Source organism: Stenotrophomonas sp. (assembly GCF_032056425.1).
Taxonomy (GTDB): domain Bacteria; phylum Pseudomonadota; class Gammaproteobacteria; order Xanthomonadales; family Xanthomonadaceae; genus Stenotrophomonas.
Map to the genome: position 1 here is coordinate 1 of NZ_DAMBCN010000017.1, position 55,455 is coordinate 55,455.

The window sequence follows — 55,455 nt, forward strand, 5'->3', positions numbered from 1 at the left end:
CTCCCGACCGCCTGGTTCGTAGCCAGGTACTCTATCCAACTGAGCTACGGGCGCCCTGCGACAGGAGCGGAATTATGCGGATGTCGGCGCCCGACGTCAACGCTTTTGTGAAAATTTTCATTCAACTGAATGAAAAAGCTTTCCGCCACGACGTCCGGGGCCTTCATCCAGGCGAAGTGATCGGCGCGCGTGTCCAGTTCCTGCGCGGACAGCACGCGCACGCGCGAGGCCACATTCGGCAGCTTGGCCAGCAGTGCCTGCATGGAACCCAGCGGCGCGAACCAGTCATCGGCCATCAGCACCGCCTGCGCCGTGCCGTGGACGCGCGCCAGCTGTGCATCCAGGTCTTCGGCCATGGCGACGGCGGCATAACGGTTGTTCAGGCCCACCCGCGCCCAGTCGGCAATCAGCCCGCGTGCCTCGGTGCCACCGAAGCCGAGGCGGCGGCCATGCAGCACGCCCTGGCGGCGCGCGATCCATGGCAGGAAGCGGTAGAACAGCGGCAGCAGCCAGCCGCGTGGAGGCGGGAACACGCGCCAGAATGGCGTACCACTGGCCGCCAGCCACAGGCGCTGGAAATGATCCGGATTGCGGCCGGCATGCAGGCAGGCCAGCTGCCCGCCCAGGCTGTGCCCACCGATGATCCACGGCACGACACTCGCCGTCGCCTCCTCGGCGTGCAGCACCGCCTGACTGGCAGGCAGATCCTCTTCAAGAATCTCGCGGTAGCCCCAGTCGGTCGTGCGCGACGGTCGCAGCGAGCTGCTGCCATTGCCCCGCCATTCGTGCAGGTAGACGGCGATACCGCGCGCGGCCAGCGCCTGCGCCAGCGGCAGGTAGTGGCGCGCGGCCACGCCCAGCGCCGGCAGCCACAGCAGGCGTGCCAGCGGCTGTGCCGGCACGCAGGCGATGATCTCGTACTGATGGCCATCGCCGCTGTTCACGGCGATCATCCGTGGCGTCGCGCTCATGCGTGCGGCGCCGCGCCGAAGTGGTCCAGCACCCGCACCTCACTGCGGCCAGGTGCATAGCCCTGCTGCAGTCCGCGTGCCACGTAATCGATGCCGGCTTCGCAGGCGTTGGCCAGGCTGAGTCCGTTGCACAGCTGGGCGGCAATGGCCGAGGCCAGCGTGCAGCCGGTGCCGTGCGCGTCCAGCGGCAGCCGCGCGTGGATGAATTCTTCGCTGCTGACGCCATCGAAGTAACGATCGACCACGCGGTTGCCTTCGTGCAGATGGCCGCCCTTCAGCAGCACGGCGCCAGCACCCATGGCGAGCAGGGCGGCGGCGGCCTGCTCGGCGTGGTCGGCGTTGCCGATGCTGCGGCCGACCAGCAGCTCGGCTTCGGGAGTGTTGGGGGTGATCAGCGTGGCCAGTGGTATCAGGCGTTCGCGCAGCGCCTGCAGCGCGCTGTCTTCCAGCAGGCGTGCGCCGCTGGTGGCGACCATCACCGGGTCGAGGACCACGTGCGCCGGGCGGCGCTGTTCCAGCACGTCGGCGACCGCGTTGATCACCTTGGCATTGGCCAGCATGCCGAGCTTCACCGCGTGTATGTCGAAATCGTCGAAGCACGCGTCCAGCTGCGCGCGCAGAAAGTCGATCGGCGGCACATGCACCGCCGTTACCCCACGGGTGTTCTGCGCAGTCAGTGCCGCGATCACCGACAGGCCATGCACGCGGTGGGCGGCAAAGGCCTTCAGATCGGCTTGGATGCCGGCGCCACCGCCGGAATCGGAGCCGGCGATGGTGAGGGCGGAAGCGGGAGTGGTCGGGCTCATGCCTCGATTGTGCCGTGGTCCAGCGGGTGGGGGTAGCGTCGAGCGTGCTCGACTGCGCGGCATTCACACGAAATGCATCCACGCATGGCGTGGATCTACTGGGGATCTGACCCCAGGCGCCCTCAATGCCGCCAGCGTGCCCATTGCTGGTACACCACGTAGACGATGCCGGTCAGGCCGGTCAGCAGTGCCGGGGCCAGCAACGCGTCGTACTGCCAGCGCACGAACAGCCAGGCGCCGATCACCCCGCCGGCCAGAAAGCCGCTGATGATCAGGCCGCTCAGGGTCAGTCGCCGCAGTTGCAGCGGCAGCCCGCGCAGCAGGTGGCCCAGGCCGATGCCCAAGTCGGTGAACATGCCGCTCAGGTGCGTGGTGCGCACCACCGCGCCGCTGAACGTGGTGGCCATGGCGTTCTGCAGGCCACAGGCCATGGCCGCGGCCAGTGCGCCCCAGATCTGCTGCTGTTCAAACAGCGGAATGGCCACCAGCAGCAACATCGACTCGATCGCCAGCGCCACGCCGTAGCGGCGGCCCAGCTGCAGGGTGCTGTCCTGGATCAGCAGTCCGCTGAGCATGGCGCCCAGCGAGAAGGCGATCAGCAGACCCCACAGGTGGCCCACTGCGCGCCAGTCGCCCTGGGCCAGGGCCATGCCCAGCTGGCTGGTGCTGCCGGTCATGTGGCTGACCGCCTGGTGCTCGAAGCCCAGGAATCCCACCACATTGACCATGCCGGCCACGCACGAGAGCGCGACCGCGCCGATCCAGACCCAGCTGGGCAGGCGGATTCCCATGCCGACGCGTCAGGGCGAGGACAGCTTGCCGCCGTTGAACTGCAGTTCGCTGAAGGTGCTGGTGGACGGATCGAACACCGCACCCCAGAACTGGCGACCGCCATCGCAGACGCGGACTGCCTCGCGGGCCGGATTCACGCTGCCGTCGTCGGGCAGATGGAAGGCGTTGATGTAGATCAGCCGTTGCCCTGCACTTTCGATGCCCACGTACTGGCGGTCGAAATCGAGCACCTGCGGGACCTGCGTCTCCAGCGATGACAGTTTCGCTTCCAGCAGGTCCACCTGCTGCCGGCTGGGCGCCCAGTAGCCCGTGACCCGACCGGCCTCGCGGCCGGGGCTGGGCCGCGAGCAGGTGTCCAGCACCTGCGCGGCGATGACCGGGCGGGTGACCACCCATGACTGCCCGGTGCGTTCGGCAGTGGGTACGCTGGCCGGGCCGCGCGTGGTGGTGCATGCGCCGAGTGCGGTGGCGAGGGCGATCGCCACCGTGGGCAGCAACAGACGGGTGCAACGGTTCACAACACCTCCGAAGCGTAATCGGCCAGACGCGAACGCTCACCCCGGCGCAGGGTGATGTGTGCGCTGTGCGGCCAGTTCTTGAAGCGGTCCACTGCGTAGGTCAGGCCCGAGGTGGTTTCGGTCAGGTACGGGGTGTCGATCTGTTCGACGTTGCCCAGGCAGACGATCTTGGTGCCGGGACCGGCACGGGTGATCAGGGTCTTCATCTGCTTGGGCGTGAGGTTCTGTGCCTCGTCCAGGATCAGATAACGTGACAGGAAGGTACGGCCGCGCATGAAGTTCATCGAGCGGATCTTGATGCGGCTGGCCAGCAGGTCGTTGGTGGCCTGGCGGCCCCAGGTGCCGCCTTCCTGGTTGTGCGTGAGCACTTCCAGGTTGTCGGTCAGCGCGCCCATCCACGGCGTCATCTTTTCTTCTTCGGTGCCGGGCAGGAAGCCGATGTCCTCGCCCACGCTCACCGTGGCACGGGTCATGATGATCTCGCGATAGCGCTGCTGGTCCATGGTCTGCGCAAGACCGGCGGCCAGCGCCAGCAGGGTCTTGCCGGTACCGGCGGTGCCCAGCAGGGTGACGAAATCGATCTCCGGGTCCATCAGCGCGTTCAGCGCGAAATTCTGCTCGCGGTTGCGCGCGCTGATGCCCCACACGGCGTGGCTGCCGTGGCGGAAGTCATCGACCAGCGACAGCACCACCTTGCCATCGCCCACCACGCGGCTGACGCGCAGCTCGACCTCGTCTTCGCCGGGCAGGTACACGTACTGGTTCGGATACCACTCCTCGCCATCCTGCGCCTGGATTTCGTAATGGGTGCGGCCCTTGTCGCTCCAGCTGCGCAGGTCTTCGCCATGGCGCTTCCAGAAGTCTTCGGGCAGCTCGGTGGCGCCGGTGTACAGCAGGCTGAAATCATCCAGCGCGCGATCGTTCTCGTAGTCCTCGGACACGATGCCGGCAATGGCCGCCTTGATGCGCAGGTTGATGTCCTTGGAAACGAACACCACCGGCAGGTCCGGGGTTTCTTCCTTCAACGCCAGGATCGCGCCGAGGATGGCGTTGTCGGGAATGACCTTGCCGAAACTCTTGCCGGCGTCGAAATGGCTGGTCTGGAAGCGCAGCTTGCCGGCGCTCTGCTTGCCGCGCAGCTGCAGGCCGTTGGGGCGCTGCAGCGGAATGCCGTCGGCCAGGTTGTCCAGGCCCGATTCCTGCACCAGCTCGTTGAGGAAACGGCTCACCTGGCGGGCGTTGCGGCTCGCTTCAGAGGTTCCCTTCTTGCCGTTGTCCAGTTCTTCGATCACCTGCATGGGCAGGTAGACGTCGTGTTCCTCGAACTTGAACAGCGCGGTGGGATCGTGCATCAGCACGTTGGTATCCAGCACGTAGATGCGCTTGCCTCGGGTCATCGTCGTTTCCTGGTTACGGACAGGGAAAAACCACCACAGCCTGCAGGGCAGGGTGGTGGCGGACAGAGTGGGCGATGGGACTCACTTGGTTTGGGCGGCCTTGAGTTCGGCGAGGACGGCATCGGCGTGGCCAGCGACCTTGACCTTGCGCCATGCTTGCACGATACGACTGTCGGGAGAAATCAGGAAGGTGCTGCGCTCGATGCCACGTACCTGCTTGCCGTACATGTTCTTCAGCTTGATCACGTCGAAGGCACTGCACAGGGCTTCATCGCCATCGCTGACCAGCGGGAAGCTGAAACCCTGTTTGGCGCAGAAGTTGTCGTGCGACTTCACCGAATCGCGCGAGACGCCGAGCACGACCGCACCGGCCTTCTTGAATTCGGGCAGCAGCGCGTTGAAGTCGATGCCTTCGGTGGTGCAACCGGGGGTGCTGTCCTTGGGGTAGAAGTACAGCACCAGCCACTGGCCGGCGTAATCGCCGAGGGTGGCCTGGTGGCCGCCGGACAGGGCCAGCGGCAGGGAAAGGGTGGTGCTGTCCAGGGTATCGCCGTTGTTCATGAGGTCCTTCTGTCGAGCCTGGGTTGTTTCTACGACAATTGCATGAAACGCCACGCGCCCGTGAGAGGCGCGCGAAAATCCGCACGTCCGATCAGAATTTCATCGGATCCATGATCGCGTCCAGGTTCAAGTGGTCGCAAAATTCAAGGAAGTCGTCGCGCAGCGCGGCGATGTGCATGTTGGCCGGCACGCCGATGGTCACCTGCGCGCTGAACATCTCAGCACCGGTCTGCATGGCGCGGTAGCGGGTGCTCTGCAGGTTCTCGATGGTGATGCCCTGGCGGTCGAAGAAATCGGCCAGCTGGAACAGGATGCCCGGCTTGTCGGCGGCGATCACTTCCACGATGTAGGGCAGCAGGTTCGACTGCGCCTGCTTGGCGGCGGTGCGGTACCAGACCAGCTTCAGGCCTTCTTCGCGCTCCAGGCGGGTCAGCATGGCTTCCAGCTTGGCCACCGAATCCCAGGAGCCGGTGGCCAGCGCGGTGACCGAGACATCGCGGCCAACGGTGGCCAGGCGGGCGTCGACCAGATTGCAGCCACTGTCGGCGATGCGGCGGGTGACAGACAGCAGGGGGGACTCCGGATGCGTCGTATAGGCGTTGATCAGGAGGTGGTTTTCGCTCGGCGCGGGGCGCGGGGTGGTGTCGGTCAAGGCGATTCCGGGTAATGCTTGGGGTGAGTCTGAATGCCCGCCGGGGGGCGGGAATCCACCGGTGTCCAGCATACTTGCCCGTGGTTTCGCGCCGCAAGTAACATTCAGGTCGCCCCCGCCCAGTACTGGCGGGCGTTTCCCTTCCCAGCCAAGAGCAGCACGTCCTTGTCCCTTTCCGGCCTCATCACCGCGCTGGCGACCCCGTTCCGGGCCGACGGCTCCCTCGATCCCGACGGTTGGCAGCGCCTGCTGCACCTGCAGCTGGAGGCGGGCGTCCAGGGCGTTGTCGTCGCCGGCTCCACCGGCGAAGCTGCCACCCTGTCCGATGCCGAGTACGACCAGCTGCTGGCCAGCGCGGTCGAGCGCATCGGCGGGCGCATTCCGGTCCTGGCCGGCACCGGCCTGTCGGGTACCGCCAAGACCATCGAACAGACCCGCCGTGCCGCTGCGCTGGGCGCGACCCACGCACTGGTGGTCACCCCGCCGTACGTGCGCCCGACCCAGGCCGGCCTGATCGCGCACTACCGTGCCGTGGCCGACCAGGGGGGGCTGCCGGTGGTGCTGTACAACGTGCCCGGCCGTACCGGTTGCGACATGCTGCCGGAGACCGTGGCCGAACTGGCCCGCCATCCGAACATCGTCGGCATCAAGGAAGCGGTGGGCGACACCGGCCGGGTACAGGCGCTGCTGGCGCTTTCGGCCCCGGACTTCGCCGTGCTCAGTGGCGATGACGGTACCGCCGCCCGCTCGATCCAGGCCGGCATGGATGGCCTGGTCTCGGTCGGTTCCAACGCGCTGCCGGGCGCCTACCGGCGCATGTGCGCACTGGCTGCCGCCCACGATCATGAAGCTGCCGAATCGTGGGATGGCCGCCTGCAGCCGTTCCACGATTTCTGTGGCGTCGAGCCCAACCCGATTCCGGTCAAGGCGCTGCTGCGCCGGATCGGCATCGGTCACGATCTGCGCCTGCCGCTGCTGCCGTTGTCGGCCGAGCACGCGCCGGCTGCCGACCATCTTGCCGGCGATATCGCCGCCCTTGAAGCCCTTTCCAGCCACTGACCTGTCGTCGTGGCCTGATCCAGGAGATCTACATGCGTCAATCCGTTTCCACTGTCCGCGTGCTGTCCTACGCCGTGCTTGCCGTCGCTGTGGCCGCCGGTACCACCGGTTGCTTCAAGCGCGGCGCCAAGGGTGATTACGCTCTGGCCCCCGAAATGCGTCCGCTGGAAGTACCGCCGGATCTGAACGTGCCGACCGGTGCCGGCGGCAACCAGGTGCCGGCGCTGGCGGCAGCCCCGCAGCAGGCGGCCCCGGCCGCACCGGCTGCGGCAGCCGCACCGGCCACCAACAACACCGGTTTCATCGTGCCGGGCAGCAAGGATGAAGCCTTCAACAAGGTGGGTACCGCGCTGGAAGGCCTGGAAGGCGTGACCATCGCCACCCGTGCGCAGCTGCTGGGCTCGTATGACGTGGCCTACGAAGGCAGCAACTTCCTGGTGCGCGTGGTGGCCGTCGATGCCGGTGCATACATCTCGGCGGTCGATCCGCGTGGCCTGCCGGCCACCGCCGAAGCGCCGGTGAAGTTGATTGCCGCGCTGAAGGCCAAGCTGGCGCCGTAAGGGTCGGTGCCCGTGCGGGTAGCGCCGGGCCATGCCAGGCGCGCGCGGTGGTAGGCGTCAACCTTGGTTGACGCTGCGGTGCCAACCCAAGGTTGGCACCCGCCAACGAAAAAGGGCGCCGACGGCGTCCCTTTTTCCTTGCAACCGCTGGCTCCTCAGCGCTCCAGCAGTTTCAGCTTGTCCGGCTTGCCGTCCCAGTCGCCGGCGTCAGCAGGCGGATCCTTGCGCACGGTCAGCACCGGCCACTCGCGCGCCAGTTCGGCGTTCAGGCCCACGAACACCTCCTGACCGGCCGGCACATCGTCTTCGGGGAAGATCGCGTTGACCGGACATTCCGGCTCGCACAGGGTGCAGTCGATGCACTCGTCCGGGTCGATCACCAGGAAGTTCGGGCCTTCGTGGAAACAGTCCACGGGGCACACTTCCACGCAATCGGTGTGTTTGCACTTGATGCAGTTTTCGGTGACGACAAAGGGCATAAGGGGGGAGGCAGATCCGTCTTCAAGCGGACAATTCTAGAACAGGTTGACCGCGCGCGCTGCCGTTGCGCGCTTTGCCGCGCTGGAACGTACTGATCGGCGGTCTGCCACCGGCCGCACCGTGCGGGGGCGCAGCCCGCTTTGCCGCAGTGCAGATTGCCAAGCCGTCGACCGCCCCGGCAGACTCGATGTCCATCGGTGGACATATGGCGGGTGACAGTGCGGATCGCAGCGAAGGGCAGGGCATGAGCGTCTATCTGGGCATCGATGCCGGCACCCAGAGTGTGAAAGTGGTGGCCTACGACGCGCAGGCGCGGCAGGTGCTGGCCCAGCAGGCACGGCCCTTGTCGCTGGCTGCCACCGACGACGGCGGTCGCGAGCAGAGCGCGGCGGATTGGGTGCAGGCGCTGGTGCAGGCCGTCCAGGCATTGCCGGGCACGCTGCGGGCGCGGGTGCGCGGCCTTTCCGTTTCGGGCCAGCAGCATGGCTTCGTGCCGCTGGGCACCGACAACCGCGCGCTGGGACCGGTCAAGCTGTGGTGCGATACCAGCAGCAGCGAACAGTGCGCGCAGATCGTGTCGGCCGTGGGCGGCGCGGCGGCCTGCATTGCCGAGTGCGGCAATGACCTGCGCGTGGGTTACACCGCCTCAAAGCTGCGCTGGACCCGCGAGCACCGGCCCGCGGTGGATGCGGCGCTGGATGGCATCGCGCTGCCGCATGACTACCTGAACCTGTGGCTGACCGGGCAACGCTTCATGGAGGCCGGGGATGCCTCGGGTACCGGCTGGCTGGATGTGCGCCGGCGCACGTGGTCGGCCGCGATGCTGGCGGCCACCGACGAGCGCCGCAACCTGGCCGACCTGTTGCCGCCGCTGGTTTCACCTGACCAGGGCTTTGCACTGCTGCCTGCGGTGGCGGCCCTGTTGGGCCTGCCTGCCAACGTGCGTGTGGCGGTCGGCGGTGGCGACAACATGATGGCGGCCATCGGCACCGGCGCCGTGCGCGAAGGGCGGCTGAGCATGAGTCTGGGGACCTCGGGCACCCTGTTTGCCTGGAGCGCCACGCCTCGCATCGATCCGCAGGGGCGCTGGGCCGCGTTCTGTGCCTCCGACGGGGGCTGGCTGCCCTTGATCTGCACGATGAACTGCACCGTGGCGACCGGCCAGGTGGCCGCGCTGCTGGGGCAGTCGCCCGCGCAGTGCGAAAATCTGCTGGCGCAGAGCGCACCCGGCGCCGACGGGCTGGTGATGCTGCCGTTCTTCAATGGCGAGCGCAGCCCGGACCTGCCGCTGGCGCGCGGCGCCCTGCATGGGCTGGACCTGCACAACCTGGGCCCGGCCAACCTCTATCGCGCCGCGATGGAAGGGGCCAGCTACAGCCTGCGGCTGGGCTACGACGCGCTGGTCGAGGGCGGCCTGCGCGGCCAGCGCCTGGTGCTGACCGGTGGCGGTGCCAACAGCGCGGCGTGGCGCCAGTTGATCGCCGACCTGTTCCAGCTGCCCGTGGTCGTGCCGGTGCAGGCCGAGGGTGCCGCGTTTGGTGCTGCACTGCAGGCGCTGTGGCTGTGCGAGGGGCAGGGCGGGGCACTGGCCGATCTGGTCGATGACCACCTGCAGTTCGACGCCGCCCTGGCTGCCCACCCCGATCCGATGCGCGCGGCCGGCTACGAGGCCGGCTACCAGCGTTTCGTCCACCACCTGCAGGCACTGACGCCGCTGTTCCAGCAGCGCCTGCCCTGATCCCGAAGAAGGAAGCATCGTCCATGGCAAGCCCGTTCCATGTAGGTCAGCGTGAGTACTTCCCCGGCATCGGTCGCATTCCCTTCGAGGGCCGCGACTCCGATAACCCCCTGGCGTTCAAGGTCTACGACGCACAGAAGCAGATCGGCGGGCGCAGCATGGCCGAGCACCTGCGCTTTGCCGTGGCCTACTGGCACAGCTTCTGTGGCGCCGGCCAGGACCCGTTCGGGCCGGGTACCCGTGTCTATCCCTGGGATCACGGCGATACCGCGCTGGCCCGTGCCGAAGCGCGCTGCGATGCCGCCTTCGAGTTCTTCACCAAGCTGGGCGTGCCGTACTGGTGCTTCCACGACGTGGACCTGGCGCCCGACGCCGATGACATCGGCGAGTACCGCGCCAACCTGGCACACATGGTCGAGCTGGCCAGCCAGCGCCAGCAGCAGACCGGCATGCAGCTGCTGTGGGGCACGGCCAACCTGTTCTCGCACCCGCGCTACATGAATGGTGCGGCGACCAATCCGGATTTCGCCGTGGTGGCGCGCGCGGCCGTGCAGGTCAAGGCCGCACTGGAGGCTACCGTGGCCCTGGGCGGCAGCAATTACGTGTTCTGGGGCGGCCGCGAAGGCTACGCCTGCCTGCTCAACACCGACATGAAGCGCGAGCAGGCCCATCTGGCTCGCTTCCTGGCCGCGGCGCGCGACCATGGCCGCAGCATCGGCTTCGAGGGCACCTTCCTGATCGAGCCCAAGCCGATGGAGCCGATGCACCACCAGTACGATTTCGACAGCGCCACCGTGGTCGGGTTCCTGCGCGAACACGGGCTGGACGCGGATTTCAAACTGAACATCGAGGCCAACCACGCCACGCTGTCCGGCCATACCTTTGCCCACGATCTGCAGGTGGCGGCCGATGCCGGGCTGCTGGGCAGCATCGATGCCAACCGTGGCAATCCGCAGAACGGGTGGGATACCGACCAGTTCCCGACCGATCTGTACGACACCGTCGGGGCGATGCTGGTGGTGCTGCGCCAGGGCGGGTTGCGCCACGGCGGGCTGAACTTCGATGCCAAGGTGCGGCGCGAGTCGACCGATCCGCAGGATCTTTTCCTGGCCCATATCGGCGGCATGGACGCGTTTGCCCGCGGACTGGAGGTGGCCCATGCGCTGCTGCAGCAGTCGCCGCTGGAGCAGTGGCGGCGCGAGCGCTACGCCAGCTTCGACCAGGGCCCGGGCCAGGCCTTCGCGGCCGGCCAGCTGGGCTTGGATGCGCTGTGCGCGCTGGCCGAACAGGGCGGTGAGCCGCGCCAGCGTAGCGGACGGCAGGAGGCCTATGAGAACCTGCTGAACCAGTACCTGCTGCGCTGAGCGGCCGGCCCACCCTTTTCGCGGATGACTCCATGTCCACAGCGATTCCTGCAAGCGCCGGCAGCCGCGGCGAAAACACGGCCTTCATCGTTCTGATCAGCTGCGTGGCCACGCTGGGTGGCTTCCTGTTCGGTTTTGACAGCGGGGTGATCAACGGCACGGTCGATGGCCTGCGCCAGGCGTTCAACTCCAGTGAGGCCGCGCTGGGCTTCGAGGTGGCCTCGATGCTGCTGGGCTGCGCCATCGGTGCGTTCGTGGCCGGGCGCCTGGGCGACCTGTTGGGCCGCCGCAGCGTGCTGATCATTTCGGCGGTGCTGTTCCTGCTGTCGGCGCTGGGGGCGGGCGCAGCCCATGCGTCGTGGCTGTTCGTGGCCGCGCGCATGGTCGGCGGTTTCGCGGTGGGCGCGGCCAGCGTGATGTCGCCGGCCTACATTGCCGAGGTCGCTTCGGCGCGCTATCGCGGCAAGCTGGCTACCGTGCAGCAGATGGCGATCATCAGTGGCCTGTTCGCCGCGTTCCTGAGCAACTACCTGCTGGCACGGGCAGCCGGTGCATCCACCGAGCCGCTGTGGCTGGGGCAGGAGGCCTGGCGTTGGATGTTCTGGATGCAGGCCATTCCGTCGCTGCTGTTCCTGGTGCTGCTGCTGACCATTCCGGAGAGTCCGCGTTTCCTGGTGGCCAAGGGCCGGCACGCGCAGGCCGAAGCCGTGCTGGCACGGTTGTACGGGCCGGCCGAGGCGCGGGTGAAGCGGGGCGAGATCGAGGGCAGTCTGGCCCAGGACCAGCATCGCCCGACGTTTGCCGACCTGAAGGACAAGGCCAGCGGCAAGCTGCGCGGCATCGTCTGGGTGGGTATCGGCCTGGCGGTACTGCAGCAGCTGGTGGGCATCAACGTGGTGTTCTACTACGGCGCGGTGCTGTGGCAGGCGGTGGGTTTCTCGGAAAACGACGCCCTGCTGATCAATGTTCTGTCCGGCGCGCTCAGCATCGGCGCCTGCCTGGTGACCGTGCTGCTGATCGACAGGATCGGCCGCAAGCCACTGCTGTGGGTCGGCTCGGTGGGCATGGCGGTATCGCTGGCGCTGATGGTGGTGGCCTTCGCCAGTGGCAGCCTGGTGGACGGGCGGCTGCAGCTGTCCGACGGCATGGGCCGCCTGGCGCTGGTGGCGGCCAACGTCTACGTGGTGTTCTTCAACATGTCCTGGGGCCCGGTAATGTGGGTGATGCTGGGCGAGATGTTCCCGAACCAGATCCGCGGCTCGGCGCTTGCGGTGGCCGGTGCGGCGCAGTGGACGTCGAACTTCGCCATCACCGTCACCTTCCCGATGCTGCTGGCCGGCATCGGCCTGGCCGGCGCCTACGGCATCTACACCGTGGCCGCGTTCCTCTCCATCTTCTTCGTGGTCCGCTACGTGCGCGAAACCAATGGCAAGGAACTGGAGCAGATGGAAGGCTGACGGCAGGCAGGTCTGCGTTTCAGCGCCTCCTTGCTACGTGGGGGAGGGGGCAGGCCGCCCTCTCCAGGACACGCAAAATCCCCTCCATGGTGCTCGATGGCGCCATCCATGGCGCCAACGGTCCTGGAGAGGGCGGCCTGCCCCCTCCTGACAGTTTCATGGTGTATGCGGAAGCCGCGAAGCAGTGATCGACGTCTGCCGCGGCGGGCAGGAAACCGTCCAGAGACGGCGGGGCCCTTCGGGCCAGGACCGTTGGCGCCATGGATGGCGCCATCGAGCCCCCAGGGATGGGTTTACGGCGTGTCCTGGCCCGAAGGGCCTCGCCGGCTCAAGCCGATAGCAAAGAGGCGCCACAGCGACCAAGCACCCGCAGCTATCAAACCCCGGAAAACAGCAAAGCCCGCACGAAGGCGGGCTTTTTCGGTTCCTGCTGCGGCGACTGGTGCTCCCTAGGGGACTCGAACCCCTGTTTTAGCCTTGAGAGGGCCACGTCCTAACCACTAGACGAAGGGAGCATGTATGTCGCTGCCGAGGCAGGAGCGGTAGTATAGGTACCTCGATGCCAATGGGCAATCCCGAAACTTCAACCGGAAGCGCCAACATCATTTCCCCTGCTCCATCTCCGTTCAGCCTGCGCGTCATTCCGCGCGACCAGCACACGATCTCCCGCAAGGAGATCAGCCCGAACGCCCTGCGCGTGCTCTACCGCCTGCGCGATGCCGGTTTCGGCGCCTACCTCGTGGGCGGCGCGGTGCGCGACCTGCTGGTCAATGGCCGACCCAAGGATTTCGACGTGGCCACCGACGCCACGCCCGAACAGGTCAAGCAACTGTTCCGCAACTGCCGCCTGATCGGCCGCCGGTTCCGCCTTGCCCACGTGGTCTTCGGCCGCGAAATCATCGAAGTGGCCACCTTCCGTGCCAACAGCGATGACGGCAGCGGCGACCGCGAAATGGAAAACGGCATGCTGGTGCGTGACAACGTCTACGGCACCATCGAAGACGATGCCGTGCGCCGCGACTTCACCTGCAACGCCCTGTACTACGCCATCGAGGATTTCTCGGTGCGCGACTACGTCGGCGGCTTCGAGGACGTGCAGGCACGCTTGATGAAGCTGATCGGCGACCCCGAGCAGCGCTACCGCGAAGACCCGGTGCGCATGCTGCGCGCGGTGCGCCTGGCCGCCAAGCTCGGTTTCCAGATCGAAGAAGGCACCGCCGCGCCCATCCCTCACCTGGCCAACCTGCTCAACGAGGCCGCCCCGGCGCGTCTGTTCGAGGAAGTGCTGAAGCTGTTCCTGTCCGGGCACGGCGTCGCCAGCTTCGAAGGCCTGGAACGTTACGGTCTGTTCGACGTGCTGTTCCCGGAAAGTGCCAAGGCCCTCAAGTCCAACCGTACCGGCGCCCTGCGCCGCATGCTGGTGGAAGGCCTGGCCAACACCGATGCACGCGTGGCCAACGATGAGCCGGTATCGCCGGCGTTCCTGTTCGCGCTGCTGCTGTGGCCGGCGTACTGCCGTGCCCAGGCCAGCCTGCTCAAGCAGGGTGTGGCGCCGGAAGAGGCGCAGCGTCGCGCTGCCGACCGGGTCACCGTGCAGCAGCTGAGCACCATCGCCCTGCCGCGCCGCTTCTCGCTGCCGATGCAGGAAATCTGGCTGCTGCAGTCGCGCTTCAGCTCGCGCCAGCGCAAGCGCGTGTTCCGCACGCTCACCCATCCGCGCTTCCGCGCCGCGTTCGATTTCCTTTCCCTGCGCCAGGTCGCCTCGGCCGAGCATGAGGCCGATGTGCTGTTCTGGCGGGAAGCGCAGGCCCAGTCGGGGCATGAGCTGGAGCACGCGCTCGATGCCATGCACGCCGAGGGTGGCGACGAGGAGGGTGGGGCACCGCGCAAGCGTCGCCGTCGCCGCCGTCGCAGTGGTGCCCCGGGCGCCGTCGCTGAGTAAGCCATGACGGTTGCCTGGATTGGCCTGGGGGCGAACCTGGGTGATGCGGCCGGCACGGTCCGTGCGGCGATTGCCGCGCTGGACACCCTGGCCGGCACGCGCCTGCAGCAGGCGTCCCGCCTGTACGCCACCCCGGCCTGGGGCAATGAAGACCAGCCACCGTTCGTCAATGCGGTGGCGGCGGTGGATACCGAACTGGCGCCGTTGGACCTGCTGCAGGCCCTGCTGGCGCTGGAGCAGCACTTTGGCCGGGTGCGTGACCCGGCCGTGCACTGGGGGCCGCGCGCGCTGGATCTGGACCTGCTGCTGTACGGTCAGCAGCACGTCGATGAGCCTGGCCTGCAGGTGCCGCATCCGTACCTGCACCAGCGCGCCTTCGTGCTGGTCCCGCTGGCCGAAATAGCGCCGGAACTCGCCATTCCCGGCCATGGCCGCGTGCAGGACGCAGTGGTGCGGGTCGATGCCTGCGGGATCGCGCCGATAGGGTGATAATGCCCGGGTTATCTCCCCCGGTTATCAGCACATGAGTACCCACGCAGACAGCAAGCCCTGGACCGTACCCGCGCTGGCCGAAGCCAAGCGCAATGGCCAGAAGCTGGTCATGTTGACCGCTTACGACGCCAGCTTTGCCCGTACGTTCGACGCCAACGGCGTGGACCTGATCCTGATCGGCGATTCGCTGGGCATGGTCGTGCAGGGCCACGATTCCACCCTGCCGGTGACCGTGGCCGACATGGTCTACCACACCCGTGCGGTGGCCCGCGTGCTGCAGCGTGCGCTGCTGGTGGCCGACCTGCCGTTCGGCGCCGATGCCACCCCCGAGCGCGCGCTGGAGGCATCGCTGCAGCTGCTGCAGGCCGGTGCCGAGATGGTCAAGATCGAAGGCGCCGGCTTCAAGGTCGACATCGTGCGCTATCTGGTCGAGCGCGAGATTCCGGTCTGTTCGCACCTGGGCCTGACCCCGCAGTCGGTGCTGCGCCTGGGTGGCTTCAAGATCCAGGGCCGCGGCGATGCCGCGCGCCAGCTGGTGGAAGATGCCAAGGCCGTGGCCGCTGCCGGTGCCGCGCTGATCGTGCTCGAATGCATGCCGACCCCGGTGGCTGCCGAAGTGACCGCCGCCGTCGACGTGCCGACCATCGGCATCGGTGCCGGCCCGCAGTGCGATGGCCAGGTGCTGGTGATGCACGATTTCATCGGCCTGGACAGCGGCCACCGCCGTCCGAAGTTCGTCAAGGACTTCCTGGCCGAAGGTGGTTCGGTGGCCGGTGCCACCCGCGCCTATGCCGACGCCGTGCGCGACGGCAGCTTCCCTGACGAACAGCACGCCTACGCCCAATGATCCAGACCTTCAACGAACTCGGCGCGCTGCGCGGGCAGATCGCGCAGTGGAAGCAGCAGGGCCTGCGCGTGGCGCTGGTGCCGACCATGGGCAACCTGCACGGTGGCCACCATTCACTGGTGAGCCTGGCGCGGCAGTACGCCGACAAGGTCGTGGCCAGCATCTTCGTCAATCCGACCCAGTTCGGGCCGAACGAGGACTTCAGCCGCTACCCGCGCACGCCCGAGGCCGACGTGGCCGGGCTGGAGCAGGTGGGCTGCGATGCGGTGTGGCTGCCCAGCGTCGAGGCGATGTACCCGCTGGGCGTGGACAAGACCACGCAGATGCACGCCCCGGGCGTGAGCGAAGTGCTGGAGGGCGCCAGCCGCCCGGGCCACTTCGATGGCGTCTGCACGGTGGTGGCGCGCCTGTTCCTGCAGGTGCAGCCGGACGTGGCGGTGTTCGGCCGCAAGGATTACCAGCAGTTGGCCGTGATCAAGCAGATGGTGGCCGAGCTGTCGTTCCCGATCCAGATCGTCGGTGCAGAGATCGTGCGCGATGACGATGGTCTGGCCAAGAGCTCGCGCAACCAGTACCTGGATGCGCAGCAGCGCCCGCTGGCGACCACCCTCCACCGCACCCTGCTGGGCATGCGTGAAGGTTACGTGGCCGGGCAGGCGCGCACGCAGATCGAGGCCGATGCCACGGCTGCGCTGCAGGCCGCCGGCTTCCAGGTCGATTACGCGGTGCTGCGCACCCCCGAGCTGGCCGAGCCGACCTTCGACGGCGGCGGCCGGGTGGCGCTGATTGCCGCCCGCCTGGGCAGCACCCGGTTGATCGACAACCTGGAATTCTGATGCCTGCGGGGTCGGATCCCTTTCCCTGTGGGAAAGGGCTCTGACCCCGCTTCCAGCCTGATACCTGAACGGGTTGCCGGCCGTGATGCCCCGCGCTGTGCGGGTGCTAGAATCCCCGCTTTCCTTTGCGTTGTACCGTGCCATGCACCTGTCCCTGCTGAAGACCAAGATCCACCGCGCCACCGTCACCCATTCCGAGCTGAACTACGAAGGTTCCATCGCCATCGATGACAACCTGCTGGCTGCCACCGGCATCCGCGAGTTCGAGCAGGTGCACATCTGGGACGTGACCAACGGTGCGCGCTTCTCGACCTACGCCATCCGTGCCGAAGCCGGCAGCGGCGTGGTGTCGCTCAACGGCGGCGCTGCGCGCCACGTGCAGGTCGGTGACATCATCATCATCGCGGCCTTCGCCAGCATGACCGAGCAGGAAGCCGACAGCTTCAAGCCGAAGCTGGTGTACGTGGACGGCAACAACCAGATCTCCCACACCAACGACACGATCCCGACCCAGGCCGCATGACAACGAACAACGGATTCGACTCGCTGCATTCCCACGCCCAGCGCCTGAAGGGCGCAAGCATTCCCAGCCTACTCGCCGCCGAACCGGGCCGCGTGCAGGACCTGGCGCTGCGGGTCGGTCCGTTGTATGTCAATTTCGCGCGGCAGAAGTACGATGCCGCCGCGCTGCAGGCGTTGCTGGCATTGGCCGCCGACCGTGATGTCGGCGGTGCCATCAATCGTCTGTTCCGTGGCGAGCAGGTCAACCTGACCGAAGGTCGTGCGGCGCTGCATACCGCGCTGCGTGGTGATGCGGTCGACGCGCCGGTGGCGGCCGAGGCCTATGCCACCGCGCGCGGGATCCGCCAGCGCATGGGCGTTCTGGTGCGCGCGCTGGAAGACAGCGGCGTGACCGATGTGGTCAGCGTGGGCATTGGCGGTTCCGATCTGGGCCCGCGCCTGGTTGCCGATGCGCTGCGCCCGGTCAGCGGTGCGCGCCTGCGCGTGCATTTCGTGTCGAACGTGGACGGCGCCGCCATGCAGCGCACGCTGGCCAGCCTGGATCCGGCCAAGACCGCCGGCATCCTCATTTCCAAGACCTTCGGTACCCAGGAGACCCTGCTCAACGGGCAGATCCTGCACGACTGGCTGGGCGGCAGCGAGCGCCTGTACGCAGTCAGTGCCAACCCCGAGCGTGCGGCCAAGGCCTTTGCCATCGCCGCCGAGCGCGTGCTGCCGATGTGGGACTGGGTAGGCGGGCGTTATTCGCTGTGGTCGGCCGTCGGTTTCCCGATCGCGCTGGCGATCGGTTTCGAGCGTTTCGAGCAGCTGCTGGACGGTGCCGCGCAGATGGACGCGCATGCGCTGGACGCGCCACTGGAGCGCAACCTGCCGGTGCTGCATGCACTGACCGATATCTGGAACCGCAATCTGCTGGGCTGTGCCACCCACGCGGTGATGACCTATGACCAGCGCCTGGCGCTGCTGCCGGCCTACCTGCAGCAGCTGGTGATGGAAAGCCTGGGCAAGCGTGTGCAGCGCGACGGCCAGCCGGTCACCACCGACACCGTGCCGGTGTGGTGGGGCGGGGCGGGTACCGACGTGCAGCACAGCTTCTTCCAGGCGCTGCACCAGGGCACCAGCATCATCCCGGCCGACTTCATCGGCTGCGTGCACAACGATGATCCGTACACGGTCAATCACCAGGCGCTGCTGGCCAACCTGCTGGCGCAGACCGAGGCGCTGGCCAACGGCCAGGGCAGCGATGACCCGCACCGTGATTACCCGGGTGGCCGCCCGAGCACGCTGATCCTGCTCGACGCGCTGACCCCGCAGGCGCTGGGCGCGCTGATCGCCATGTACGAACACGCCGTGTACGTGCAGTCGGTCATCTGGAACATCAACGCCTTCGACCAGTTCGGTGTCGAGCTGGGCAAGCAGCTGGCCAGCGGCCTGCTGCCGGCGCTGCAGGGCGAGGATGTGGCGATTGCCGATCCGATGACCCGCGAGATCCTGGCGCAGCTGAAGCGCTGAGGTATCTGTAGAGTCGAGCCGTGCTCGACTGTCTTGTGCGCGGAGTCGAGCATGGCTCGACTCTACAAGTTGGTAGCGCCGGGCCATGCCCGGCGGACGCGACCCCGCGTCAACGGCTCGGGTCGCGCTCCGGGCTGGGCCGCTTGGCCAGCTTGCGCTGCAACGAGCGCCGGTGCATGCCCAGCAGGCGTGCGGCGGCCGACACGTTGCCGCCCGTCTCGTGCATCGCCTGTTGGATGTGTTCCCACTGCAGGCGGCTGATCGGCGTCATCGCATCGGGCACTTCCATTTCGCCATCATCGGCCGGGCCATCGTCTTCTTCGCCCAGTGCACGCAGGATCATCGGCACCGTGGCCGGTTTCGGCAGGTAGTCGTCTGCACCCAGCTTGATCGCCTCTACCGCCGTGGCGATGCTGGCGTAGCCGGTCACCAGCAGGATGCGCATGTCCGCGCGCAGGGCACGCAGCGGCTGGATCAATGCCAGCCCGGAATCGTGGCCCAGCTTCAGATCGATCAGTGCAAAGGCCGGTGGCTGTTGGCGGGCCAGGGTCAGGGCGCTGGCGGCATCCTGCGCGGTCTGGGTTTCCAGGCCCTTGCGGGCCAGGCTGCGCTGCAGCGTGCGCAGGTACAGTTCGTCGTCGTCGACCAGCAGGCCAAGGGGTGAGGCGTTCATGGGGTGTCCTCGCGTGGGGCCAGCGGAAGGCGGAAGCCGACGCGGCTGCCGGCCCCTTGGGCCGGGCGCATCCACATCTCGCCGTGCAGGCGTTCGATGGTGGCATGGGACAGGGCCAGCCCCACGCCCATGCCTTCACTCTTGCTGCTGCCGAACAGCTTGCCCGGCAGCACGGCGGCACGCGCGTCGAAGCCGTGCCCGTAATCGCGTACTTCGCCGATCAGGTCCTTGCCCTCGATACGCAGGTCCAGGTCCACGCGCGGCCGCCCGGCCTGCTCGCCGGCGTCGGCTGCGTTGTTCAGCAGCACCATCAGCAGATGGCCCACGCCGGGGGCCAGCGGCAGGCGCAGCGGCGCGTCGTCGTTGCGGTGCAGGTCGATGGTCGGGCGCACCAGGCGCCACTGCTCCAGCACCTGCTGGGCACTGGAGTGGCTGCGCCCCGGAGCATCGGCCGAGGCCGGCGCGGCCAGCGCCAGCACACGCTCCCGGCACTGCACCAGCAGCTCGCGCAGCGTCTCCATGTCTTCGCGCACTTCCGGCTCTTCGCTGCGCTCGGCCACGTCGTCGGCCAGCAGGGTCATGGTTGCCAGCGGTGTGTTCAGTTCATGCGCCACCGACGCGGCGTGGGTGGCCAAGGCAACGATGCCCTCGTTGCGGGCGAAGCGCTCGCGCAGCGCCGACAGTTCCAGTTCGCGCTGGCGCAGGGCCATCGCCAGGCGGGTCGAGAAGGTCAGTACCACGGCAGCCGACAACAGGAAGTTGGCCACCACGCCCCAGCGGTTCAGGTCCAGCGCGCGGAAGTAGCCGGTAGGCAGCGGTTGCCCGAACACGCCGCTGGCGGCATAGCCCAGCAGGCAGGCGCCGGCCACCGCCAGCGCCCAGCGCAGGGGCAGGGCAAACGCCGCCAGCGCGATCAGGATCAGGAACAGCGAGCCGAAGGGGTTGGCGATGCCACCGCTCCAGCCCACCATCCAGGTGAGGATGATCACATCCACCAGGATGTGGCCGAACGCGGTCAGCGGGGCGGGGTCGCCGGCTTCCGGGCGTAGCTGGGTGTACAGGTTGAATGCGGCCAGCACGGCCACGCCCGCCCAGAGTGGCTGCTGCGGCAACGGCAGGCCGAGCACCCAGGTGGCGACCAGGATGGTGGCCGCCTGGCCGGCCACGGCCAACCAGCGCAGGCTGCACAGGGTTCGAAGAAACGGGGCGTCGGGTCCGGTCATGCCTGCCCATCGTATGCGTTCATCGCACGGGCTGCCTGCGACAATCGGCCGCAGACGCGCTGCGCGCTGAATGCGACCCACCCCGAACGCAGGGGCGGGCGGTAGAATGGGCCCATGCACGACGCCGTCACCCGCCCCACGCCCCCCTCCGATGCCACCGCCTGGCCGCGCCGCCAGACCCATGCCGTCCAGATCGGCGGGGTCACCGTTGGCGGTGGCAAGCCGGTGGTGGTGCAGTCGATGACCAACACCGACACCTCCGACGTGGCGTCCACCGCCAAGCAGGTCGCCGAGCTGTGGCGTGCCGGGTCGGAAATGGTGCGACTGACCGTCAACACCGTCGAAGCTGCCGCGGCCATTCCGCGCATTGTCGACAAGCTGGCGATGATGGGCATCGATGTGCCCTTGATCGGCGACTTCCATTACAACGGCCATCAGCTGCTGACTGCCGAGCCGGCCTGCGCCGAAGCGCTGGCCAAGTACCGAATCAATCCCGGCAACGTCGGCTTCGGCAAGAAGAAGGACCTGCAGTTCGCCCAGTTGATCGAGTTCGCCGTGCGCTACAACAAGCCGGTGCGCATCGGTGCCAACTGGGGGTCGCTGGACCAGGCCCTGGCGGCGAAGCTGATGGACGAGAACAACCATCGCGAACAGCCCTGGGACGCCGGCCGCGTGCTGCGCGAGGCGCTGATCCGCTCGGCGCTGGATTCGGCCGAGCAGGCGGTGGAGCTGGGCCTGCCGCGCGACCGCATCGTGCTGTCGGCCAAGGTCAGTGGCGTGCAGGAACTGATCGCGGTGTACCGCGACCTGGCCCAGCGCTCTGATTTCGCCCTGCACCTGGGCCTGACCGAGGCTGGTATCGGCAGCAAGGGCATCGTGGCCTCGGCAGCGGCACTGAGCGTGCTGCTGCAGGAAGGCATCGGTGACACCATCCGCATTTCGCTGACCCCCGAGCCGGGGCAGTCGCGCACGCAGGAGGTGATCGTTGCCCAGGAACTGCTGCAGACCACCGGCCAGCGTGCGTTTACTCCGCTGGTGACGGCCTGCCCGGGCTGTGGCCGCACCACCTCCGAGTTCTTCCAGGAACTGGCCAAGGTGGTACAGAACCACGTGCGCGAGAAGATGCCGCTTTGGAAGATCCACCACCCGGGCGCGGAAAACATGACCCTGGCGGTGATGGGGTGCATCGTCAACGGGCCGGGTGAGTCGCGCCACGCCAACATCGGCATTTCCCTGCCGGGCACCGGTGAGACGCCGGCCGCACCGGTATTCGTGGATGGCGAGAAGAAAGTGACCCTGCGCGGTGAGAACATCGCCCAGGAGTTCGTTGCCCTGATCGACGATTACGTCGAACGCACTTATGTCCGAAGCGCCGGATAAGCCGGTCATCCTGGCCGCGCCGGAGCCCGCCTCCGGCTTCCGCCACTGGATGGCGCGCAACGCCTGGCGCCTGTTGCTGCTGTTTGCCGGCGTGCTGCTGCCGCTGGCAGGCTTTGTCGCGCTGGCCGATGAAGTGCACGAGTTCGAGTCGTTCCATTTCGATGCGCCATTGCTGTGGCAGATGCACGGCCTGCATTCGCCAGGGCTGGATGCCTTCTTCGTGCTGCTGTCGCGGCTGGGCTACGAGTGGTTCCTGATCCCGGCCGACGTTCTGATCGTGGGCGCGCTGGCCTGGCGCCGGCGCTGGCGCGAGGCGACCTTCGTGGCGGTGTGCTTCGTGGGCTCGGCGCTGCTGAACATGGGCAGCAAGCGGTTCTTCCAGCGTGACCGCCCCAGCCTGTGGGAATCGATCGCGCCCGAATCGACATTCAGCTTCCCCAGCGGGCATGCCATGGGGTCGATGACCCTGGCCATGACCCTGGTGCTGCTGGCGTGGAACACCCGCTGGCGCTGGCCGGTGCTGCTGCTGGCGCCCGCGTTCAGCCTGCTGGTGAGCGTGTCCCGGGTCTATCTGGGCGTGCATTACCCCTCGGATATCCTGGCCGGATGGTGTGCCGCGCTCGTTTGGGTGGTAGGGTGCTATCTGGTCATGTTCCGTCGCCGGCATCCTTGGCGGCGTCACGGTTCGCCGGCGGCGAGGGCCAGCGAAGCGATCGCAACAGGGGAGTGACGCGGATGCCTCGTGCAGGGGGCCGTGCAATGGATGTGTAGTTTCGATATCTGGGGTTTTGCGGGGCAGGGGACGAAAACAGCAAGCCTGGAATGTGATGCGCAAGGCAGAACGCCGTTTTTGCGCACGTTTTCCGCTTGCGATGTGCAGCAGCCCCCGCCTAGTTTGGCCCCCGATGGCCGCATTCGAAGAGGGACGTGGATGACGATTCGAGTCTACCTGGTGGATGACCACGCGCTGGTCCGCACCGGGATGAAAATGATCCTGTCGGGGGAGTCCGACATCGAGGTCGTGGGCGAAGCCGAAACCGGTGAGGACGCCCTGCGCGAGGTTCGCCAGCTGCTGCCGGACGTGGTGCTGTGCGATCTGCACCTGCCCGGCGTCAGTGGCATGGAGGTGACCGAGCGCATCGTGCGCAGCCACCGTGGCACGCGCGTGGTGATTGTCTCGGTGCTGGAAGACGGCCCGCTGCCCAAACGCCTGCTCGAAGCCGGTGCGGCCGGCTACATAGGCAAGGGCTGCGACGCGCAGGAGCTGCTGCGCGCGGTGCGGGATGTGTCCGGTGGTCGCCGCTACCTGGGCACCAGCATCGCGCAGAACCTGGCGCTGTCGACCGTGGAAGGCAATGCGTCGCCGTTCGATACACTGTCGCCGCGCGAACTGGAAGTTGCCCTGTTGTTGACCCAGGGCCTGCGGCAGGAAGACATCGCCCGGCGCCTGAGCCTGAGCGCGAAGACGGTGAACACGCACAAGGCGCGCCTGTTCGAGAAGATGGGCATTCACGACAACATCGCGCTGGCGCGCATGGCCAGCCAGTACGGGCTGGTGGACCCGGCGCGGCCGCTGTAGGAATTCCAGCCAACGGCGCAGCCCCCCGCGGTGGTGGTGCGGTCGGATTCTGGAGGGTGGCCCTCGGCAGGGCCACGGATAGTTTCCGTGCGCTGCCACCGCGGAATGAAGAAGGAGGAGCGGGAGCGGGTCGCGCGCGTTGCGCGCTCGTGGCCTGGGGCCAGCGGACCCGAGGTCGGATCCCTTTCCCGGCGGGAAAGGGCTCTGACCCCGTAGTGTTTCAGTGGCCGCGGACGCGCTTGACGATCTTCGCAGCCTGGGCGGCACTCTCACGCACCTTGTCCCACTGGCCGTCGGCGATCCAGTTGCCCGGCACCATCCACGAGCCACCGATGCAGACCACGTTCTTCTGCTCCAGGTACTCGGCGGCGGTGTTTTCGGTGATGCCACCGGTGGGGCACAGCTTCAGGTCGGCCACCGGGCCGGCCAAACCCTTGATCATCGCCAGCCCGCCCACAGCCGTGGCCGGGAACAGCTTGCAGACGCGGAAGCCGCGCGCGTAGAGCGACAGCAGCTCGGTGGGCGTGGCCGCGCCCGGCACCACCGGCAGCGGCGCCGCCGCCAGCGCATCGGCCAGCACCGGCGGCGTGCCCGGGGTGACCAGGAAATCGGCACCGGCATCGATCGCCTGCTGCATCTGCTCCACGGTCAGTACCGTACCCGCGCCCACCACCACATCGGGCAGTTCACGCTTGAGCATGGCCAGCGCTTCCATTGCCACCGGCGTACGCAGCGTCAGCTCGATGGCCGGCAGCCCGCCCTCCAGCAGCGCCGCACTGACCGCACGTGCCTGGTCCAGCGTATGAATCGTCACCACCGGCAGAATACCCGCCGCCCGCAGCATCTCCGCCGCCTTCACCTGATGTTGCTCGATACCCATGCTTTTGCCCTTGCCTTCGCTTTCGCTCTATTTGTGCTCTTCAACGATCACTTCGCGGCGTTGACGCGCCGGAGAGTGTCAGGAGGGCGCGGTCAGCCCCAGCCGGGACCGCAGGCGCCATGGATGGCGCCTACGAGCCCCCAAGGAGGGGTTTACGGCGTGTCCCGGCTGGGGCTGGCCGCGCCCTCAACCAGTAACCCAACCGCTGCGACAAACCCGCAACGCTCTTCAAACCCTCAGGCGTCCTTCGCCTCATGCGGTGCCGCCGCAGCGGCCGCATCGTGCCCCAGCTCGTACTCCGCGTCGTAATCCCACGGCGCACCATCGGCCGCCGCCGGCCCGCACGAAATCGAAATCGCGCCCTGGTCAGCCGGCCCCACCACACGACGATTGATCGCAAACAGATTGCGGCCCATGTCGTTGGCCGCCGGCGCAGTATTCGGCGCCAGCGTACGCGCCGCCCATTCGGCCGCATCCACCAGCACTTCCAGCGTGCCGGCCTCACCGTCCAGGCGGATCATATCGCCCTCGCGCACCTTGCCCAGCGGACCCCCGCGTGCCGCTTCCGGCGTCACATGGATGGCCGCCGGAATCTTGCCCGACGCACCGGACAGACGGCCGTCGGTCACCAGCGCCACGCGCCGGCCCTGGTTCTGCAGCAGGCCCAGCAACGGCGCCAGCGAATGCAGTTCCGGCATGCCGTTCGCACGCGGGCCCTGGTAGCGCACCACCGCCACGAAATCCTGCGGCAGCATGCCCGCGGCGTGCAGCTTGTTCAGCACCTGCGGCGCATCGACCACCACGGCCGGCGCCTCGATGGTGCGGTACTGCGGCTTCACCGCCGACAGCTTGATCAGCGACTTGCCCAGGTTGCCGCGCAGCAGGCGCAGGCCACCCTGGCTTTCGAACGGGTTGTCCACGCCGCGCACCACCTCATCGTCGGCGCTGCGTTCCAGCCCCGGCAGGTAGACCAGCTGGCCGTCGCGCAGCTGCGGCTCGCGGGCGTAGTCGGCCATGCCGCCGCGGGCCACGCTCACCAGGTCGCCGTGCATCAGCCCGGCCTTGATCAGTTCACCGAACACGAAGGCCGGGCCGCCTGCAGCGGCAAAGCGGTTCACGTCGGCTTCGCCGTTCGGGTAGACGCGCGCCAGCAGCGGGATCAGCTGCGAGAGCTCGTCGAAATCGTCCCAGGTCAGCACGATGCCGGCCGCGCGGGCCACGGCAATCCAGTGGATGGTGTGGTTGGTCGAACCGCCGGTGGCCATCAGTGCGATGACCGCATTGATGATGGCGCGCTCGTCGATGATGCGGCCCAGCGGACGGAAGTCATCGCCCAGCGCGGTGATGTCCAGTGCACGCTCGGTGGCTTCGCGGGTCAGCGCATCGCGCAGCGGCGTGCCGGGATTGACGAACGACGCGCCGGGCAGCTGCACGCCCATCGCTTCCAGCAGCACCTGGTTGGAATTGGCAGTGCCGTAGAAAGTGCAGGTGCCCGCGCCGTGGTACGACGCCGATTCGGCTTCCAGCAGTTCCTCGCGGGTGGCTTCGCCGGCGGCATAGCGCTCGCGGACTTCGGCCTTCTGCTTGTTGGGAATGCCCGGGGTCATCGGGCCGGCCGGCACGAACACCGCCGGCAGGTGGCCGAAGGCCAGTGCGCCCACCAGCAGGCCCGGCACGATCTTGTCGCACACGCCGAGGTAGACGGTGGTGTCGAACATATCGTGGCTCAGCCCGATTGCGGTCGCCTGGGCGATCACATCGCGCGAGAACAGCGACAGTTCCATGCCGCCACGGCCCTGGGTAACGCCATCACACATGGCCGGCACGGCGCCGGCCACCTGCGCGGTTGCGCCCAGTTCACGGGCGATCTGGCGGATCTGCTCGGGGTAGGTCTCGAACGGCTGGTGCGCCGACAACATGTCGTTGTAGGCGGTGATGATGCCCAGGTTGGCGGTGACGCCGCCGCGCAGGCGGCTCTTGTCCGTGCTGCCACAGGCAGCGAAGCCGTGGGCAAGGTTGCCGCAGCTCAGGCGGCTGCGGAACGGGCCGTCACGCAGCGAGGCGTCGATCGCGGCCAGATAGGCGGCGCGCGACGCTGCGCTGCGGCGGATGACGCGCTCGGTGATGGCTTGCAGTTGCGGATGGAGGCTCATTGGCTACCGGCATTCAAGGTGGCGAGTGACAGGCGGCACCGGAGTGCCGCCGCCGACATCAATCAGCCCAGTGGACGCGCAGGCGCGCGCCGTCCAGGTTGATCGCAGAGAGAATCGGGTACAGCTGCGGATCGTTGCTGTCCAGGGCCTGGCGCAGCACCTGCAGCTTCTGCTTGCCGCGCAGCAGCAGCAGGCGCTGGCGGCACTGGCCCAGCCCGCGCGGGGTCAGGGTGATGCGCAGCGGCCACTGGTTCGAACCCGGGCAGCCGGTGGCATCCAGCGCCGCGTAGGGCAGGGTGCTTTCCAGTGCGCGGCTGAGGTCCTTGGAGCCGGGGAACAGCGAGGCGGTGTGGCCGTCGTTGCCCATGCCCAGGGCCACCACGCTCGGCGGTTGGCTGTGCTGGGCCTGCAGGTTGGCGGTGTACACGCATTCGGGCAGTGGCTTGCCCACCCGCACCAGCGGATCGAAGTGTGCGCCTTCGGCGCGCTTGAGCAGATGCTCGCGCACCAGCCAGGCATTGCTGTCGCGATCCTGCGGCGACAGCCAGCGCTCATCGGCCAGGCTGACTTCCACCCGGTCCCAATGCACGTCCAGTTCGGCCAGCGCCTGGTACACCGGCGCCGGCGTGGTGCCGCCGGAAAGCAGGATGCGGGCACGGCCCACTTCGTTGATATCGTGGTTGATGGCGTGGGCCATCTCGGCGGCCACGGCTTCGATCCAGGCATCGGCGTCGCCGTGCTGTACGAAGTCGATGCGGCTGTCGTGGAAAACAGGGCTCATGCAGCAACTCCAGGGGCATCGCGTTCGGCATCGGCGGCATAGGCGGCGGCGCCCAGCAGGCCGGGGCAGGGGTGCATGATTGCCAGCGACGGCACCCGGCCCATGATGGAAGAGAACCGGCCCTTGTGTTCAAAGCGCTGGCGGAAGCCGGAGTGCTGCAGCGAATCGAGCATCTTCGGCACCAGTCCGCCGGTCAGGAACACGCCGTCCCAGGCGCCCTGCACCAGCACCAGATCGCCGGCGATGGCGCCGAACACCGCGCAGAACACATCCACCGTGCGCATCGCCTGCGGGTCGCCCAGCGCGGCGCGCGCGGTCACATCGGCCGGCTGCAGTTGGCCCGGATCGAAGCCGGCCATTTCGCAGACGGCGCGATGGATGTTGACCAGGCCCGGGCCGCAGATCAGGCGCTCATTGGAAACGCGGCCGAACTGTTCGGAGAGGATTTCCAGAATGCGGATTTCCTCGGGCGTGCCCGGCGGGAAGCTGACATGGCCGCCTTCGGTTTCCAGCGGGTAACTGCGGCCGTGGCGCACCAGCAGGCCGCCCACGCCCAGCCCGGTGCCCGGGCCGATGACGCCGTAGTTGCGCGACTGGCCCGGCGCGGCCGGGGTCCAGTGCGCGCCACCGATCTGCACCACGTCGTGCGGCTGCAGCAGTGCCACGGCCATGGCCTGGGCGGCAAAATCGTTGATCAGGTGCAGTTCGTCGAAGCCGAGCATGGCTGCGGTGCGACTGCGCGAGATCACCCAGGGGTGGTTGGTGATGCGGGCTTCATCGCCATCCACACGGCCGGCCACGGCGAAGACGCCGCGGCGGGCGCTGGCGCCAGCCTGTTCCAGGTAGTGGCGCGCGGCATCGCCCAGCGAGGGGAACTCGGCCACGGCGTACTCGCGGATGCTGTCCTTCAGCAGCGGCGCGTCCTGCGAGGTGTCGGCCAAGGCGAAGCGGGCATTGGTGCCACCGATGTCGGCGACCAGCACCGGCTGGCTGGCGGCACTCATGCCGACGCTCCGCTGTCGGGAGCATCCACGCCCTGCGGCAGGAACCCGGTTGCGCTGCCCGGGCCCCACTGGCCGGCCGGGTAGGGTTCCAGCGGCAGCTTGGCGTCCTTCCAGGCGTCGGCCACGCTGTCGATCCACGCCCACGCGGCGCGCACTTCGTCATCGCGCACGAACAGGGTGTGGTTGCCGTTGAAGGCATCCAGGAACAGGCGTTCGTAGGCGATGCGGCGGTGCAGGCCGGTCGGCACCGACAGTTCCAGTTCCAGCGGGTGCAGTTCCAGTGCGCCCCATTCGGGCCCGGCCAGGCTGCTCATCAGGCCCAGTTCGATGTTTTCCTGCGGCTGCAGCTGGAACACCAGGCGGTTCGGCGCGGCCTGCGCACGCTGCGGGCGCTCGAACAGCCAATGGGTGACCGGCTTCAGGGTGACCACCACGCGGGTGGTGCGCTCGGGCAGGCGCTTGCCGGTGACCAGGTGGAACGGCACGCCGCTCCAGCGCCAGTTGTCGATGTGCGCGGTGACACCGGCGAAGGTTTCCACGTCGCTGCCTTCCGGTGGCTGGTAGGCCTGGGCCGGCTGGCCGTTGATGCTGCCGGCGGTGTAGCGGCCACGCACGCTGTCACGGGCGGCGTTCTTTGCATCGAGCGGGCGCAGGGCGCGCAGTACCTTGACCTTCTCGTCGCGGATGCGGTCGGCTTCCAGCGATGCCGGCGGCTCCATGGCGACCATGCACAGCAGCTGCAGGATGTGGCTCTGCACCATGTCGCGCAGCGCGCCGGAGCGGGCGTAGTAGGCATCGCGGCCGTCCACGCCTTCGCTCTCGGCCACCAGAATGTGCACCGATTCGATGTAATTGCGGTTCCACACTGCTTCCAGCAGCGTGTTGCCGAAGCGCAGGGCGATCAGGTTCTGCACCGCGGCCTTGCCCAGGTAGTGGTCCAGGCGGAACACGCGGTCTTCGTCGATCCACTGGCCGATGGTGCTGATGATATCTTCAGCGCTTTCGCTGTCGCTGCCGATCGGCTTTTCCAGCATCAGGCGAGCCGGCGATGCCAGCGCGCCGCCCTTGGCCAGGCCTTCGCAGGTGGAGATGTATAGGCCCGGCGGAATGGCCAGGTAGCTGACGCAGCGGCGGTGCACCAGGTCCGACACCGCGGCGGCCACCGAGTCGACGTCGCGCAGGTCCACCGAGCGGTAGTCGATGCGGCGCAGCAGGGCGGCGATGTCGTCCTGGCTGGCCATGGGCATGGCCTGCTGCAGGCGCGGACGCAGGATGTCATGGAAGGCTTCGGTGTCGTGGCCGGACAGGGCCAGCGCACGGATGCGGAAATCCTCCGGCAGCAGGCCGTCGCCGAGCAGGCGCAGCAGCGAAGGGAACAGGTAGCGCTGGGCCAGATCACCTGTGGCACCAAACAGGAAGAGGGTGTCGTGCATCGCTCGAGTTTCAGATCCGGGTGACATCGTTGTCAATCGCTTCATGGCTGGGTTCAGGGGACATCCGCGCTACTGTCTGTCCGAGGTTCGCTGGGGGCGGTTTTCCGTGCGTCCGGGCAACCGTTCCATTCGAAACCACCGCAACGGCCCGCTTTCGATTGGCCGCTGTTGCAGGTCGGTGCGCGCCGACGATCGGATAGTGCCACGTGAAAACGTTTACATGGCAGAATGGGCAACTGTATTCGATTGCAGTGCTCGCCGTCATGCGGCGACCGCGCAATCATCACTGCCATCGGGAGGGCCGAAGGCAGTCCCCAATGACAGCCCGGCACCGGGCGGACTGGATAGAGTGATATGGCAAAAGTGCAGTTGCAGGGTGTGCGCAAGGTCTACGACAACGGCCAGGTCGCAGTGAAGGACGCCACGTTCGAGGTGGCCGACGGCGAGCTGATGGTGCTGGTGGGGCCATCCGGCTGCGGCAAGTCGACGCTGCTGCGGATGGTGGCGGGCCTGGAGGAAATCAGCGGCGGCACGCTCACCATTGGTGATCGCGTGGTCAACGACGTGGCGCCGAAGGATCGCGACATCGCCATGGTGTTCCAGAGCTACGCGCTGTACCCGCACATGACCGTGGCCGAGAACCTGGCCTTCGGTCTGAAACTGCGCGGCCATGACAAGGCGACCATCGACAAGCGCATTGCCGAGGCGGCGCAGACGCTGGGCCTGACCGAGATGATGGACAAGCTGCCCAAGGCGATGTCCGGTGGCCAGCGCCAGCGCGTGGCCCTGGGCCGCGCACTGGTACGCGAACCGGCGGTGTTCCTGCTGGACGAGCCGCTGTCCAACCTGGATGCCAAACTGCGCCACAGCGTGCGTACCGAAATCGCGCAGCTGCACCGCAAGCTGGGCACCACCATGATCTACGTGACCCACGACCAGGTGGAAGCGATGACCCTGGGCCAGCGCATCGTGGTGCTCAAGGACGGCATCATCCAGCAGATCGACACGCCCATGGCGCTGTACGACCGTCCGGCCAACCTGTTCGTGGCCGGTTTCCTGGGCAGTCCGGCGATGAACGTGCTGCGTGGCACGCTGCAGGGCGATGCCGGTGGCGTGAGCGTGGTTGATGGCCAATGGCGTGCGCCGCTGGGCCAGGCCACCATCGACCCGGCCTGGCTGCAGAAGCCGGTTGCCGTGGGCGTGCGCCCGGAGCATCTGCAGCCGGCGGCCGCCGACGATGCGCATGCCTTCATGGCGCGCATCGAGGGCATCGAGCCGGTCGGCAATGAAATCTTCGTCAACCTGAGCAGTGGCCAGCATGCACTGACCATGCGCGTGGCGCCGCAGGCGCTGCCGGCGGTGGGCGAGGAGATCCGCGTGGCGATCCACCCGCAGGGCCTGCACTTCTTCAGCGCAGAAACCGGCGAGCGCCTGTAAGCCGGCTTCGCCGGTGTGCGGACCAAGGTCCGCACCTACCAAGGCGGGGTTCACGTAGATCCACGCCATGCGTGGAAGAAGTGGGGGCCCCCGTAGATCCACGCCATGCGTGGATGGGATGCCGGCAGAGGCAGTGCGGGCCAAGGTCCGCACCTACCAGGTCAGGTCCGCACCCGTCCGCTGGGTTCAGCGTGCCAGGCCGTCCAGCAGCGGCACGCGCTGGGCGGCCACGCCGCCGACCTGCAGTTCGCCATCGCTCGTTTCCAGCGGCAGCACCGCCAGGGTCAGGTCTCCGGCCACGCTGGCGATCGTGCCCAGTGCCGCGCCACCCTGCTGCACCGCTTCACCGGCCTGGGCCGGCGCGGCGGTGTGCAGCAGCTGCACCGCGCGCTTGGCCTTGCCCAGGAAGTGAGTGCGGGCCACGATTTCCTGGCCCGGATAGCAGCCCTTCTTCACGCTGTACCCGTTCAGGCGGTCCAGCCCCAGCTGCTGGGGGGTCCACACTTCGCGCTGGCTGGCGTCCAGCCGCGGCAGGCCGAAGCGCAGGTCGGCCTGGCGCCAGGCTGCCGCGAAGGCCGCCGGATCGCCCTCGGCGTCCGCTGTCGCCGCGCCGATGCGCAGGGTGCGCGGCAGCGCATCACTGCCCAGGTCCAGTTCCCAGTCAGCGCCTTCGGCACGCGCGATGGCCGCGCCACTGGCCGCTTCGGGCGCTGTGAATGCGCCGGTCACCATCAGATCCGTGTGCACCTGCAGCTTCACCTTGCGCCGGAACACGAACCGTTGCAGTTGCGACGCAATCGCATCGGCGTCGCCGTCGGCCAGCACCAGCATTACGTGATCTTCGGCCAGCCGCAGCAGCTGGAACACCGCCAGGGTGCGCCCTTTGGCGCTCAACCAGGCGCTCCATTGCCAGTGCAGCAGGGGCAGGGCGGTCACGTCGCTGCTGAACTGGGCATGGGCGAACGCGGCCGCATCGACGCCCTGCAGGCTCACCAGCTGGTGGCCCGGAAGGTGCGGATATGCGACGAAAGCAGGGGGCAGGTTGTCAGGCACGTGAACGAGGTCTAAAATTTGTGCGTTGCGAGACCGAACATGATAGGCCAAACAACCCCCACTCCCGACGCCGAAGCTGAAGCCCCGCTGGTCCCCGCGGCACCTGTGCCTGTGGAACCGGAAAAGGTGGAAGAAGAATTCGGCGGCCGCGGCGGACTTGATCCGGTGCGGTACGGCGATTGGGAGAAAAACGGACGCTGCATCGATTTCTGATCAGCATTGAGCCAACGCGGCCGCGTGCCGCCCAGCCGAGACAACGAGCCCAGCGAATGGCGACCAGACAACGCCCACTTTCCCCGCACCTTCAGGTGTATCGCTGGCAGATTCAGATGGCCACCTCGATCCTGCATCGAGCCACTGGCGTCTTTCTGTCTGTTGGTGCCCTCATCATCGCTGCGGGCCTTCTGGCCCTGATGATGGGGCCCGAATCCTGGAACTGCTACACCGGCCATGCCGGGGCCTGGTACGGCCGCGTGTTCCTGTTCGCGTGGACATGGTCGTTCGCCTACCACCTGTGCAATGGCATCCGCCACATCGTGCAGGACTTCGCCATTGGTTTCAGCATTCCTGCCTTCGTGCGCAGCAGCTGGATCTCGGTCTTCGGCAGCCTGGTGATCACCGCGCTGGTGTGGGCCTATGTGCTGCTGGGAGGTGCTGCATGAGCAAGTCGAACAAGTTCCGTACCCCGCTGAAGACCGTGCGCGGCCTGGGTTCGGCCAAGACCGGTACCGAACATTTCGTGCACCAGCGCCTGACCGCCGCCGCGCTGGTGGTGCTGGGCCTGTGGTTCCTGGTCTTCGTGGTGCGCCTGGCCGGTGCCGATTACGTGACCGCCACCGCCGCCATCGCCAAGCCGTGGAACGCAGTGCCGCTGATCGGCCTGCTCATCGCCATGTTCTGGCACGCCCAGCTGGGCCTGCAGGTGGTGCTGGAAGATTACATCCACGAATCGCTGCTGGCCCTGGTGCTGCAGACCTTCGTGAAGTTCGTGGCCGTGCTCGGCATGATCGTCAGCGTGTTTGCGGTGGGCCGCATCGCCCTCGGCGTCGCCTGAGCCCAGGCACAAGACAGGAATCCAGATTAGATGTCCGCTTACAAGATTACTGAACACAAGTACGACATGGTCGTGGTGGGCGCCGGCGGCGCCGGCCTGCGCGCCACGTTCGGCCTGGCCGCCAAGGGCCTGCAGACCGTGTGTCTGACCAAGGTGTTCCCGACCCGTTCGCACACCGTCGCCGCGCAGGGCGGTATTTCCGCCGCGCTGGCCAACATGGGCGAAGACGATTGGCGCTACCACTTCTTCGACACCATCAAGGGGTCGGATTGGCTGGGCGACCAGGACGCCATCGAATACATGTGCCGTGAGGCCATTCCGGCCATCATCGAGCTGGAACACTATGGCGTGCCGTTCAGCCGTACCGCCGAAGGCAAGATCTACCAGCGTCCGTTCGGTGGCATGACCACCAAGTACGGCGAAGGCCCGGCGGCGCAGCGTACCTGCGCGGCGGCCGACCGTACCGGTCACGCCATGCTGCACACCCTGTACCAGCAGTCGCTGAAGCACGATGCGCGCTTCATGATCGAGTACTTCGCCCTCGACCTGATCTTCGATGACGAAGGCGTGTGCCGTGGCGTGCTGGCCCTGGACATGTCCGACGGCACGCTGCACCTGTTCCGCGCCCAGGGCGTGGTGCTGGCCACCGGCGGCTACGGCCGTGCGTACTTCAGCGCCACCTCGGCGCACACCTGCACCGGCGACGGTGGCGGTCTGGCCATGCGTGCCGGCATCGCCATGCAGGACATGGAGTTCGTGCAGTTCCACCCGACCGGTATCTACGGCGCCGGCTGCCTGATCACCGAGGGTGTCCGCGGTGAAGGCGGCATCCTGCGCAACAGTTCGGGCGAGCGCTTCATGGAACGCTACGCACCGCACTACAAGGACCTGGCCTCGCGCGACGTGGTCAGCCGTTCGATGACCATCGAAATCCGCGAAGGCCGCGGCGTCGGCGAGCACAAGGATCACATCCTGCTCGACCTGACCCACCTGGGCCCGGGCGTGATCGACGAGAAGCTGCCGGGCATCGCCGAGAGCGCCCGCATCTTCGCCGGCGTCGACGTGCACAAGCAGCCGATCCCGGTCATTCCGACCGTGCACTACAACATGGGCGGCATCCCGACCAACTACCACGGTGAAGTGGTGCAGAAGGTCGGCGACAACGACAACGCCGTGGTGCCGGGCCTGTACGCCATCGGCGAAGCGGCCTGCGTCTCCGTGCACGGCGCCAACCGCCTGGGCTCGAACTCGCTGCTCGACCTGGTGGTGTTCGGCCGTGCGGTGGCCAACCGCTGCGCCGAGACCATCAAGCCGGGCGCCGCGCACAAGCCGCTGCCGGCCGATGCCTGCGACAAGGCGCTGGGCCTGCTGGACAAGCTGCGCCACGCCAACGGCGATACCCCGACCTCGGTCATCCGCGACCGCATGCAGCGCACCATGCAGGCCGACGCCGCGGTCTTCCGCACCAGCCAGACGCTGAAGGAAGGCTGCGAGAAGATGGACAAGATCTTCGACTCGTTCCAGGACGTGAAGGTCTCCGACCGCTCGCTGGTCTGGAACTCGGACCTGATCGAGACCTATGAGCTGAACAACCTGCTGCTCAACGCGGTGGCGACGATCAACTCGGCCGAACAGCGCAAGGAAAGCCGTGGTGCGCATGCGCACGAGGACTATCCGGACCGCGACGACGTCAACTGGCAGAAGCACACCCTGGTCAGCGTGGACGAGAAGGGCAAGTGCAGCTTCGATTACCGCCCGGTGCACATGTACACGTTGACCGACGACGTGTCCGTGGTGCCGCCGAAGCCGCGCGTGTACTGATCCGACCCCGCCTACCATGCAATCCGCGCCTACGGGCGCGGGCCGCCTGAGCCAACGAGAGCAGCCATGGCCGAGTTTTCACTCCCCAAGAATTCCAAGATCACGAAGGGCCAGCACTTCCCCGCCAAGACCGGTGGCAAGAACGTGCGTACCTTCAAGATCTACCGCTGGAGTCCGGACGACGACAGCAATCCGCGCACCGATACCTATGAGATCGATCTGGACGCCTGCGGCCCGATGGTCCTGGACGCGCTGATCAAGATCAAGAACGAGATCGACCCGACCCTGACCTTCCGCCGCTCGTGCCGCGAAGGTATCTGCGGTTCGTGCGCGATGAACATCGACGGCACCAACACCCTGGCCTGCACCCGCGCCATCGCGGACTGCGGCAAGAAGGAAGTGCCGATCTACCCGCTGCCGCACATGAACGTGGTGAAGGATCTGGTTCCGGATCTGACCCACTTCTACGCGCAGTACGCCTCGATCAAGCCGTGGATCCGTACCCAGACCCCGGCGCCGCCGGACCGTGAGCGCCTGCAGTCGCCGGAAGACCGCAAGAAGCTGGACGGCCTGTACGAGTGCATCCTGTGCGCCTGCTGCTCGACCAGCTGCCCCAGCTACTGGTGGAACGGTGAGCGTTACCTGGGCCCGGCGATCCTGCTGCAGGCCTACCGCTGGATCATCGACTCGCGCGATGAAGACACTGGTGCGCGCCTGGACGATCTGGAAGATCCGTTCAAGCTGTACCGCTGCCACACCATCATGAACTGCGCCCGCACCTGCCCGAAGGGCCTGAACCCGGCGCTGGCGATTGCCGAGATCAAGAAGCTGATGATGGAACGCCGCGCCTGATACATGCCGGCGGTACCCGGTACATCCACGCCATGCGTGGCTGTACCCCCAGTAGAGCCACGCCATGCGTGGCTTTGCTGTATCTGGAGAAACACGATGGAAGAAGACGTCCTGCTGAAAAAGCTGCGCTGGCGCTGCCGCCGCGGCATGCGCGAACTGGACCAGCTGTTCGAGCGCTACCTGGACCGCGAATGGGGCACTGCGCCGACCGATGAGCGCGAGGTTTTCCTGTTCCTGCTGGAGTGCGAGGACGATAAGTTGTGGCGCTGGTTCATGGGCTACGAGGCCTGCCCGCATGCCCACGCCATTCCGCTCATGCAGAAGATCCTCGCCCTCAAGGCTTGAGTGGCGACCCTCGCGCCTGCAGGCCGCAGCGCAGCTGGCGGTGCTGATCGCCGCCCCCTGGCAGCTGCAGGCGTCGGCGCTGCCGCACGCGTTGTACTGGCCCGTCCTGGCGGCAGTCTGGGTGCTGGGCTTGGCCGAACTGGCCTGGCGGCTGTACCGGCCGCGGCGCGTGCTGCTGCTGCCTCCGCTGCCGGCGCCGCTGCAGGTAGGCGGGCAGGACATCGACAGCCCCGGGCTGCTGGAACGAGGACCGTGGCTGCTGCTGCGCTGGCGCCAGCAGGGTCGCCGCCGGTACCTGTTGTTCTGGCCGGATGTGCTTGATCGCGCGCAGCGACGTGAACTGCGACTGGCCGTGGCAGCACGCGCGGTTTCCCGTCGGCCCCGGTCGGTGGCACCATAAGCTGAATTGACCGGCGTGCCTGCATGTTCAAACCCATTCCCGTGGCCATCGGCCTGCGCTACCTGCGCGCCAAGCGCCGCAACGGCTTCATCTCCTTCATCTCGATGGCATCGATCCTGGGCATTGCGCTCGGCGTGACGGTGCTGATCACCACCCTGGCGGTCATGAGCGGTTTCCAGAAGGAAATCCGCAGCCGCCTGCTGCAGATGACCGCCCACACCACCATCAGCCGTGACGGCGAACCCATGCCGGACTGGATGCGGGTGGTGGACGTGGCCAGCAAGGACCCGCGCGTGGCCGGCGCCGCGCCGTACATCGAGATCCAGTCGATGATCAGCGGCCCGCGCGTGCAGGGGGCCATCGTGCAGGGGATCGACCCGGCGCTGGAACCGAAGGTGTCGGTGATCGACCAGAAGGTGGTCAAGGGCAGCTACGACAGCCTCAAGCCGGGCAGCTTCAACCTGCTGCTGGGCAAGGAGCTGGCCATCTGGCTGGGCGTGGACGTGGGCGACCAGGTGCTGGTCACCTTCGCCGAAGTGCAGGGTACGCCTGCCGGCGCCGTGCCGCGAATGAAGCGCTTCACGGTCAGCGGCATCTTCGAGGCCGGCTACAACGAAGTGGATCGTGGCGTTGGCTTTGCCAACATGCAGGACCTGCAGCGCGTGCTGCGCAGTGATGGCGCCACCGGTGTCCGCTTGAAGCTGCACGACATGGACCGCTCGCTGGAGGTGGGCGTGGACCTGGCGCAGAACCTCGGCGGGGCCTACCGGGTAAGTGACTGGACCCAGCAGAACGCCAACCTGTACCACTCGCTGCGCATGGAAAAAGTGGTGATGGGCATCCTGCTGTCGCTGATCATCGCCATGGGTGCATTCAACCTGGTGTCCTCGCAGGTGATGCTGGTGACCGACAAGCAGGCCGACATCGCGATCCTGCGCACGCTGGGCCTGACCCCGGGCGGAGTGATGCAGGTGTTCATGGTGCAGGGCTCGCTGATCGGCATCTTCGGCACCCTGGCCGGCCTGATCGGCGGCATCACCCTCACCCTGAACCTGGAACGCATCCTGGGCGCGATCGAATCGGTGTTCAACGTGAAGCTGCTGCCGGAGGACGTGTACTACATCACCGGCCTGCCCACCGACATGCAGACCGGCGACATCGTGGCGATCACCCTGATCGCGCTGCTGATGAGTTTCCTGGCCACCCTTTACCCCGCCTGGCGGGCCGCACGCACCCAGCCGGCCGAGGCCCTGCGCTATGAATAAGATCGTCAACCGTGGCGATGAAGTGATCCGCGCCGAAGCGTTGGGCAAGACCTACGCCGAAGGCCGCATGCAGACCCCGGTGTTCGATGGCCTGGACCTGCGGGTGAATGCCGGCGAGACGGTGGCGATCATCGGCGCATCCGGCGCCGGCAAGAGCACGCTGCTGCACCTGCTGGGCGGGCTGGACGTGCCCAGCGCCGGCGAGGTGTACGTGACCGGCCAGCGCATGTCGGCGCTGTCGGACACCGCGCGCGGCCTGCTGCGCAACCAGGCGCTGGGCTTCGTCTACCAGTTCCACCACCTGCTGCCCGAATTCACCGCGCTGGAAAACGTGATGATGCCGGTGATGCTGGCCGGGACGGCGGTGGCTGAGGCGAGCACGCGCGCTACCGCGCTGTTGGAGGCCGTTGGCCTGGGGCATCGCCTGGACCACAAGCCGGGCGAGCTGTCCGGTGGCGAACGCCAGCGCGCGGCCGTGGCACGCGCGCTGGTGAATCACCCGGCCTGCGTGCTGGGTGACGAACCGACTGGCAACCTGGACGATCGCACGGCGGCAACGGTGTTCGAGCTGATGCTGGACCTCAATCGCGCCCGCCATACCAGCCTGGTGCTGGTGACCCACGATCGCAGCTTGGCCCGACGCCTGGACCGGGTGCTGGAGCTGCGTGAGGGGCGCTTGCACGCGCTGGCGCACGCCGACGTCTGAGGCAGGGTGTGCCCACCAAGGTGGGCACCTGCCAAGGCTGCGTGCGGGCCGGTCTCGCCTACCAGCGGCTGAATTGGGCGGTTCATCGTTTCGCCGGTGTTGCCCGGCGGGGCGCATGATGGGCGCAGTACCCCGTGGAGACGCCCATGAAGACCCCGTTGTTGCTGGCCGGGATGTGCCTGGCGCTGGCCGCGTGTGCCACCACTGGCCGGTTGAGCAGTGCCGAGCGGTTGGATCTGTACCGCGCCCATGCGGGTGCGCCGCAGAAGGACATGCAGTTCTTCGGCACGCTCAATGGCTGGACCGAGCTGGGTGACAGTGCGCTGGCGGTGTGGACCCGGCCCAGCGAGGCCTATCTGCTGGAGCTGACCGGGCCCTGCCAGGATCTTTCCTTCGCGCCGGCCATCGGCCTGACCAGCCACATGGGCCGGGTGACGGCAGCGTTCGACAAGGTGCTGGTGCGCGACCCGACCGGTGGCCCACGCCTGCCGTGCTTCATCAAGACCATCCGCGCGCTGGATGTGAAAGCACTGCGGGCGGAGGAAAAAGAAATGCGCCAGGCGCAGGTACAGGAGCGCGAAGCGCCTGCAGAATAATCGGGTAGCGCCGGGCCATGCCCCGCGGATATCTGGTCGCCGGGCATGGCCCGGCGCTACCGGCTCAGGCCTCGGGGGTGAAGCCAGCCGGCTTTTCCGCATCCTTTTCAAACAGGAACTTGACCAGCTCCGTTTCCAGGAAGGCGCGATGCTTCGGATCGCGCGGCGACAGCCGGTTTTCGTTGATCAGCATGGTCTGGTGCGCCAGCCACGCCGTCCAGGCGGGCTTGCCGATGTGATTGAACACGCGCTGGCCCAGCTCACCGGGGTAGGGCACGAAATCCAGGCCCTCGGCATCGCGTTGTTCGTAGTGGCAGAAGACGGTACGGGGCATGGTGGTTACTCGTGGTTGCGGGTTTTCGGGGTCTTTCGTTTCGGCACCTTGGGGCCGATGCCTTCCAGCAGCTTGCGGATCGGCGCGGGCAGGCCCAGCGCGGGCAGTTCATCGGCCGCGACCCAGCGCAGCGTGGGCTCCTCCACGCGCAGGCCGGATACCTGCCGTGACAATACCTGCAGGTGCAGTCTGTAATGGCTGAAGGTGTGCTGCAGCAGCGGCAGCGCTTCGGCATCTTCCAGTGAGCCGTCCACGTTGGCGTCGAACCAGTCCTGCAGGTCACTGCCGGCATCGGCCTGGGGCAGGGTCCACAACTGGGCCCAGATGCCGGTGTCCGGCCGCTTCTGCAGCAGTACGCGTTGCCGTGCATCGCGCAGCAGCAGGGCCACTGCCTCGCGCTCGGGCAGGGTCTTGCTGGGCTTGGCGGTGGGCAGTTCGGCAGTACGACCTTCGCGGCGGGCCGCGCAGTCGTCCTGCAGCGGGCAGATCACGCAGGCCGGTTTGGCCCGGCTGCAGACCGTCGCGCCCAGATCCATCTGCGCCTGGGTGTAATCGGCCATGCGCCCCTCGGGCACCTGCGCAACATGACCTTCGGCCAGTGCCCACAACTGCTTCTCGATCGCCGGCAGGCCGGGGAAGCCCTCGATGCCGTGGTAGCGGCTGAGCACGCGTTTGACATTGCCATCGAGGATCGCGAACCGGTCGTTCCAGGCCTGGCTGAGGATCGCGCCAGCGGTGCTGCGGCCGATGCCGGGCAACGCGTGCAGCGCCTCGAAGTCGCGCGGCAGTTCGCTGTCGTGCAGCGCCACGCAGCGCTTGGCGGCCGCGTGCAGGTTGCGCGCACGGGCGTAGTAGCCCAGCCCGGCCCACTGCGCCATCACCGCATCGTTGCTGGCGGCGGCCAGGTCGGGCAGGGTCGGGAAGTGCTGCAGGAAGCGGTGGAAATACGGGATGACCGTGGCCACCTGGGTCTGCTGCAGCATGATCTCCGACAGCCAGACCCGGTAGGGGCTGCGCGGGTGCTGCCAGGGCAGGTCGTGGCGGCCGTGGTCATCGAACCAGCGCAGCAGGCGGGCGACGAAGCGGTCGTCCTGGGCAGTGTCGGCGCTGGCGTGCGGCTGGCGGGGCATGTGTGTTCCGGGGAAAGGCAGCCACCCGTGGGGTGGCTCTACCAAGGCGTCGCGCGCGGGGCAGCAGAGCCACGCCATGCGTGGCTGCGCGGTGTATCAGCCGCCCAGTGCTTCAGGCAGCAGGGCGTCGACAAAGGCTTCCGGATCGAACACGCGCAGGTCTTCCGGACGTTCACCGATGCCGGCAAAGCGGATCGGAATGCCGAACTCACGGGCCAGCGCAAACACCACGCCGCCCTTGGCGGTGCCATCCAGCTTGGTCACCACCAGGCCGGTCACCTTCACCGCAGCATTGAACTGGCGCAGCTGCGAGAGTGCGTTCTGGCCGGTGGTGCCGTCGATCACCATCAGCACTTCGTGCGGGGCGGTTTCATCGATCTTGCCGAGCACGCGGCGGATCTTGCCCAGTTCGTTCATCAGGCCGGACTGGGTATGCAGGCGGCCAGCGGTGTCGGCAATCAGCACCGAGGTGCCACGGGCCTTGCCGGCCTGCAGGGCGTCGTAGGCCACCGAAGCGGCGTCGGCGTTCTGGCCCTGGGCGACCACGGCCACACCGTTGCGCTCGCCCCAGGCCTGCAGCTGGGCCACGGCGGCGGCACGGAAGGTATCGCCGGCGGCCAGCATCAGGCTGTGCCCATCGTCCTTGAAGCGCTTGGCCAGCTTGCCGATGGTGGTGGTCTTGCCGACCCCGTTGACGCCGACGGTGAGCACCACGAACGGCTTGGCATTGCGATCGATCACCAGCGGCTGGGCCACCGGCTGCAGGATCGCGATCAGTTCGCTGCGCAGCGCGGCCAGCAGGGCATTGGCATCGGCGAATTCGCGCGATTTCATGCGCTTGCGCAGGCCTTCCACCAGATCGGTGGTGGCGCCCACGCCGACGTCGGCGGTGATCAGCGCGGTTTCCAGCTCGTCCAGCAGGTCGTCGTCGAGCTTGGGGTTGCGTGAGAACAGGCCGCCGAAGCTGCGCGCGATGACGCTGTTGCGCAGGCGCTCGCGCCAGCCCGGCTTGCCGGCCGGGGCCGGCGGGGCGTCCACCAGGGCAGGCAGGTCGGCTGCGGGCGCGGGCGGCTCCTCGGCGGGAACGACCGGGGCCAGCGGGGCCAGCACGGCGGCCGCGGCGAGCGCTTCGGCCTGCACGTCTTCGGTCACGACCACCGGCTCGTCGGCCTGCAGCGGCGGCGCTTCGGCAACGGGGGACTGTACCGGTGCCGGGGCAGCCGGCGCGGGCTCGGCTACCGCAGCGCTGGGGGCTTGCTCGGCCGGCGCGGCAGACGGGAACGCCGCCGCCAGCTCTTCAGCCGAGTAGTGCTGGGTCTTGGGCGCGTCCGGAGCGGCGGCGTCCTGGGGCTTCTTGCGGCGGAAAAAACTGAGCATTGGCAAAAGGCGCTGAAATCAGGGGGATATGCTACCACTCGGGCCTGTCGGCCCGATGTGGACTGAAGGTTGCGGCCGACCGGCCGCTAACGGGTACGGAGGGCTGCGTTGGGCGGCCCGGAGGCAAACATGAACAGCGTGATGGGAACCGCTCTTTCCGGCATGCGCGCCGCCCAGCAGGGCGTGCAGGTGGCCGCACACAACGTGGCCAACCTGGCGACCCCGGATGCACAGCGGCTGCAGGTGCAGCGCAGCGCCGTGGAGCAGGCTGGGGTGGAGGCGTCTGTCGCCACCGCAGCGCCGGATGCCAGCGCGCCGCTGGGCGACCTGCTGGCGGCGAAAACCGAGGTGGTGGCTTTCGCTGCCAATGCCGCGCTGGTGCGCCGCCAGGACCAGATGCTGGGAACGCTGTTGGACCGGAACGCCTGAACTGACTGGCCCCGGTAGGTGTCAACCTTGGTTGACACGCCCTTGATGTGCCAACCAAGGTTGGCACCTACCAAAGCGGGGTTGCGCCGGGCCCTGCCCGGCGCAACCGTTTCGGTCAGGCCGACAGCTCCAGCAACAGCTTGTTCAGGCGCGCCACATAGGCGCCCGGGTCCTTCAGGCTGTCACCGGCGGCCAGCGCGGCCTGGTCGAACAGCACCCGGCCAAGGTCATCGAAGCGGGCGCCATCGGCTTCGGCATTGAGCTTGGCGATCAGCGGGTGGCCCGGGTTGATTTCCAGCACCGGCTTACTGTCGGGCACCTTCTGCCCGCTCGCTTCCAGGATCTGGCGCATCTGCAGGCCCAGGTCCTGTTCGCCGATCGCCAGCACCGCCGGTGAATCGGTCAGGCGGTGCGACACCCGCACTTCGGCCACGTCGTCGCCCAGCACCGTCTTCAAGCGTTCGACCAGCGCCTGCTTGTCCTTGGCGGCCGCCTCCTGTTCCTGCTTGTCCGCCTCGCTTTCCAGCGCGCCCAGATCCAGATCGCCACGGGCGATGTCGACGAAGCCCTTGCCGTCGAAATCGATCAGGTAGCCCATCAGCCACTCGTCGATACGGTCGGTCAGCAGCAGCACTTCCACGCCCTTCTTGCGGAACACTTCCAGGTGCGGGCTGTTGCGCACCTGGCTGTAGCTCTCGCCGGTCAGGTAGTAGATCTTGTCCTGGCCCTCGGCCATGCGGCCGATGTAATCGGCCAGCGACACGCTCTGCGCATCGGCCTCGCCATGGGTGGAGGCGAAGCGCAGCAGCCCGGCCACCTTCTCGCGGTTGTTGTAGTCCTCGGCCGGGCCTTCCTTCAGCACCTGGCCGAATTCCTTCCAGAAGCTGGCGTACTGCTCGGGCTTGTCGGTGGCCAGCTTGTCCAGCATGTCCAGCGAGCGCTTGGTCAGCGCGGCCTTCATCGAATCGATGACCGGGCCGGACTGCAGGATTTCGCGCGACACGTTCAGCGAGAGATCGTTGGAATCGACCACGCCCTTGATGAAGCGCAGGTACAGCGGCAGGAACTGCTCGGCCTGGTCCATCACGAACACGCGCTGCACGTACAGCTTCAGGCCCTTGGGCGCGTCGCGGTGGTACAGGTCGAACGGCGCGCGGCCGGGCACGTACAGCAGCGAGGTGTATTCCAGCTTGCCTTCGACCTTGTTGTGGCTCCACGCCAGCGGATCGCTGTGGTCGTGCGCCACGTGCTTGTAGAACTCGGTGTACTCGGCGTCGCTGATCTCGGTGCGCGGGCGGGTCCACAGCGCGCTGGCACGGTTGACGGTCTCCCACTCGCCGGCGGCGTCGTCGCCTTCCTTCGGCATCTGGATCGGCAGGCCGATGTGATCGGAGTATTTCTTCAGGATGCTGCGCAGGCGCCAGCCGTCGGCGAAGTCGTGCTCGCCGTCCTTCAGGTGCAGCACGATGCGGGTACCGCGCTCGGCCTTGTCGACGGTGGCGACTTCGAAATCGCCTTCGCCTCTCGAGGTCCAGCGCACGCCTTCGCCGGCGGCCAAGCCGGCGCGGCGCGAGGTCACTTCCACTTCGTCGGCAACGATGAAGGCGCTGTAGAAGCCGACGCCGAACTGGCCGATCAGCTGCGAGTCCTTTTTCTGGTCGCCGGACAGCTGGCGCAGGAAATCGCCGGTGCCGGATTTTGCGATCGTGCCCAAGTGGGCGATGGCTTCGGCGCGGCTCATGCCGATGCCGTTGTCGTCGATGGTGATGGTGTGGGCGGCGGCGTCGAAGCTGACGCGCACGCGCAGCTCGCTGTCACCTTCCAGCAGCGCCGGCTGGGTCAGGGCCTCGAAACGCAGCTTGTCGGCGGCGTCGGCGGCATTGGAGACCAGCTCGCGCAGGAAGATTTCCTTGTTGGAGTACAGCGAGTGGATCATCAGCTGCAGCAGCTGCTTGACCTCGGTCTGGAAGCCAAGGGTTTCGGTCTGGTGGGTCTCGGTCATCGATAGGGCTCCGTGTGCAATGCCGCGCCAGCGCGTGCGGCCTCGCCAAGGGGTATGGCTGATTGTCCCGAAATCAAGGGGTTGGTCGGGCAGGGCTGCGCCCTGCACCCGCCGAATCAACGTCAACGTCAACGTCAACAGCGGGATTCCCGTGGGATGGCGGGGCGGTGTCGGAGTGCGGGGACGCCGCAAGTACGTCCCTGTAGGCTTGGCCGCGGCATCCTTGCCGCGGACACCCCGCACTCCGACACCGCCCCACCTCTGACAGTCCGCCGCGGCTGTTGGTAGGTGTCGACCTTGGTCGACACGGTAGATCCACGCCATGCGTGGATGAACTCTGTCAATTACCTATGCAAATCTCGGGTCAGAGCCCGTTGCGGAGCAACGGGATCCGACCCCGATGCCGTTCCGCACCTCGCCATCCCCAGCGCACCCGCTTTTGACGTTGATTCGGCCGTTGCCGTTGCTTCAACGGGTGCCGGGCAAAGCCCGGCCGAACTACAATCCCCTCCATGCTGAATTTCTCGAACAACCCCCTGCGGGAGCGCCGGTGAGCGGCCGTGGGGGCAATGACGGCCAGGTCCGCATCATCGGCGGGCGCTGGCGCAATACCCGCCTGCCGGTGCCGACCCTGCCGGGGCTGCGGCCCAGCAGCGACCGCGTGCGCGAAACCCTGTTCAACTGGCTGATGCCCAGGCTGGCGGGCGCCCGTGTACTGGACCTGTTCGCCGGCAGCGGCGCGCTGGGCCTGGAAGCTGTTTCGCGCGGTGCCGCCCACGCCACCCTGGTCGAGCGCGATGCCCAGCTCGCCCGCAACCTGTCGGCCGCGGTGGCCAAGCTGCAGGCCGCCGACCAGGTCACCGTGGTCCAGGCCGATGCCCTGCGCTGGCTGCAGGGTGCGCCAGCCCAGCAGGCCACGCTGGTGTTCATCGATCCGCCGTTCGCCGACGGCCTGTGGCAGGACGTGCTGGCCCAGCTGCCGCGCCACCTCGCCGCCGATGCCTGGCTGTACCTGGAATCCCCGGCGGGCTACGAGCCCGTGCTGCCGCCGGAATGGCTGCTGCACCGCGAGGGCGGCACCCGCGAGGTGCGCTTTGCCCTGTACCGGCGCGCCACTGCTACACTTTGACCTCATCTGAACATCTGTTACCGCCCATGACCGTGGCCAACCGCCGCATCGCCGTCTACCCTGGCACGTTCGACCCCATCACCAATGGTCACATCGATCTGGTGAGCCGGGCCGCGCCGTTGTTCGAAAAGGTCGTGGTGGGCGTGGCGCAGAGCCCGTCCAAGGGCCCGGCGCTGCCGCTGGAGCAGCGTGTGCAGCTGGCCCGGGGCGCCCTGGGCCACCACGGCAATGTCGAGGTCATCGGTTTCGATACCCTGCTGGCCCATTTCGTACGTTCGGTCCAGGGCGGGGTGCTGCTGCGCGGCCTGCGCGCGGTGTCCGACTTCGAATACGAATTCCAGATGGCCAGCATGAATCGCCACCTGATCCCGGAAGTCGAGACCCTGTTCCTGACCCCGGCCGAGCAGCACAGCTTCATTTCGTCCTCGCTGGTCCGCGAGATCGCGCGTCTGGGCGGTGATGTGTCCGGCTTCGTGCCGGCCGCCGTGCTTGAAGCGCTGCGCAAGGTCCGCGAAGCGAAGGCAGCACAGTCGTAAATCCTGCCCGCGCGGCAGGGCCAGTAGTACCAAGCACCCCCATTACGTAAACCACACGCACCACTCGGGAGGAAACCCATGAACACCACCATGCGCGCGATGCTGATCGCTTCGTTTGCCCTGGCCTTCACCGCCTGCAAGAAGGAAGAGGCCGCTCCGGTCGAAGACGCCAAGCAGGCCCTGGTCGCCCCGGCCAAGGAAGACGATGCAGGCTGGAAGAAGTACCTGCAGGAAGTGGCGATCCAGAACATGGGCAACATCACCAACAGCCCGTTCCTGTACTACCTCTCGCCGGAATCGGACCCGGACTTCCAGGCCAAGTACGAGCGCCAGACCGAAAGCGCGACCCAGGCCGTGGCCCGTGGCGTGCAGCCGGGCAACATGCTGGCCTTCGGTTCGTCGGCCTCGGGCAAGATGGCTGACATGATCCAGACCGTGTTCAAGGACGTGTCCCCCGATTCCATGAAGGGCGTGCGCGTGGTGTTCATCGGCCAGTCGGCCGACAACGCCCGCGTGCAGGCAGCCGTGCAGCCGACCGGCGCCGAGTACATTTTCGTCGAAGCCAAGTAAGACCGAGCCGTGGCGGCCACGCTGCGGCGTGGCCCGGGCGGCATCCTGCCAGGGGTGCCGCTGATGACCTGACCGTTCCGCGCGCCCGCGCGGGGCGGTCCTTGTCCCAAGGCGCGGGCGAGGAGTATCGCCATGTCGCTGAAAATCAATGAGCTCTGCGTCAACTGTGACGTCTGCGAGCCGGCCTGCCCGAACCAGGCCATTTCGATGGGTGAAACCATCTACTTGATCGACCCTGCGCGCTGCACCGAATGCGTGGGTCATTTCGACGAACCGCAGTGCGTGGTCGTCTGCCCGGTCGAATGCATCGATCCGGACCCGGATATCGTGGAAACGGAAGTCCAGCTGCTGGCCAAGCTGCGCCAGCTGCAGCACGATCATCCCGAACTCTACGCGGAGCCCCCATCCGAATGAAGCTGATCGTCCGCCCCTTGTTGCTGCTTGGCCTGCTGCTGGGCCCCCAGGCGTGGGCTGCTGGCCCTGCCCAGACCCCGGCCCGCGCAGAGCGCCCCGACGGGGTTGCCGTGGCCAGTGGTCACGCGCTGGCCACCCAGGCCGGCATCGATATCCTGGCCCAGGGCGGCAACGCCTTCGACGCGGCCGTGGCGGTGTCGTCCACGCTGGCGGTGGTTGAACCGATCAGCTCCGGCCTCGGCGGTGGCGGCTTCTTCCTGCTGCACGATGCGGCCACCGGCAAGGACGTGATGCTGGACGCGCGCGAGACGGCGCCGACCGCGGCCACGCCGCAGGCATTCCTGGACAAGCAGGGCAACCTGGACCGCGACCGCTCGGTCAACGGCCCTTGGTCGGCCGGCATTCCGGGCCTGCCGGCCGCGCTGGTCGAGCTGTCGGCCAAGCATGGCAAGCTGCCGCTGGCCACCTCGCTGCAGCCGGCCATCCGCATCGCACGCGAAGGTTTCCCCGTGTACGAGCGCATGGCCAAGGGCTACGCCTCGCGCCGTGAGGTGATGGAGCGCTTCCCCGGCACGCGCGAGGTCTACCTGCGCAATGGCAAGCCGATCGCCACCGGCGATCTGTTCAAGCAGCCCGAACTGGCACAGACCCTGGAACGCCTGGCGGCCGGCGGTCGTGATGGCTTCTACAAGGGCCAGACCGGCAAGCTGCTGCTGGAAGGGGTGAAGCAGGCCGGTGGCAAGTGGACCGCCGATGAGCTGGCCGGCTACCAGGTCAAGCTGCGCGAGCCGATCGTGTTCGACTACAACGGCTGGAAGATCACCACCGCGCCGCCGCCGTCGTCCGGTGGCATCGCCCTGGCCAGCATGCTGCAGATCCTGGAAGGCTGGGACATCAAGCAGATGGACCCGGCGCACCGCACCCACCTGGTGGTGGAGGCCATGCGCCGTGCCTATCGTGACCGCACGTTCTTCCTGGGTGATCCGGATTTCGTGCAGATTCCGCAGAAGGTGCTGACCAGCAAGGACTACGCCCAGGGCCTGCGCGCCACCATCCACCCGGAAAAGGCCACCCCCAGCGACCTGCTGTCGGGCAACCCGACGCCGCTGGAAGATGACGAAACCACCCATTTTTCGATCATCGACCGCGATGGCAATCGCGTGGGCGCCACCCAGACGGTGAACCTGCTGTACGGCTCGGGCCTGATTCCGAAGGGCACCGGCGTGCTGCTGAACAATGAAATGGACGACTTCGCACTGAAGCCGGGCACCCCCAATGCGTTCGGGGTGATGGGCTATGCGGCCAACGCTCCGAAGCCGGGCAAGCGCATGCTCAGCTCGATGACACCCACCTTCATGGAAAACAGCGACAAAGTGGTCGTGCTCGGTACGCCCGGTGGCAGCCGCATCATCACCATGGTGCTGCTGGGCATCCTGGGCTATGACGCAGGCCTGGACGCGCAGCAGGTTGCCGCGCTGCCGCGCTACCACCACCAGTGGCTGCCGGACCTGATCGAGGCCGAGAGCGATGCGTTCGACGCCGGGACCGTGAAGCAGCTGCAGGCCATGGGCCACAAGATCGACCTGCCGGGCGACGTTGCGGCCGGTGGTCGCGGCTCCAGCCACGTCTGGGGCAACCTGCAGACCGTGGAATGGGATCGCAAGGCGAACAAACTGTTCGGCGGCAGCGATCCGCGCAACCCGGTGGGCAGTGCCCAAGTCGTACCGGCACGTTGAAGCGCGGGTAGCGCCGGGCCACGCCCGGCGAAAGCAGATTCCGCGAACCCCGCCATCCGGCGGGGTTCTGCATTTTCCGGCTAGCGATTATTTAACAGGGGGACCTAGATAATTGCCGCATGAAACTATGGTCGATTCGTGGAAACTCGCAGCGCCTGGATGGCGGGGCGATGTTCGGCAACGCGCCGCGCGCGTTGTGGGAAAAATGGGCGGCCCCGGACGAGCTCAATCGCATCGAGCTGGCCTGCCGTGCGCTGCTGGCCAGCCCGCTGGAAGGCAAGACGGTGCTGTTTGAAACGGGTATCGGCGCCTTTTTCGACCCGCGTATGCGCGAGCGCTACGGCGTGCAGGAAAGCCGGCACGTGCTGATTGATTCGCTGCGCGAGGCCGGATTCGAGCACGAAGATATCGACGTGGTGGTGCTCAGCCACCTGCATTTCGACCATGCAGGGGGTCTGCTGGCGCCGTGGACCGAAGGCCGTGGCCCGGAACTGCTGTTCCCCAATGCCACCTTCGTGGTCGGTGCGCAGCACTGGCAACGGGCCTTGCAGCCGCATCCGCGCGATCGGGCCAGCTTCATCGCCGAACTGCCCGCGCTGCTGCAGGCCAGTGGTCGGCTGGAAGTGGTGGAGGGCGAGTATTCGCAGGTGCTGGGCCGCAGCGTGCGCTTCAGCTACAGCGACGGCCACACCCCGGGGCTGATGCTGGCCGAGATTGTCGGGCACGCGCACGCCGACCAGGCGCCGCACGGCGGCGTGGTGTTCTGCGCCGATCTGATTCCCGGGCGCTCCTGGGTGCACGTTCCGATCACCATGGGGTACGACCGCAATGCCGAACTGCTGATCGACGAGAAGCGCCAGTTCCTGGAAGACAAGCTGGCGCGCAACGTGCATCTGTTCTTCACCCACGACCCGCAGGTGGCGCTGGCCCAGCTGGGGCGCGATGAGAAAGGTCGTTTCGTGACCCTGCACGAGCAGGGTGAACTGAAGGCCCGCGCGCTGGGCTGAGTACCGGGGTCAGAGCCCTTTCTGCAAAAGGGATCCGACCCCTGGGCCGGTCAAACGACGCGGGTACCGAAAATGCGGTCGCCGGCGTCGCCCAGGCCGGGCAGGATGTAGCCCTTGTCATTGAGATGGGCGTCGATCGCGGCGGTGTAGATTTCCACGTCCGGATGCGCGGCCTTTACTGCCTCGATGCCTTCCGGCGCGGCGACCAGGAAAATGCCCTTGATGCGGCGGGCGCCGGCACGCTTGAGCATGTCGATGGTGGCGATCAGGGTGCCGCCGGTGGCCAGCATCGGGTCCAGGATCAGCGCATCGCGCTCTTCCAAGCGGCCGGTCAGGCGCTCGAAATAGGGCACCGGCTGCAGGGTTTCTTCGTCGCGCTGCAGGCCGACCACGCTCACACGGGCGGCCGGGATGAGCGACAGCACGCCACTGAGCATGCCCAGGCCGGCGCGCAGGATTGGCACCACCGTGATCTTGGCGCCAGCGATGCGCTGCACGGTGACCGGGCCGGCCCAGCCGGGCAGGGTGTGCGGTTCGGTCTCCAGGTCGGCGGTGGCCTCGTAGGCCAGCAGCGTGCCGAGCTCGTTGGCAAGCTCGCGGAAATCCTTGGTGCTGAGCGCAGCGTTGCGCATCAGGCCGATCTTGTGCTGCACCAGCGGGTGGCGCACTTCGACGATCTTCATGGTCGGGAAGGGGGTCTGGGAGAGGCCTCCATTTTGCCGCAAGGGCGGTCGGAACCCAAACGGCGGCCGCTGCTGTCGGCGCGCACATGTCACGACCGTGCAACTTTGCAGACATACCGTGCAGACCCATTCTTAACAGGAATGGGGCTCCAACGTGATTATCAAGACTCCGCTGGCCATGGCCATCACCCTGACCCTGGCGATGGGGGCTGCAGCGCCGCTGCACGCTGCCGGGCAGCAGGCAGTGATCGGTGCCGGCGCGGTTGCCGCCGATGCGGTCGACCTGGACCGTATCGAAGTGCGTGCCCAGCTGGAATCGCAGGTTCGCGCGGTCGATCTGAAGCGCAGCAGCAACGCCATCGAAGATGCCGTTTCGTCCGATGCGCTGGGCCAGTACCCGGACAAGAACGTGGCCGAATCGCTGCAACGCCTGCCCGGCATCAGCGTGACCCGCGACCAGGGCGAGGGCCGCTTCGTGGTCATCCGCGGCCTGGATGCCAACCTCAACAGCGTCAGCGTGGATGGCATTGCCGTGGGCACGCCGGAGGATTCCAGCCGCGCTGCACCGCTGGACGTGATTCCGTCCGATTCGACCGAACGCCTGCGCGTGGTCAAGTCGCCCACCCCGGACATGCCCGGTGATGCCATCGGTGGCGCGGTGCTGGTCGAGTCGGCATCGGCGTTCGACCGCGATGGCCGCAGCCTGCGCGGCAAGATCGAAGCCAGCCACCAGCAGTTGTCCGGCGAAACCAGCCCAAAGGCGGCCTTCAACTACAGCGAAGTGTTCGCCGATACCTTCGGCGTGGCACTGGGCGTGAACTACCAGAAGCGCACCTTCGAGTCGGACAACAGCGAAGTGGAGTACGACGGCGAGGACGATGCCGCACCTGGCGATGTCACCGCAATCAACCTGCAGCACCGCAAGTACGAGATCGAGCGCAAGCGCATCGGCGCCAACCTCAACCTGGACTGGCGCCCCAACGAATACAGCAAGTACTACCTGCGCACCCTGTACAGCCAGTTCGACGATGCCGAGACCCGCCAGCGGGTGATCTTCAACTTCGACGATGCCGACATGGTCCGCACCGGCACCGACCAGTACCGCCTGGACGACATGCCTGGCGATGCGATCGACAAGCGCATGCGCTACCGCACCAAGGAAGAAAACACCTTCGCCGCCAGCCTGGGCGGCGAGAACACCTTCACCAACGCCGTGGTCGATTACAGGGTCGGCTACACCCGCACCGAAGAGCGGGTGAACGATGAAATGGAAGCGCGTTTCAGCCTGGACGGCGACGATTTCAACGGCACCCTCGACCAGCGCAGCCGCCTGCCGACCTACACCTTCGACAACCCGCAGTGGCTGGACAACGGCAACTACGCGTTCGATCGCTTCGTGCTGTCGCCCAAGCAGGTGAACGACAAGGAGCACAGCGCGCAGGTGAACGTGCGCTTCGACGGTGACAGCAGCAGCATCAAGTTCGGCCTGCTGGGCCGCTGGCGCGACCGCGACGTGAATGTCGACGAGCGCGAACTGCGCGTCGGCCCGAAGGTCGCCCTGTCGAGCTGGACCAGCGGTTCGCCCGATCATCGCCACGTCACCACGGGCCAGGGCATGGATTCGGATGCGATGCGCGCCTACTGGGTGGCCAACAGCGGCCTGTACAGTGCCCGTCCGCAGGATGTCGGCGGCAATGCGATGACCTCGCTGGAAGAAGATTACGTGGCCAGCGAAGACATCTTTGCCAGCTATGCGACGGGCACCTGGGATATCGGCGCGCTGCGCGTCATCGGTGGCGTGCGCGTGGAAAGCACGCGCTTCGAGGCGACCGGCAACCAGGTGGACGTGGCGGCCAACGGGCGCAGCTTCACGGTTACCCCGCGCGTGGCCAACAGCAGCTACACCAACGTGCTGCCGGGCCTGCACCTGCGCTACGACGCGGCCGACGACTGGGTGCTGCGTGCCTCGGCCAACAAGACCATCGCGCGCCCGTCGTTCGGCGATGTCTCGCCGCGCGTGGGGTACAGCCGGGGCGATGAAGAAGTGCGCCTGGGCAACCCGGAACTGGATCCGTACGAGTCGAAGAACATCGATCTGTCGGTGGAGAAATACCTCGGCACCACCGGCATCGTCTCGCTCGGCCTGTTCCACAAGTCCATCGACGGCTACATCGTGGAAACCGTGCGCACCAATGATCCGGCCTACGGTGGCTTCGACGTGACCCAGCCGATCAACGGCCGCAAGGCCACCGTGCGCGGCGCCGAACTGAACTGGCAGCAGCAGCTGTCGTTCCTGCCGGGCGCGCTGGATGGCCTGCTGGTCGGTGCCAGCGGAACCTGGCTGGACACCGAATTCGATGCCGGCATTGCGGACCGTGCCGGTGAGGACTTCATGCTGCCGCGCGCATCCAGGCACGTGTACAGCGCCCACATCGGGTATGAGAAGTACGGCCTCAGCACGCGCTTGGCCGCGGTGTATCGCAGTGAGTACCTGGACAGCATCGGCAAGGGCCGCGCGTTCGATATCTACGTGGCACCCAACACCCAGCTGGACTTCTCGCTGGACTACAGGTTCACCCCGCGCATCAGCATGTACTTCGAAGCGCAGAACCTGCTGGACAAGCCGCTGGAGCTGTACCAGGGCACCCGCTCGCGCACCCTGCAGCTGGAAGAGTATGGTCGCACCTACGCCGTTGGCCTGAAGGTGGCCCTGTGATGGCGCGCCGGATCAACCTGCTGGCAGCCGCGCTGGTGGCAGCGCTGGCGGTGGGCTGCACGCCGACGGGGGCGCCTGCCGAGGCCGATTCCGCTGCGGCGACGCCAGCGGCAGATACGCCGCGTGCGGTGGCGACCCTTGCTGAAGCGTTCCTGACCCCGATGACCCCGGCCGACAACATCGATTCGCCGGCCAGCTGGCAGGCGCCGGATGGTGCGACCTGGCTGATCGCCACGGCCAAGGCCACCGACAAGCTGGTGGTCTACGATGGCAGCAGCGGCAAGCACCTGCGTGACGTGGGCAGCAGCGGCACGGCGCTGGGTCAGTTCGACCGCCCCAATGGCATCTCGGTGACCGACGACCTGCTGTGGATCGTGGAGCGTGACAACCACCGCGTGCAGGTGCTCTCGCTGCCCGATTTCACCCCGCTGGCGGTGTTCGGCGCGCAGGATCTGCGCAAGCCCTATGGCCTGTGGGTGGACAAGCGGGCCGATGGGTACAGCGTGTACGTCACCGATTCCTGGGACAACGGCGAGGACGCAGCGGGCAAGGACATCCTGCCGCCCCTGCCCGAGCTGGACAAGCGCGTGCGCCAGTACCGCGTGACCCGCGATGGCGCCAAGCTTGAAGCCACGCTGGCGGCCAGTATCGGCGACACCAGCGAAGCCGGTGCACTGCGGGTGGTCGAATCGATCTGGGGTGACCCGGCCAACGATCGCCTGCTGATTGCCGAAGAGGATGAAAGCTACGCCAGCGAGTTCAAGGTCTACACCCTGGCCGGTCGCTTCACCGGCACCACCTTCGGCCGCGATGTGTTCAAGGCGCAGGCCGAAGGCGTGATGCTGCGGACCTGCGGCAAGGACGGTTGGTGGATCACCACCGAACAGGGCAAGCAGCGCAGTGTGTTCCATCTGTTCGACCGGCACACCTTGAAGCCGGTGGGCGCGTTCCAGGGCAATACGGTGGCCAACACCGACGGCATCTGGATGATGCAGCAGCCCACGCCGCGCTTCCCGCATGGCGCGTTGTATGCGGTGCATGACGACCAGGGCGTCGTCGCTTTCGATTGGCAGGCCATCGCCAAGCAGCTTTCGCTGCCGCTGGAGTGTGGCGCATGAGCGGCCGTTGCATGCGCGTGCTGACTGTCGCCCTGCTGTTGGCCGCACCGCTGCTGGCGGGCGCGGCAGCCGAGCCCAATACCCAGGTTCCGCAGGGCAGCCGCCATTACGCGGCCACGCCGCTGCCGGACCGCATCGTTGCCTCGCCTTCGGCCGATCCGGCGCACGCGTTCGCGGTGGCCTGGCGTACCGACGGCAGCGTGCAGTCGCCGCTGCTGGAAGTGGCCGTGGCCGGCGATTCGCCGGCCATCGAGGGCGTGCGCCAGCTGCGTGCGAACACGCAGACGCTGCAGAGCGAGAACGGCCTGTCCCACCACCACCGTGTACAGGTGGACGGGCTGCAGCCGGACACGCTGTACGTCTACCGCGTGCAGGGCAACGGCGGCTGGAGCGCCTGGAACCAGTTGCGCACCGCGGGTGTTCCCGGCCAGCCGCTGACCCTGCTGTACTTTGGTGACACCCAGAACAAAAACCTCAGCCATGTCAGTCGCGTGGTGCGCGCCGCGCAGAAGGCCGCGCCGGATGCGCGGGTCAGCCTGTTCGCCGGCGACCTGGTGAGTGGTGGCGACGGCGCCGACGATACCGAGTGGGGCGAATGGTTCGCCGCCACTGGTTGGCTGGCGCAGGAAACGCTGGTGGCGCCGGCGATCGGCAACCACGAATACTTCGAGGAATTCGAAGATACGCCGCAGGAACGCCGCGTGCTGGGTCGCCATTGGCGGGTGACCTTCGCGCTGCCGGGCAACGGTGTGGCAGCGGCCGATACCAGTACCTACTGGTTCGACGTGCAGGACGTGCGTGTGGTGGTGCTCGATGGCACCTCGGCGCTCGATCTGGGCACCGCACAGGCGCAGGCGCAGTGGCTGGACCGCGTGCTGAGCGGCAACCGGCCTGCGTGGACGATCGTGCTGCTGCACCAGCCGTTCTACTCACCGCGCGAAGGCCGCCAGAACGCCGCACTGCAGAAGGTGCTGCAGCCGGTGATCCGTCGCCACAAAGTGGATCTGGTGCTGCAGGGTCACGACCACACCTACGGCCGCCGCGGTGAAGGGCAGGCCGCTACGCCGCAGTATGTGGTGACCGTGGCCGGGCCGAAGCAGTACCGGCTGTCGGACGAGGCCAGGCAGACCATG

General features: G+C 67.3%; 56 protein-coding genes and 1 tRNA gene (1 of these 57 only partly in view). 35 read left to right on the forward strand and 22 right to left on the reverse strand.

Annotation, left to right across the window (positions count from 1 at the left end; all coding sequences use genetic code 11):
- Positions 1-44: 44 nt before the first annotated feature.
- From RTY46_RS12145 to RTY46_RS12175, 7 genes are all read right to left on the reverse strand, one after another.
- Entirely contained in the window at positions 45-971 is a 927-nt protein-coding gene (locus RTY46_RS12145; RefSeq protein WP_312708646.1) for an alpha/beta fold hydrolase, read from the reverse strand.
- The gene (gene thiD, locus RTY46_RS12150; protein WP_312708648.1) at positions 968-1,777 is read right to left on the reverse strand and encodes a bifunctional hydroxymethylpyrimidine kinase/phosphomethylpyrimidine kinase; all 810 of its coding nucleotides are present in this window, start codon (positions 1,775-1,777) and stop codon (positions 968-970) included. Before thiD ends, RTY46_RS12145 begins: the two co-directional genes overlap by 4 nt.
- A 122-nt stretch (positions 1,778-1,899) precedes the next feature.
- Positions 1,900-2,568, reverse strand: coding sequence for a YoaK family protein (locus RTY46_RS12155; RefSeq protein WP_312708649.1), 669 nt, complete (start codon positions 2,566-2,568; stop codon positions 1,900-1,902).
- Positions 2,569-2,577: 9 nt separating this feature from the next.
- Positions 2,578-3,087, reverse strand: coding sequence for a hypothetical protein (locus tag RTY46_RS12160; protein WP_312708650.1), 510 nt, complete (start codon positions 3,085-3,087; stop codon positions 2,578-2,580).
- Positions 3,084-4,484: a PhoH family protein gene (locus tag RTY46_RS12165; RefSeq protein ID WP_108749260.1), complete on the reverse strand. Its 1,401-nt coding sequence runs from the start codon at positions 4,482-4,484 to the stop codon at positions 3,084-3,086. Before RTY46_RS12165 ends, RTY46_RS12160 begins: the two co-directional genes overlap by 4 nt.
- Positions 4,485-4,565: 81 nt before the next feature.
- Entirely contained in the window at positions 4,566-5,045 is a 480-nt protein-coding gene (locus tag RTY46_RS12170; RefSeq protein ID WP_312708652.1) for a peroxiredoxin, read from the reverse strand.
- Between the two features lie 91 nt (positions 5,046-5,136).
- A complete protein-coding gene (locus RTY46_RS12175; protein WP_005409051.1) occupies positions 5,137-5,697 on the reverse strand; it encodes a glycine cleavage system protein R in 561 nt (186 codons plus the stop codon).
- Between the two features lie 165 nt (positions 5,698-5,862).
- Between RTY46_RS12175 and dapA the strand changes: the two genes are divergently transcribed.
- On the forward strand, positions 5,863-6,756 hold the full coding sequence (gene dapA, locus RTY46_RS12180; protein ID WP_312708654.1) for a 4-hydroxy-tetrahydrodipicolinate synthase: 894 nt from the start codon (positions 5,863-5,865) through the stop codon (positions 6,754-6,756).
- Positions 6,757-6,788: 32 nt separating this feature from the next.
- Positions 6,789-7,316, forward strand: a complete 528-nt coding sequence (locus RTY46_RS12185; protein ID WP_312708656.1) for a hypothetical protein — start codon at positions 6,789-6,791, stop codon at positions 7,314-7,316.
- 155 nt (positions 7,317-7,471) lie between these two features.
- Here the strand turns inward: RTY46_RS12185 and fdxA are convergent, their stop codons facing one another.
- A complete protein-coding gene (gene fdxA / locus RTY46_RS12190) occupies positions 7,472-7,795 on the reverse strand; it encodes a ferredoxin FdxA (protein ID WP_108749264.1) in 324 nt (107 codons plus the stop codon).
- Between the two features lie 245 nt (positions 7,796-8,040).
- On the opposite strand from fdxA, the gene xylB reads away from it, so the two are divergent.
- The 3 genes from xylB to RTY46_RS12205 are packed head-to-tail and all read left to right on the forward strand — an operon-like array spanning position 8,041 to position 12,355.
- Positions 8,041-9,534 carry a xylulokinase gene (xylB, locus tag RTY46_RS12195; protein WP_312708751.1) on the forward strand — a complete coding sequence of 498 codons (1,494 nt, stop codon included), beginning with the start codon at positions 8,041-8,043 and terminating at the stop codon, positions 9,532-9,534.
- A gap of 23 nt (positions 9,535-9,557) precedes the next feature.
- Positions 9,558-10,898, forward strand: a complete 1,341-nt coding sequence (gene xylA, locus RTY46_RS12200) for a xylose isomerase (protein WP_312708658.1) — start codon at positions 9,558-9,560, stop codon at positions 10,896-10,898.
- Between the two features lie 32 nt (positions 10,899-10,930).
- On the forward strand, positions 10,931-12,355 hold the full coding sequence (locus RTY46_RS12205; RefSeq protein WP_312708660.1) for a sugar porter family MFS transporter: 1,425 nt from the start codon (positions 10,931-10,933) through the stop codon (positions 12,353-12,355).
- A 440-nt stretch (positions 12,356-12,795) separates the two neighbouring features.
- Here the strand turns inward: RTY46_RS12205 and RTY46_RS12210 are convergent.
- A tRNA-Glu gene (locus tag RTY46_RS12210) sits at positions 12,796-12,870 on the reverse strand.
- Positions 12,871-12,920: 50 nt separating this feature from the next.
- Here RTY46_RS12210 and pcnB point away from each other — a divergent pair.
- The 6 genes from pcnB to pgi all read left to right on the forward strand — a co-directional run bounded on the left by pcnB (position 12,921) and on the right by pgi (position 18,506).
- Complete coding sequence (pcnB, locus tag RTY46_RS12215; protein ID WP_312708662.1) at positions 12,921-14,297, forward strand: polynucleotide adenylyltransferase PcnB; 1,377 nt, start codon at positions 12,921-12,923, stop codon at positions 14,295-14,297.
- A gap of 3 nt (positions 14,298-14,300) precedes the next feature.
- On the forward strand, positions 14,301-14,786 hold the full coding sequence (gene folK, locus RTY46_RS12220; RefSeq protein ID WP_312708664.1) for a 2-amino-4-hydroxy-6-hydroxymethyldihydropteridine diphosphokinase: 486 nt from the start codon (positions 14,301-14,303) through the stop codon (positions 14,784-14,786).
- Between the two features lie 34 nt (positions 14,787-14,820).
- Complete coding sequence (panB, locus tag RTY46_RS12225) at positions 14,821-15,636, forward strand: 3-methyl-2-oxobutanoate hydroxymethyltransferase (protein ID WP_312708665.1); 816 nt, start codon at positions 14,821-14,823, stop codon at positions 15,634-15,636.
- A complete protein-coding gene (panC, locus tag RTY46_RS12230) occupies positions 15,633-16,472 on the forward strand; it encodes a pantoate--beta-alanine ligase (protein WP_312708667.1) in 840 nt (279 codons plus the stop codon). Before panB ends, panC begins: the two co-directional genes overlap by 4 nt.
- Positions 16,473-16,614: 142 nt before the next feature.
- On the forward strand, positions 16,615-16,995 hold the full coding sequence (panD, locus tag RTY46_RS12235) for an aspartate 1-decarboxylase (RefSeq protein WP_004153087.1): 381 nt from the start codon (positions 16,615-16,617) through the stop codon (positions 16,993-16,995).
- Positions 16,992-18,506, forward strand: a complete 1,515-nt coding sequence (gene pgi / locus RTY46_RS12240) for a glucose-6-phosphate isomerase (protein ID WP_312708668.1) — start codon at positions 16,992-16,994, stop codon at positions 18,504-18,506. The genes panD and pgi overlap by 4 nt, the downstream gene beginning before the upstream one ends.
- Before the next feature lie 109 nt (positions 18,507-18,615).
- Here pgi and RTY46_RS12245 read toward each other — a convergent pair whose 3' ends face one another.
- On the reverse strand, positions 18,616-19,179 hold the full coding sequence (locus tag RTY46_RS12245) for a response regulator transcription factor (protein ID WP_312708669.1): 564 nt from the start codon (positions 19,177-19,179) through the stop codon (positions 18,616-18,618).
- Positions 19,176-20,402, reverse strand: a complete 1,227-nt coding sequence (locus tag RTY46_RS12250) for an ATP-binding protein (protein ID WP_312708670.1) — start codon at positions 20,400-20,402, stop codon at positions 19,176-19,178. Before RTY46_RS12250 ends, RTY46_RS12245 begins: the two co-directional genes overlap by 4 nt.
- A 114-nt stretch (positions 20,403-20,516) precedes the next feature.
- Between RTY46_RS12250 and ispG the strand changes: the two genes are divergently transcribed.
- From ispG to RTY46_RS12265, 3 genes are all read left to right on the forward strand, one after another.
- On the forward strand, positions 20,517-21,782 hold the full coding sequence (gene ispG / locus RTY46_RS12255; protein ID WP_312708671.1) for a flavodoxin-dependent (E)-4-hydroxy-3-methylbut-2-enyl-diphosphate synthase: 1,266 nt from the start codon (positions 20,517-20,519) through the stop codon (positions 21,780-21,782).
- Positions 21,763-22,512 (forward strand): phosphatase PAP2 family protein, encoded by a 750-nt coding sequence (locus RTY46_RS12260; RefSeq protein ID WP_312708672.1) that lies wholly within the window; start codon positions 21,763-21,765, stop codon positions 22,510-22,512. Before ispG ends, RTY46_RS12260 begins: the two co-directional genes overlap by 20 nt.
- A 201-nt stretch (positions 22,513-22,713) precedes the next feature.
- A complete protein-coding gene (locus RTY46_RS12265) occupies positions 22,714-23,361 on the forward strand; it encodes a response regulator (RefSeq protein ID WP_312708673.1) in 648 nt (215 codons plus the stop codon).
- A gap of 220 nt (positions 23,362-23,581) precedes the next feature.
- Here the strand turns inward: RTY46_RS12265 and RTY46_RS12270 are convergent, their stop codons facing one another.
- The 5 genes from RTY46_RS12270 to zwf form a co-directional block, all read right to left on the reverse strand.
- Positions 23,582-24,241: a bifunctional 4-hydroxy-2-oxoglutarate aldolase/2-dehydro-3-deoxy-phosphogluconate aldolase gene (locus tag RTY46_RS12270; protein WP_312708674.1), complete on the reverse strand. Its 660-nt coding sequence runs from the start codon at positions 24,239-24,241 to the stop codon at positions 23,582-23,584.
- Positions 24,242-24,477: 236 nt separating this feature from the next.
- Positions 24,478-26,394, reverse strand: a complete 1,917-nt coding sequence (gene edd, locus RTY46_RS12275; protein ID WP_312708675.1) for a phosphogluconate dehydratase — start codon at positions 26,392-26,394, stop codon at positions 24,478-24,480.
- 58 nt (positions 26,395-26,452) lie between these two features.
- Entirely contained in the window at positions 26,453-27,175 is a 723-nt protein-coding gene (pgl, locus tag RTY46_RS12280; RefSeq protein WP_312708676.1) for a 6-phosphogluconolactonase, read from the reverse strand.
- Positions 27,172-28,179, reverse strand: coding sequence for a glucokinase (glk, locus tag RTY46_RS12285; RefSeq protein ID WP_312708677.1), 1,008 nt, complete (start codon positions 28,177-28,179; stop codon positions 27,172-27,174). Before glk ends, pgl begins: the two co-directional genes overlap by 4 nt.
- Positions 28,176-29,612, reverse strand: coding sequence for a glucose-6-phosphate dehydrogenase (zwf, locus tag RTY46_RS12290; protein WP_312708679.1), 1,437 nt, complete (start codon positions 29,610-29,612; stop codon positions 28,176-28,178). The genes glk and zwf overlap by 4 nt, the downstream gene beginning before the upstream one ends.
- Before the next feature lie 354 nt (positions 29,613-29,966).
- Here zwf and ugpC point away from each other — a divergent pair, with 354 nt between their 5' ends.
- On the forward strand, positions 29,967-31,049 hold the full coding sequence (ugpC, locus tag RTY46_RS12295; RefSeq protein ID WP_312708681.1) for a sn-glycerol-3-phosphate ABC transporter ATP-binding protein UgpC: 1,083 nt from the start codon (positions 29,967-29,969) through the stop codon (positions 31,047-31,049).
- 186 nt (positions 31,050-31,235) lie between these two features.
- Here ugpC and RTY46_RS12300 read toward each other — a convergent pair whose 3' ends face one another.
- Entirely contained in the window at positions 31,236-32,102 is an 867-nt protein-coding gene (locus RTY46_RS12300) for a folate-binding protein (protein ID WP_312708683.1), read from the reverse strand.
- Positions 32,103-32,141: 39 nt separating this feature from the next.
- Here RTY46_RS12300 and RTY46_RS12305 point away from each other — a divergent pair, with 39 nt between their 5' ends.
- The 10 genes from RTY46_RS12305 (at position 32,142) to RTY46_RS12350 (ending at position 39,141) form a co-directional block, all read left to right on the forward strand.
- A complete protein-coding gene (locus RTY46_RS12305) occupies positions 32,142-32,315 on the forward strand; it encodes a DUF1674 domain-containing protein (protein ID WP_312708685.1) in 174 nt (57 codons plus the stop codon).
- 56 nt (positions 32,316-32,371) lie between these two features.
- A complete protein-coding gene (gene sdhC, locus RTY46_RS12310; protein WP_108755925.1) occupies positions 32,372-32,764 on the forward strand; it encodes a succinate dehydrogenase, cytochrome b556 subunit in 393 nt (130 codons plus the stop codon).
- Positions 32,761-33,156, forward strand: coding sequence for a succinate dehydrogenase, hydrophobic membrane anchor protein (gene sdhD, locus RTY46_RS12315; protein ID WP_312708687.1), 396 nt, complete (start codon positions 32,761-32,763; stop codon positions 33,154-33,156). The genes sdhC and sdhD overlap by 4 nt, the downstream gene beginning before the upstream one ends.
- Before the next feature lie 30 nt (positions 33,157-33,186).
- Complete coding sequence (sdhA, locus tag RTY46_RS12320) at positions 33,187-34,977, forward strand: succinate dehydrogenase flavoprotein subunit (protein WP_312708689.1); 1,791 nt, start codon at positions 33,187-33,189, stop codon at positions 34,975-34,977.
- Between the two features lie 66 nt (positions 34,978-35,043).
- Complete coding sequence (locus RTY46_RS12325) at positions 35,044-35,829, forward strand: succinate dehydrogenase iron-sulfur subunit (RefSeq protein WP_108752788.1); 786 nt, start codon at positions 35,044-35,046, stop codon at positions 35,827-35,829.
- Between the two features lie 96 nt (positions 35,830-35,925).
- Positions 35,926-36,174 (forward strand): succinate dehydrogenase assembly factor 2, encoded by a 249-nt coding sequence (locus tag RTY46_RS12330; RefSeq protein WP_312708690.1) that lies wholly within the window; start codon positions 35,926-35,928, stop codon positions 36,172-36,174.
- Positions 36,125-36,574 carry a hypothetical protein gene (locus RTY46_RS12335; protein WP_312708692.1) on the forward strand — a complete coding sequence of 150 codons (450 nt, stop codon included), beginning with the start codon at positions 36,125-36,127 and terminating at the stop codon, positions 36,572-36,574. Before RTY46_RS12330 ends, RTY46_RS12335 begins: the two co-directional genes overlap by 50 nt.
- A 23-nt stretch (positions 36,575-36,597) precedes the next feature.
- The gene (locus tag RTY46_RS12340; protein WP_108752791.1) at positions 36,598-37,839 is read left to right on the forward strand and encodes a lipoprotein-releasing ABC transporter permease subunit; all 1,242 of its coding nucleotides are present in this window, start codon (positions 36,598-36,600) and stop codon (positions 37,837-37,839) included.
- Positions 37,832-38,545, forward strand: coding sequence for a lipoprotein-releasing ABC transporter ATP-binding protein LolD (gene lolD, locus RTY46_RS12345; RefSeq protein WP_312708693.1), 714 nt, complete (start codon positions 37,832-37,834; stop codon positions 38,543-38,545). Before RTY46_RS12340 ends, lolD begins: the two co-directional genes overlap by 8 nt.
- Before the next feature lie 146 nt (positions 38,546-38,691).
- A complete protein-coding gene (locus RTY46_RS12350; RefSeq protein WP_312708694.1) occupies positions 38,692-39,141 on the forward strand; it encodes a DUF6491 family protein in 450 nt (149 codons plus the stop codon).
- A 64-nt stretch (positions 39,142-39,205) separates the two neighbouring features.
- Here the strand turns inward: RTY46_RS12350 and RTY46_RS12355 are convergent, their stop codons facing one another.
- From RTY46_RS12355 to ftsY, 3 genes are all read right to left on the reverse strand, one after another.
- Entirely contained in the window at positions 39,206-39,475 is a 270-nt protein-coding gene (locus tag RTY46_RS12355; protein WP_312708695.1) for an oxidative damage protection protein, read from the reverse strand.
- Between the two features lie 5 nt (positions 39,476-39,480).
- Complete coding sequence (gene mutY, locus RTY46_RS12360; RefSeq protein WP_312708696.1) at positions 39,481-40,605, reverse strand: A/G-specific adenine glycosylase; 1,125 nt, start codon at positions 40,603-40,605, stop codon at positions 39,481-39,483.
- Between the two features lie 96 nt (positions 40,606-40,701).
- Positions 40,702-41,982 (reverse strand): signal recognition particle-docking protein FtsY, encoded by a 1,281-nt coding sequence (gene ftsY / locus RTY46_RS12365; protein ID WP_312708697.1) that lies wholly within the window; start codon positions 41,980-41,982, stop codon positions 40,702-40,704.
- Positions 41,983-42,111: 129 nt separating this feature from the next.
- Here ftsY and RTY46_RS12370 point away from each other — a divergent pair, with 129 nt between their 5' ends.
- Positions 42,112-42,411 (forward strand): flagellar basal body protein, encoded by a 300-nt coding sequence (locus RTY46_RS12370; protein ID WP_312708698.1) that lies wholly within the window; start codon positions 42,112-42,114, stop codon positions 42,409-42,411.
- Between the two features lie 115 nt (positions 42,412-42,526).
- Here the strand turns inward: RTY46_RS12370 and htpG are convergent, their stop codons facing one another.
- Positions 42,527-44,413 carry a molecular chaperone HtpG gene (gene htpG / locus RTY46_RS12375; RefSeq protein ID WP_312708699.1) on the reverse strand — a complete coding sequence of 629 codons (1,887 nt, stop codon included), beginning with the start codon at positions 44,411-44,413 and terminating at the stop codon, positions 42,527-42,529.
- A 550-nt stretch (positions 44,414-44,963) separates the two neighbouring features.
- Between htpG and rsmD the strand changes: the two genes are divergently transcribed.
- The 6 genes from rsmD to RTY46_RS12405 all read left to right on the forward strand — a co-directional run bounded on the left by rsmD (position 44,964) and on the right by RTY46_RS12405 (position 49,805).
- Entirely contained in the window at positions 44,964-45,542 is a 579-nt protein-coding gene (rsmD, locus tag RTY46_RS12380) for a 16S rRNA (guanine(966)-N(2))-methyltransferase RsmD (protein ID WP_312708700.1), read from the forward strand.
- Positions 45,543-45,568: 26 nt separating this feature from the next.
- Complete coding sequence (coaD, locus tag RTY46_RS12385; protein WP_005409091.1) at positions 45,569-46,078, forward strand: pantetheine-phosphate adenylyltransferase; 510 nt, start codon at positions 45,569-45,571, stop codon at positions 46,076-46,078.
- A gap of 78 nt (positions 46,079-46,156) precedes the next feature.
- On the forward strand, positions 46,157-46,648 hold the full coding sequence (locus tag RTY46_RS12390) for a hypothetical protein (RefSeq protein ID WP_116864860.1): 492 nt from the start codon (positions 46,157-46,159) through the stop codon (positions 46,646-46,648).
- Positions 46,649-46,780: 132 nt separating this feature from the next.
- Complete coding sequence (locus RTY46_RS12395) at positions 46,781-47,062, forward strand: YfhL family 4Fe-4S dicluster ferredoxin (RefSeq protein ID WP_312708702.1); 282 nt, start codon at positions 46,781-46,783, stop codon at positions 47,060-47,062.
- Positions 47,059-48,798 (forward strand): gamma-glutamyltransferase, encoded by a 1,740-nt coding sequence (gene ggt, locus RTY46_RS12400; RefSeq protein WP_312708704.1) that lies wholly within the window; start codon positions 47,059-47,061, stop codon positions 48,796-48,798. The genes RTY46_RS12395 and ggt overlap by 4 nt, the downstream gene beginning before the upstream one ends.
- 119 nt (positions 48,799-48,917) lie before the next feature.
- Entirely contained in the window at positions 48,918-49,805 is an 888-nt protein-coding gene (locus RTY46_RS12405) for an MBL fold metallo-hydrolase (RefSeq protein WP_108752801.1), read from the forward strand.
- Between the two features lie 50 nt (positions 49,806-49,855).
- Here the strand turns inward: RTY46_RS12405 and upp are convergent, their stop codons facing one another.
- The gene (gene upp / locus RTY46_RS12410; protein ID WP_312708705.1) at positions 49,856-50,488 is read right to left on the reverse strand and encodes a uracil phosphoribosyltransferase; all 633 of its coding nucleotides are present in this window, start codon (positions 50,486-50,488) and stop codon (positions 49,856-49,858) included.
- Between the two features lie 154 nt (positions 50,489-50,642).
- Here upp and RTY46_RS12415 point away from each other — a divergent pair, with 154 nt between their 5' ends.
- The 3 genes in view from RTY46_RS12415 to RTY46_RS12425 are tightly spaced (at most 11 nt apart) and all read left to right on the forward strand, a layout consistent with a single transcriptional unit that may run on beyond the window.
- Entirely contained in the window at positions 50,643-53,204 is a 2,562-nt protein-coding gene (locus RTY46_RS12415) for a TonB-dependent receptor (protein WP_312708706.1), read from the forward strand.
- A complete protein-coding gene (locus RTY46_RS12420; RefSeq protein ID WP_312708707.1) occupies positions 53,204-54,322 on the forward strand; it encodes a phytase in 1,119 nt (372 codons plus the stop codon). The genes RTY46_RS12415 and RTY46_RS12420 overlap by 1 nt, the downstream gene beginning before the upstream one ends.
- An 11-nt stretch (positions 54,323-54,333) precedes the next feature.
- Positions 54,334-55,455: the 5' portion of a metallophosphoesterase family protein gene (locus RTY46_RS12425; RefSeq protein ID WP_312708752.1), read on the forward strand. 228 nt of this gene lie beyond the right edge of the window; the window shows 1,122 of its 1,350 coding nt (coding positions 1-1,122); the start codon lies at positions 54,334-54,336; its stop codon lies beyond the right edge, outside the window.

Coding starts and splice junctions, on each gene's coding strand:
- glk (WP_312708677.1), bottom strand. CDS start 28,179: ATGAGTGCCGCCAGCCAGCCGGTGCTGGTCGCCGACATCGGTGGCACC.
- RTY46_RS12355 (WP_312708695.1), bottom strand. CDS start 39,475: ATGCCCCGTACCGTCTTCTGCCACTACGAACAACGCGATGCCGAGGGC.
- coaD (WP_005409091.1), top strand. CDS start 45,569: ATGACCGTGGCCAACCGCCGCATCGCCGTCTACCCTGGCACGTTCGAC.
- RTY46_RS12170 (WP_312708652.1), bottom strand. CDS start 5,045: ATGAACAACGGCGATACCCTGGACAGCACCACCCTTTCCCTGCCGCTG.
- htpG (WP_312708699.1), bottom strand. CDS start 44,413: ATGACCGAGACCCACCAGACCGAAACCCTTGGCTTCCAGACCGAGGTC.
- RTY46_RS12270 (WP_312708674.1), bottom strand. CDS start 24,241: ATGGGTATCGAGCAACATCAGGTGAAGGCGGCGGAGATGCTGCGGGCG.
- pgl (WP_312708676.1), bottom strand. CDS start 27,175: ATGAGCCCTGTTTTCCACGACAGCCGCATCGACTTCGTACAGCACGGC.
- RTY46_RS12370 (WP_312708698.1), top strand. CDS start 42,112: ATGAACAGCGTGATGGGAACCGCTCTTTCCGGCATGCGCGCCGCCCAG.
- ftsY (WP_312708697.1), bottom strand. CDS start 41,982: ATGCTCAGTTTTTTCCGCCGCAAGAAGCCCCAGGACGCCGCCGCTCCG.
- RTY46_RS12395 (WP_312708702.1), top strand. CDS start 46,781: ATGTCGCTGAAAATCAATGAGCTCTGCGTCAACTGTGACGTCTGCGAG.
- edd (WP_312708675.1), bottom strand. CDS start 26,394: ATGAGCCTCCATCCGCAACTGCAAGCCATCACCGAGCGCGTCATCCGC.
- sdhD (WP_312708687.1), top strand. CDS start 32,761: ATGAGCAAGTCGAACAAGTTCCGTACCCCGCTGAAGACCGTGCGCGGC.
- panB (WP_312708665.1), top strand. CDS start 14,821: ATGAGTACCCACGCAGACAGCAAGCCCTGGACCGTACCCGCGCTGGCC.
- pcnB (WP_312708662.1), top strand. CDS start 12,921: ATGGGCAATCCCGAAACTTCAACCGGAAGCGCCAACATCATTTCCCCT.
- RTY46_RS12335 (WP_312708692.1), top strand. CDS start 36,125: ATGCCCACGCCATTCCGCTCATGCAGAAGATCCTCGCCCTCAAGGCTT.
- ispG (WP_312708671.1), top strand. CDS start 20,517: ATGCACGACGCCGTCACCCGCCCCACGCCCCCCTCCGATGCCACCGCC.
- panC (WP_312708667.1), top strand. CDS start 15,633: ATGATCCAGACCTTCAACGAACTCGGCGCGCTGCGCGGGCAGATCGCG.
- RTY46_RS12325 (WP_108752788.1), top strand. CDS start 35,044: ATGGCCGAGTTTTCACTCCCCAAGAATTCCAAGATCACGAAGGGCCAG.
- lolD (WP_312708693.1), top strand. CDS start 37,832: ATGAATAAGATCGTCAACCGTGGCGATGAAGTGATCCGCGCCGAAGCG.
- fdxA (WP_108749264.1), bottom strand. CDS start 7,795: ATGCCCTTTGTCGTCACCGAAAACTGCATCAAGTGCAAACACACCGAT.
- RTY46_RS12330 (WP_312708690.1), top strand. CDS start 35,926: ATGGAAGAAGACGTCCTGCTGAAAAAGCTGCGCTGGCGCTGCCGCCGC.
- RTY46_RS12165 (WP_108749260.1), bottom strand. CDS start 4,484: ATGACCCGAGGCAAGCGCATCTACGTGCTGGATACCAACGTGCTGATG.
- RTY46_RS12350 (WP_312708694.1), top strand. CDS start 38,692: ATGAAGACCCCGTTGTTGCTGGCCGGGATGTGCCTGGCGCTGGCCGCG.
- ugpC (WP_312708681.1), top strand. CDS start 29,967: ATGGCAAAAGTGCAGTTGCAGGGTGTGCGCAAGGTCTACGACAACGGC.
- RTY46_RS12260 (WP_312708672.1), top strand. CDS start 21,763: ATGTCCGAAGCGCCGGATAAGCCGGTCATCCTGGCCGCGCCGGAGCCC.
- zwf (WP_312708679.1), bottom strand. CDS start 29,612: ATGCACGACACCCTCTTCCTGTTTGGTGCCACAGGTGATCTGGCCCAG.
- ggt (WP_312708704.1), top strand. CDS start 47,059: ATGAAGCTGATCGTCCGCCCCTTGTTGCTGCTTGGCCTGCTGCTGGGC.
- RTY46_RS12420 (WP_312708707.1), top strand. CDS start 53,204: ATGGCGCGCCGGATCAACCTGCTGGCAGCCGCGCTGGTGGCAGCGCTG.
- RTY46_RS12390 (WP_116864860.1), top strand. CDS start 46,157: ATGAACACCACCATGCGCGCGATGCTGATCGCTTCGTTTGCCCTGGCC.
- folK (WP_312708664.1), top strand. CDS start 14,301: ATGACGGTTGCCTGGATTGGCCTGGGGGCGAACCTGGGTGATGCGGCC.
- RTY46_RS12205 (WP_312708660.1), top strand. CDS start 10,931: ATGTCCACAGCGATTCCTGCAAGCGCCGGCAGCCGCGGCGAAAACACG.
- RTY46_RS12155 (WP_312708649.1), bottom strand. CDS start 2,568: ATGGGAATCCGCCTGCCCAGCTGGGTCTGGATCGGCGCGGTCGCGCTC.
- RTY46_RS12245 (WP_312708669.1), bottom strand. CDS start 19,179: ATGAACGCCTCACCCCTTGGCCTGCTGGTCGACGACGACGAACTGTAC.
- sdhC (WP_108755925.1), top strand. CDS start 32,372: ATGGCGACCAGACAACGCCCACTTTCCCCGCACCTTCAGGTGTATCGC.
- xylA (WP_312708658.1), top strand. CDS start 9,558: ATGGCAAGCCCGTTCCATGTAGGTCAGCGTGAGTACTTCCCCGGCATC.
- thiD (WP_312708648.1), bottom strand. CDS start 1,777: ATGAGCCCGACCACTCCCGCTTCCGCCCTCACCATCGCCGGCTCCGAT.
- sdhA (WP_312708689.1), top strand. CDS start 33,187: ATGTCCGCTTACAAGATTACTGAACACAAGTACGACATGGTCGTGGTG.
- RTY46_RS12145 (WP_312708646.1), bottom strand. CDS start 971: ATGAGCGCGACGCCACGGATGATCGCCGTGAACAGCGGCGATGGCCAT.
- upp (WP_312708705.1), bottom strand. CDS start 50,488: ATGAAGATCGTCGAAGTGCGCCACCCGCTGGTGCAGCACAAGATCGGC.
- RTY46_RS12340 (WP_108752791.1), top strand. CDS start 36,598: ATGTTCAAACCCATTCCCGTGGCCATCGGCCTGCGCTACCTGCGCGCC.
- mutY (WP_312708696.1), bottom strand. CDS start 40,605: ATGCCCCGCCAGCCGCACGCCAGCGCCGACACTGCCCAGGACGACCGC.
- panD (WP_004153087.1), top strand. CDS start 16,615: ATGCACCTGTCCCTGCTGAAGACCAAGATCCACCGCGCCACCGTCACC.
- RTY46_RS12405 (WP_108752801.1), top strand. CDS start 48,918: ATGAAACTATGGTCGATTCGTGGAAACTCGCAGCGCCTGGATGGCGGG.
- RTY46_RS12265 (WP_312708673.1), top strand. CDS start 22,714: ATGACGATTCGAGTCTACCTGGTGGATGACCACGCGCTGGTCCGCACC.
- xylB (WP_312708751.1), top strand. CDS start 8,041: ATGAGCGTCTATCTGGGCATCGATGCCGGCACCCAGAGTGTGAAAGTG.
- RTY46_RS12305 (WP_312708685.1), top strand. CDS start 32,142: ATGATAGGCCAAACAACCCCCACTCCCGACGCCGAAGCTGAAGCCCCG.
- pgi (WP_312708668.1), top strand. CDS start 16,992: ATGACAACGAACAACGGATTCGACTCGCTGCATTCCCACGCCCAGCGC.
- RTY46_RS12185 (WP_312708656.1), top strand. CDS start 6,789: ATGCGTCAATCCGTTTCCACTGTCCGCGTGCTGTCCTACGCCGTGCTT.
- RTY46_RS12250 (WP_312708670.1), bottom strand. CDS start 20,402: ATGACCGGACCCGACGCCCCGTTTCTTCGAACCCTGTGCAGCCTGCGC.